We start from the raw sequence: 57,671 nt of genomic DNA, 5'->3' as shown, positions 1-57,671 counted from the left end.
CACATTCAAGCTCATCGGCGGAGTAACCGCATTTAACCAGGGTACGCAGCCCTGAAACACCGGTAACCAGCACAGCGGCATACCGACGCGCGTCAACCATTGATGAGAACTGACCAGTCATTTGACCTACCTGAACTAGATTAGCAAACGCCTCAATCATTCCGTCAAATCCCGCTTTAACGCGTTGACGAACTTCGTCGTCACTCGACCCGAATTCAGAAGCGGTGTTTGCCAACAAGCAGCCCCTGCCTGCATGGTTATCAGAAACGACCTCTAGCAACAACTGACGTAACACAGTTCCAACATTCTCTCCGCTAGCGCGCTGGAGCAACTTCGAACGCTGGTTGCTGGCATAGTGATCAATCGATTCAAGAAAAAGTTCTCGCTTCGATCCATAGGTGTTGTACAGCGATGATTTTGCAACCGCCATCGCCTCAGCTATTTTACCAGCAGACAGCTGCCCATAACCAAACTGCCAAAATGCCTCTACCGCAAAAGCGATAGCCTCGGTGGGATCAAACTCCAGATGTCGAGCCATAAGCAATATGCCTTACAATAAATTTTGGACCGATCGTACCAGAATTTTGTTACCATTGGTTGGTAGGAACAAGGTCGAACAAAACCAACCTGACCTCTTCGCCATGAAAGTTGGCATCACAGGGTTAGGTCAGCTGTCGAAATGACACTCTAGATTTTGAAGTGAAACTCATCGATAGAGCCCTACGAGTCAAATCACTTCAGCAATTAAACAGAATGCCGACTCGACCCCTTTCTTCAAATTTGGAAACGATGATTTTTAAACCCGCTTTTAAAGGCCAATCATGATCAAATTTTATTACCACCCTTCCCCGAATCCAGCCAAGGTGGCCCTTTTCCTCGAAGAGGCTAACCTTCCCTATGAATTGATTCCTGTAGACACGCGTAAAGGAGAGCAGCACTCACCTGAGTACACCGCGATCAACCCGAATGCCAAAACGCCTGCGATTGTGGATGGCAGTGCTGTAGTGTTTGACAGTAATGCGATTCTTCTGTACCTGGCTGAAAAAACCGGCAAATTCTTACCCAAAAACACACCAGAGCAACGCGCGCAGATGCTTTCGTGGCTAATGTTTGTGGCCACCGGGATCGGACCATACTCGGGTCAGGCTGTGCATTTCAAGCACTTCGCCCCCGAACCCAAGACCTATGCAGTAAACCGTTACGACTTTGAAGCACAGCGTCATTGGGGCCTGATCGATGCACAACTCAGCAAACATCAATATATGTTGGGAGACAGTTACAGTCTCGTCGATATGGCAGTGTGGGGTTGGGCGCGCGCTGTCCCTTTTATCTTGGGCGACAAGGCTTGGGATAATCTTCCAAATGTGAAAAGGCTGCTTGATGAAATCAACGCTCGACCAGCAGCACAGCGCGCTGAAGCGCTAAAATCGCGCCATACCTTCAAAACCGAAATGGATGAGGACGCACGACGCGTGATGTTTCCACAGAACGCACGCCTAGACGCTGCGTCCTGAATATTCAGAATGGTCGTCGCCCTTGTGGGCGGCAACCATTCTGAAATGTCAATCCCAGCTCAGCGCACCACCAGTCTGGTACTCGGTCACACGACGCTCGAAGAAGTTGGTTTCCTTCTTCAGGTCCATCATCTCGCTCATCCATGGGAAGGGATTGCTGGCGCCTTCAAACAATGTGCCCAAACCAATCTGATTGGAACGGCGGTTGGCGATGAAACGCATGTATTCCATGAACTGGGCGGAATTCAAACCCAACACACCGCGTGGCATGGTGTCCACGGCGTAGGCGTGTTCAAGCTCAACGGCTTTGTAGAACATGGCCTTGATCTCTTCCTTGAACTCTGGGGTCCACAGGTGTGGGTTTTCCAGCTTCACGGTGTTGATCAGATCGATACCGAAGTTGCAGTGCATGGACTCGTCACGCAGGATGTACTGGAACTGCTCGGCAGCGCCAATCATCTTGTTCTGGCGACCCAGGGCCAGAATCTGGACAAAGCCCACATAAAAGAACATGCCTTCCATGATGCAGGCAAAAGCGATCAATGACTTCAACAGCTTCTGGTCTGCTTCAGGGGTGCCGGTTTTGAACTCAGGGTCGGTCAGCACGTCGATGAAAGGAATCAGAAACTCGTCTTTGGCCTTGATGCAGGGCACTTCGTTGTAAGCGTTGAAGGTTTCTGCCTCATCAATGCCCAGGCTTTCTACGATGTACTGGTAGGCGTGGGTGTGAATGGCCTCTTCAAAAGCCTGACGCAACAGGAACTGACGGCACTCAGGTGCAGTGATGTGGCGGTAGGTGCCCAGCACGATGTTGTTGGCTGCCAGTGAATCGGCCGTGACAAAGAAGCCCAAATTGCGCTTGACCAGCAGGCGCTCATCTTCGGTCAAGCCATCTTGGCTTTTCCACAAAGCGATGTCGCGGTCCATGTTGATTTCCTGGGGCATCCAGTGGTTGGCACAACCGCTGAGGTACTTTTCCCAGGCCCACTTGTACTTGAATGGCACCAGCTGGTTGACATCGGTGGTGCCATTGATGACGCGCTTGTCAGCGGCGCGCACACGTGCGGCAGAACCCTCTGATTTGGCGACGGGCTGGGCGGCCTTTTGATACAGGCTGGGTGCCACTTCAGGCATGGTTGGCATCTTCACTGCGGCAGGTGCAGCAGCGGTGGTGGTTCCCATGCTTTGCTCGAATTCGTCTTCCCAAGACAGCATACTTTTTACTCCCAAATAATACACTGTACAAAATCACAGTGTCATTATGTTCAATTATTAACCGAGGGGCAAGCCTTACTGGCAGGCCTCGCATTCTTCAAAGCCATCGTCGCCGGGTCGAAGTGTACACACCTTGCCCTCCACCTCCTGCTCTGGCAGGTTGGGCACAAGGCCCGTTGCCGGCGCAGAAGTAAAGGCTACAGAGGCACCACCATCGGCGTTCACGGCGTTCAATTCACCACCTTTCAGCGTGGATTTCTCGGCGTGGGTTGCACCAATGGTGCGCAGGTAGTACGTGGTTTTCAAACCGCGTGTCCAAGCCAGCTTGTAGGTGTCGTCCAGACGTTTGCCCGACACACCCGCCATGTAGATGTTCAAGCTCTGGGCCTGATCGATCCACTTTTGGCGACGCGCGGCGGCTTCAACCAGCCAGCGTGGGTCCATCTCGAAAGCCGTGGCGTACAAACGCTTCAGGTCTTCCGGAATGCGGTCGATCTTCATGACTGAACCATCGAAGTATTTCAGGTCAGAAATCATCACTTCGTCCCAGATGCCCAGGCGCTTCAGGTCGCGCACCAGGTGTTCGTTGACGATGGTGAACTCGCCGCTGAGGTTCGACTTCACGTACAGGTTCTGGAATGTGGGCTCAATCGACGCGGCCACGCCAATGATGTTGGAAATGGTCGCGGTTGGGGCAATGGCCACGCAATTGGAGTTGCGCATGCCCTGAGCCTTGATTTTGGCCCGCAGGCTGTCCCAGTCCATGGTGGACGAAGTGTCCACTTCAAGGTAACCGCCACGTTCTTCTTCCAGCAGCTTGATGCTGTCCAGCGGCAGAATGCCCTTGTCCCACAGGGAGCCCTTGTACGTGCTGTACACACCACGCTCTGCGGCCAAGTCAGAGGAGGCCTCGTAAGCGTAGTAGCAAATGGCTTCCATGCTTTCGTCAGCGAATTCTACGGCGTCGCGAGAGGCGTAAGGCTTGCGCATCATGTGCAGCGCATCCTGGAAGCCCATCATGCCCATGCCCACTGGGCGGTGACGCAGGTTTGAATTGCGCGCCTTGCCCACGGCGTAGTAGTTGATGTCAATCACGTTGTCGAGCATGCGCATGGCAACGCGCACCGTGCTGCGCAGTTTGTCATGGTCCAGCGTGTATTCGCCGTTCTCGCCCTTTTTCAGGTGCGCAGTCATGTTCACAGAACCCAGGTTACACACTGCAATTTCAGTGGCGCTGGTGTTCAGTGTAATTTCTGTACACAGGTTGGACGAGTGAACCACACCAACGTGTTGCTGGGGGCTGCGAATGTTGCAAGGGTCCTTGAAAGTGATCCAGGGGTGGCCTGTTTCGAACAGCATAGACAGGATTTTGCGCCACAGTTTGTTGGCGTCCACTTTTTTATGCAGCTTCAGCTCGCCACGTGCGGCCTTTTCTTCGTAGCCCACATAGGCCTTTTCAAAAGCCTTGCCGTACAGATCATGCAGATCGGGTGTGTCGGCCGGGCTAAACAGGGTCCATTCGCCATTTTCCATCACACGCTTCATGAACAGGTCGGGAATCCAGTTCGCTGTGTTCATGTCGTGGGTGCGACGGCGATCGTCACCGGTGTTCTTGCGCAGTTCCAGAAACTCTTCGATGTCCAGGTGCCAAGTCTCTAGGTAGGCACACACCGCGCCTTTGCGCTTGCCGCCTTGGTTCACAGCCACGGCTGTGTCGTTTACCACTTTCAGGAAAGGCACAACACCTTGGGATTTGCCGTTGGTGCCCTTGATGTGGCTGCCCAATGCGCGAACGGGTGTCCAGTCGTTGCCCAGGCCGCCTGCGTACTTGGACAGCAACGCGTTTTCCTTGATGCCTTCATAGATGTCGTCGAGGTCGTCACCGATGGTGGTGAGGTAGCAAGAGGACAGTTGAGAACGAATGGTGCCGCTGTTGAACAGTGTGGGCGTAGAGCTCATGAAGTCAAAGGTAGACAGCACTTCGTAAAACTCGATTGCGCGCGCCTCGCGATCCACTTCGTTCAGCGCCAGGCCCATCGCAACGCGCATGTAGAAAGCCTGAGGCATTTCAATGCGGGTGCCATCAACGTGCAGGAAATAGCGGTCATACAGAGTTTGCAGGCCCAGATAATCGAATTGCAGGTCGCGCTTGTAGTTCAGCGCAGCGCCCAGCTTCTTCATGTCGAACTGGGCCAGGCGGTTGTCCAGCAGACCGGCTTCAATGCCCTTCTTGATGAACTGGGGGAAATATTCTGGGTACACCTGCGCCATTTCGTCTTGCGCAATTTCCCGACCAATGATTTCACGGCGGATGGTGTGCAACAACAGACGCGAAGTCACCAGCGTGTAACTGGGCTCGTTTTCGATCATGGCGCGTGAGGCCAGAATGGCTGACTTGTACACCTCGGCCACTTTCACGCCGTCGTACAGGTTTTTCAGGGTCTCTTTCAGAATGTGGTCGGTGTCAATGCCTTCCAGTCCAACGGCCGCAGCCTCAATCAGGCTTTTCAGACTGTCCACATCCAGTGGGCGGGTTACATCGCCGTCCACCACGTTCAAGGCATGCGTTTGGGCCTGCTCGACTTTCTGCTGCGCGCGCTCTTGTGCGCGGCGCTCACGGTAAAGCACGTAGGCACGCGCCACTTCGGCTTCGCCTGAACGCATCAAGGCCAGCTCAACCTGATCCTGAATGTCTTCAATGTGGAAGATGCCGCCGGACGGTTGACGACGCACCAGGGCTGAAACCACCTGGGCAGTCAGTTGTTCGACCAGCTCACGCACGCGCGCGGAAGCCGCGCCCTGGCCACCATTGACGGCCAGAAACGCTTTGGTCATTGCGATCGCGATCTTGCTGGGCTCGAAACCCACCACCGCACCGTTTCTGCGAATGATTTTGTAATTGGCATAGGTGCTGTCTGCCTGCTTGCTGGAGGCCTGGCCGTCGATGTCGAAGGCTGGGGCCTTGGTCTGTATGGCGGCAGATTCATGGCTGGTTTGCATGCACATATCTCCTGGAAAGCGCGCGTTGAAGAATTTACATTGTTGTTGGTTTGAATGACAGACCACTATATGTTGTGTTTTGTGCGAGGTCTGAAACTAATTGTAGTGGTCGCAATTCAAATTTGCAACGCTTTTCTTTTCCACGAACCATGCACAAAGTTGTCCACATTTCAGAGAATGTGGACAAGATCTGGACAAGTGGTGGACAAATAGAACGAGGGCCGAGGGGGCTACCGCAAATCAGGCTTTGGGCAACAAATCGTAAGTGTAGGATTTACGGATTCTTTTCCAGTCAAAGAAGGGACCAGGATCGGTTTTGCGGGTGGGCGCAATCTCTGAATGGGCGAATGCATATTTCAGTGGATAACGATCGCGCAACTCGGCAATCAACTTGTAAAGGCTGTCGTATTGAGCTTGCTCAAACGGGCAATACACATCACCAAGCAGCTCGATGCCCAGCGAAAAATGATTGAAGTTCTGTCGGTCCATCGCACCCGATACACCCGCGTGCCAGGCTCGCCGATCGCAGGACACGAACTGGTACACCCCGCCCTGCCTGTCAATCACAAAATGCGACGACACATGCAAGCCCTCAAGCGCCGCGTACTCCGGGTGGGCCGTGCAATCGAGTTGGTTCAGAAAAAGGGCTTTGACGGGCTCAAAGTCGTGCACCCGCTCGGGAAGACTGATGCAATGAATGACCAGCGAGTCAATCTGGGTACCCAGGGGTCTGGGGTCGTGGTTGGAACAGGGAATTCTGTGAACCCAGGGTTGATCGATCCATCCATCTTCATCCAGCCACATACCCGTACTCCTGTGCGTCAAACCGCCTAATTGACCATTTTTTCGCCGGCCAATTTGGCATGGTCTGCGCTGCAGTAAAAACGCCCTTGCAGCATCACTCCCTCAGACAGGGGGCTGTAGGCACCGCAATGCTTACAGGGATAGATCACCTCACGGGGATTGTGAGAAACCTTTTCCCGGGAGGACATGCCCCCAGCGCCCGAAACCTGCTTTCTTTGCCAGCTTTTGAAAACAATATAAGCCACGCCAGCAAGAATCAAAAAGAACAATATGCGCCCCATTAGACCGCTCTTTTCAAGATGAACTCAAGCACAAACTGCGTGCCAAAGTAGGCCAGAAACAACATGACGTAGCTGCCCAGGCACCAACGCAAAGCCACCTTGCCACGCCAGCCCAGTAGCAGACGTCCCCCCAAAAGGACCGCAAAAGACACCCAGGAAATGACCGAAAACAGGGTTTTGTGATCAAAGCGGAACGCGTGACCGCTCCACTGCTCGGAAAACAGAAAGCCCGAAATCAGAGTCAGGGAGAGCAGGACGAAACCAGCCCATAGCTGCCTGAACAGAATGGACTCCATGGAAATCAGGGAAGGCAAATGGTCCAGCATGCGCTCGCGCTTGGCCTGACCTTCCCTGCCCATGCGAAGCGGCTGATGAAGCATTTTCTCTTGGTAGGCCATCACAATGGAATGCACTGCGGCGAGACCCAGCAGGCTGTAGGCAGAAATTGCAATCAAGAGATGGGCCTGGAACAACCAGTCCATGGCCATCGGCACATGGGATTCTTCGCCCACCAACAACTCAAGCAGAAATACAAGCGCACACAGCGGAAAAATGAACATTTCCAGAAAGGGCACTCGGTCTACAAACCCTTCGACAAAGGCCACCACGGCTGCCACCCAGACGACACACATCAAGCCGACTGCAAAACCAAAATGCATGCCATCGATTTGAAAAAGCGTGGAATACAACAACACGCCGGCCGTGACCAAGCCCAATGCAAAAACACTGCGGTCGAGCCAGAAAGGCACCCGTGCAGACCCGAAAACACACAGGGCTGCCAAACCACCAGAGGCCAGCAGCACGGTTACAGCAAAGGCGTACAATAGAGTCTCGTTCATGGTTCCAAGTTTACTCGATATCCAATTCCTACACGTTTGGCAGATACAAGATGTTTGAAAACCTTTCTGATCGTTTGACGCGGGTTGTCAAAAATATCAAGGGCGAAGCCCGAATCACAGAAAGCAACACCCAGGAAATGCTTCGGGAAGTTCGACTGGCACTGCTTGAGGCCGACGTAGCGCTGCCTGTGGTCAAAGAATTCATCACGCGGGTCAAAGACCGTGCGCTGGGCGAAGAGGTGTTAAACAGCCTTACACCTGGGCAGGCCTTGGTGGGTATCGTACAAGAGCAACTGGTCCAGTTGATCGGCGACAAAACGGTTGAACTGAACCTTGCGGCACAACCCCCGGTGGTTATCCTGATGGCCGGCCTGCAAGGTGCCGGTAAAACGACCACCACGGGCAAGCTGGCCAAATACCTGAAAGACACCCTGAAGAAGAAAGTGCTCACCGTGTCGGCCGACGTCTACCGACCCGCTGCGATTGAACAGTTGCGCACCGTAACCGAACAGGCGGGCGCTGAATTTTTTCCATCCAGCGCCGAGCAAAAACCGTTGGACATTGCGCGCGCAGCGCTCGGCCACGCCAAGCGGCAGTTCTTTGATGTCCTCATTCTGGACACTGCGGGCCGATTGGGTATCGACCAGGCGATGATGGATGAAATTGCCGCGCTGCATGCGGCAGTCAAACCCACCGAAACTCTGTTTGTCATTGACGCCATGCTGGGCCAGGACGCCGCAAACACGGCCAAAGCATTCAATGACGCGCTGCCGCTGACCGGGGTTGTGCTGACCAAAATGGATGGCGATTCCCGCGGTGGTGCAGCACTGTCTGTCCGACACATCACGGGCAAGCCGATCAAGTTCATGGGTGTGGGCGAAAAACTGACTGGCTTTGAAAAGTTCCACCCAGACCGGGTTGCCAGCCGTATCCTCGGCATGGGCGACATCGTGTCTTTGGTCGAAGAAGCCCAAAAAGGGGTGGATCAGGCCGAAGCCATGAAATTGGCCAAAAAGCTGAAATCGGGCAAGAGTTTCGACCTGAATGACTTTCTATCCCAGTTGGCCCAGATGAAAAACATGGGCGGCCTGCAGGGCTTGATGGACAAATTGCCCACCCAATTGACCAAAGGCGCTGGGCAGGTAGACGCCAACCTGGCCGAGAAGCAGATGCGCCGAACAGAGGCCATCATTTTGTCGATGACGCTTGAAGAACGCAGCAAGCCCGACATTCTGAAGGCGTCACGCAAACGTCGCATTGCCGCTGGTGCAGGCGTTCAGGTTCAAGAAGTCAACCGCCTGCTGAACCAGTTTGACCAAATGCGCGGCATGATGAAGCAAATGCAGAAAGGCGGCTTGGCCAAGCTGATGAAAAAAATGGGCGGCATGAAGGGCATGCCCCCAGGCGGTATGCCACCAGGCGGACTGCCACCGGGCGGCGGGTTCAAATTCTAGGGTCGACCTGCCGAAGCGACTGCTGGCAAACTGTTTCCTGACGATTGCGCCTGAAGCTCGGCATGTTTGGCCCTGCGCCCTAAATCAGGCTGATGGTACGCCCAACGCCTTTGCAGCGTTGCAAGCACCAGATCGGAATAATCATTTTTACCGAGGCTTCCGTTGTAACGCTGCAGTGCCCGATTCACATCGCCACGTTCCGTATCCAGATAGTGCCGAAGAATGACACACCCATATCGGATGTTAATTCGTGGGTCGAGCAAAACCCGACTGTCGCCATCCCCAAGCAGATCCGTCCAGAATGGCATCACCTGCATCAATCCCATCGCACCCGCGGAGCTGACAATGCGGGGTTGAAATCCGCTTTCAACCTGAATCACCGCAAAAACGAGCTGCGGGTCAAGCCCTGCGCGCTGAGCCTCATAACGAATGGTTTTGATCAAAGTTAAACGCTGACCAAAATTGGGAACTTTGCGAACCAACCGGCCTGACATCGTGCTCAACCAATCGATTCGCTGGGCTGCTGAGTCAAAAATCGGATAAGGATCGCGAGCCCCTTCCAGACTTGTGCGCATGGCCAATCGAACACTTTCTGCCATGGGCTCGTACATTTGGCGTGCAGCAACAGCCGGGTTTGAAGAAACAAACCAGATCAAAAACGTTGCACTGAATAAGCCAAATTTACGCGTCAACACTTTCCTTCGTCTCTTTTACAATGCGGGCAGCCACTTCGCTCAGTGCCAGATCGCATTTTTCAATCCGACCATCCCGAGACTGAAATTCAACCTTGCCCTCTTTCAACCCACGGTCACCCAGCGTGACACGCAGCGGGACACCAATCAGTTCCCAGTCGGCAAACATCACGCCGGGCCTTTCGTCTCGGTCGTCCAGCATCACGTCTACCCCCGCCGCTTTCAGCGCTGAATAGAGGGTATCGGCCGCCTCACGAACCATCTCAGATTTTTTGTAACCAATCGGGCACAAAACCGCCTCAAAAGGGGCAATACTCATCGGCCAAACAATGCCTCGGTCGTCAAAGTTCTGCTCAATCGCAGCGCCCAAAATACGGGTCACCCCAATGCCGTAGCAGCCCATTTCGATTACTGCAGGCTTGCCCGTTTCATCCAGGAATGTGGCTTGTAGCGCCTTGGAATATTTCGTTCCGAGATAAAACACATGCCCCACTTCAATTCCACGACAAATTGCGAGCGTTCCCTTGCCATCGGGAGACACGTCTCCCTCTACAACATTGCGAATATCGGCCACTTCGGGCTCAGGCAAATCGCGCCCCCAGTTAACCCCTTTCAAGTGAAAGTGTGCTTCATTTGCACCGCACACAAAATCACCCATTGCGGCAACGGTTCTGTCCGCCACCACACGGATCTGAGAGGAAACTCCCACTGGTCCCAAATAGCCCGGTGTGCACCCAAATGCAGCCTGAATCTGTTCATCACTGGCCAGGCTCAGTTCAACCACACCGGCCAATTTGCCCAATTTAATGTCATTGACCTCATGATCCCCCCGCACCAAGGCTAAGATCAATTGGACCATCACGCCTTCTTCGGTTTCTGTGCGATTGGCAAACACAACCGATTTGACGGTTTTGTTCAATTCACAACCCAGCAAGCTGGCCACGTCCACACAGGCAGTCACGTTGGGGGTACTCACCTTTTGAAGATTTTGAGTGGCATCAGGACGTGAAAAGTTGCATACGGCCTCCGCCAATTCGACGTTGGCGGCGTAGTCGGACGCCGGGCAATAAGCAATGGCGTCTTCGCCAGTGTCTGCAATGACATGAAATTCATGACTGCGATTGCCACCAATCGAACCGGTGTCTGCGGCTACAGCCCTGAAATTCAATCCCAAACGGGTGAAAATACGCTGATAAGCCTCGTACATAATGTCGTAGGTTTTCAGCGCAGCTTCTTGGTTGCGATCGAAGGAATACGCGTCTTTCATGATGAATTCGCGGCCACGCATAACACCAAAGCGGGGTCTGATTTCATCGCGGAACTTGGACTGAATCTGATAGAGGTTCAGCGGAAGTTGACGGTAACTTTTCACTTCCTTGCGCACCACATCCGTGATGACTTCCTCGTGTGTTGGCCCAATCACGAAATCACGCTGATGGCGGTCTTTGAGGCGCAACAATTCAGGGCCGTACTTTTCCCAACGACCGCTTTCCTGCCAAAGTTCCGCGGGTTGTACAGCAGGCATCAACAGCTCGATTGCACCAGCCCGGTTCATTTCCTCTCGAACGATCTGCTCAACCTTTCGGATGCTGCGCAGGCCCATGGGCATGTAGGTGTAAATGCCACCGGCCAGTTTTTTAATCATGCCTGCACGCATCATGAGTTGATGGCTGACGATTTCGGCATCGGCCGGGGCTTCTTTCAGGGTGTTCAGAAAAAACTGGCTGGCACGCATAGGGAAAACTCGCAGGGCGGTGTGAATTAAGAATGCGTCATTTTACTTTTATATCGCCCGCGATGCTGTGCCAGTGGTGACAAACGCAAGCGGGTGCTTATAATGGAGTCGAATTGTAAAGAAAACTATGGGGCGCGTATGCTTGATAAAGAAGGCTACCGACCCAACGTAGGCATTATTTTGACCAACGCCCGAAAACAGGTGTTTTGGGGCAAACGAATTCGTGAACATTCCTGGCAGTTTCCGCAAGGGGGCATCAAACACGGCGAATCACCGGAACAGGCCATGTACCGGGAGTTACACGAGGAAGTGGGCTTATTGCCAGAACACATTGAAATTATCGGTCGAACCAAGAACTGGCTGAGATACACCGTGCCAGAACACTGGATTCGCCGTGAATGGCGTGGAAGCTACAAAGGCCAAAAGCAGATCTGGTTTCTGTTGAGGCTGGTTGGTCGGGACAGTGATGTAAGCCTTAGGGCCACAGATCACCCGGAATTTGATGCCTGGCGTTGGAACGACTATTGGGTCCCTTTGGAAAACGTCATCGACTTCAAACGAGACGTCTACCGAATGGCACTCAATGAATTGGCTAAATTTTTATTTTCAAAAAAGGACGCCCGCAGAATTCCGAAAGGAGAACTCTGGGAACCTGTCAATCTTAAAAGCCAGGAGACACTGGGCGACAACGAGTCATTTAAATAGATTGGGCCCAATATGGGCCCAATTTTTTATTACGACATGACAACCATGTTGTCCCGGTGGATCAACTCGGGCTCGTCTTGATACCCCAGAATTGAACCAATCTCGGAAGACGGGTGACGCGCGATTTTCGCGACTTCACCCGCCGCGTAATTCACCAACCCCCGGGCAATTTCACGGCCATCGGGAGACATGCAGGCCACGAGCTCCCCACGCTGAAAACGCCCCTCGCAAGACACAACGCCAATCGGCAAAAGACTGCCTTTTTTGGTTCGCAAAGCCTCGGCAGCCCCAGCATCCAGAAGCAACGTTCCTTTCACTTTCAGATGATCTGCAAGCCATTGCTTGCGCGCCACCAGGCGACCCACAGGTGCCTTCAGAAAAGTGCCTACGGATTCGCCGGCAATCAGCCGAACAAGCACATCGGGTTCATGACCAGATGCAATGACGGTGGCTGCCCCACTTCGTGCAGCGCGTTTGGCCGCCAGAATTTTGGTTAACATGCCGCCCGTGCCCACAGCGCTGCCGGCACCACCTGCCATCTTTTCAAGCTCAGGGTTGCCAGCGGTCTCCAGATGAACAAATTCGGCCTCAGGATTCTTGCGGGGATCTTCTCTGTAAAGACCCTTTTGATCGGTCAGGATCACCAGCGCATCGGCCTCAACGAGATTGGTCACCAAGGCACCCAAGGTGTCATTGTCACCAAAGCGGATTTCATCCGTCACCACAGTGTCGTTTTCATTGATGATGGGAACAACTTGGTGTTCCAGCAACGAAAACAGCGTCGATCGAGCATTGAGGTATCTTTCCCGATCGGCAAGATCAGCATGGGTCAGCAAGACCTGCGCACACACCAGTCCGTACTGCGCAAAACTGACCTCATAGGCGTGAATCAAGCCCATTTGCCCAACGGCGGCCGCCGCTTGAAGGGCATGTATCTCGCTGGGGCGCTTTACCCAACCCAGGCGTTTCAGCCCCTCGGCAATGGCACCGGATGAAACCAGCACCACTTCACAACCTTGCTGCTTGAGCTGCGCAATCTGCTTCGCCCAGGCACCAATGGCCCCCATGTCGACACCCTGACCAAACTTGGTAACCAGGGAACTACCGACTTTGACAACTATTCGCTTACCCGCCAGAGCACGGTTATTGCTGGTCATCATGTTGAGCCGCCTCTCCTTCTCTAAAACGAATGTCGATTTCGGGTGGGTATTCTTCACGCAACTGCTGCGCAAGCGCCTCATAGACGGACTTCATCAACACGTCGGTGTTTTCGCCGGTCAGACTGGAAATGGCATGCACAGGCCCTGCCCAACCGGTGGCCTTGATGTAACGGGCAAGGAAATCGTCCACCTTGGCCTGACGCTCTTCCGGGGGGATCATGTCGATCTTGTTGAGAACCAGCCAGCGGGGCTTGTTGTACAAAGACTCATCGTACTTGCGCAACTCCTCCACGATGGCCACGGCGTCATAGACCGGATCGACCCCTTCATCAAAGGGTGCGAGATCGACCAGATGCAACAAAACGCGGGTGCGTTGCAGATGCTTCAGGAATTGATGCCCCAAACCAGCGCCCTCGGCTGCGCCTTCAATCAGGCCAGGCACATCGGCAATCACAAAGCTTTGTGAGGGCCCAACGCGCACCACGCCGAGATTGGGATGCAGGGTAGTAAACGGATAGTCGGCAATTTTGGGGCGCGCATTGGACACCGAAGCGATCAAGGTGGACTTGCCTGCGTTGGGCATTCCGAGAAGACCCACATCGGCCAGCACCTTCAACTCCAGCTTCAAACGCGCCTGCTCACCCTCTTTGCCCTTGGTAAACTGACGCGGCGCACGGTTTGTGCTCGACTTGAAATGCAGGTTACCCAGACCACCCTCTCCACCCTGTGCGATGGTTACGGTCTGTCCATGCTCGGTCAGATCGGCGACCACCAGACCGGTGTCCGCGTTCATGATGGTGGTGCCCACCGGCATTTTCAAAGTGATGTCCGGTCCGGCGGCTCCATAGCAGTCTGAGCCACGACCATTCTCGCCGCCCTTGGCCCTGTATTGCCTTGAATACCGATAGTCAATCAGCGTGTTGAGGTTGCGGTCGGCTTGCACGTGAATGCTGCCGCCTCGGCCACCGTCACCACCGTCTGGTCCGCCTTTGGGGATGAACTTTTCGCGACGAAAACTGCCCGATCCGTTACCGCCCTTGCCTGCGAACACCTCGATGGTTGCTTCGTCAATGAATTTCATGCTTTAGGAACCCTGAAAACGAAAATAGCCCTGCACGTTGCAGGGCTATTGAAACACAACATTGCTGTTGCTTGCCTGGAAGCTTAACCTTCGCCAGACACCACAGAAACGGTTTTGCGACGCAGGGCGCCCTTGACCGAAAACTGCACCTGACCGTCGGTCAGCGCAAACAGAGTGTGGTCTTTGCCCATGCCGACGTTGTCGCCAGCATGAAAACGTGTACCGCGCTGGCGAATGATGATGCCGCCAGCGTTAATGGACTGACCGCCATAGACTTTTACACCCAGTCGTTTGGCTTCTGAATCTCGTCCGTTGCGCGTGGAGCCGCCGCCTTTCTTACTTGCCATGAGACTTTCTCCTTACCGCCAATTAAGCGTCGATGGACTGGATCTGGATTTGCGTGAAATTTTGGCGATGACCTTGACGCTTTTGATAATGCTTGCGACGACGCATCTTGAAAATTTTCACTTTGTCGTGACGGCCGTGCGCCACAACAACTGCCTTGACCGAAGCCCCTTCAACAAGCGGAGTACCCACTTTGACCTGCTCACCGCTACCCACGGCCAGCACTTCATTCAAAGAGATTTCTTGGCCAATGTCAGCAGGTATCTGTTCTACTTTGAGTTTTTCGCCAGCAGTAACCTTGTATTGTTTACCGCCAGTTTTTATGACCGCGTACATAGTTGACCTCTAAATTATCGAATTGTTACCTGTGAATATTCAGGTAAGCCCGTAATTATCCATGAAAACAAGCTGCTTTGTCAAAGCCTTATGACCGGAATACTGGCTGAGCAGCGGCAAAAACGATGCAAAGCCGCACAAGCGGTCATTGAGGTCAAGTACAATACCCAACCAAACCAACCCCTTGCCCGTGTTTCACACCCTTATGTCGCCCCAGTCCCGAAGCGTGAAAAGTGTTTTGGCCCCGATTGCCACTGACATGGAAAATCTCAATGAGGTTATTCGGTCAAGCCTGCACTCCAAGGTCAGCCTGATCAACCAGATCAGCGACTACATTATTCAGGCGGGCGGAAAGCGACTGCGCCCAGCCCTGGTTATTTTGGTGGCCCGAGCCCTTGGGGCGACCGGGCAGCAAATGCGACACGCCGTCGATCTGGCAGCCATCGTGGAATTCATTCACACAGCCACACTGCTTCACGACGACGTGGTGGACGAGTCCAGCATGCGACGGGGAAGACTGACCGCAAACGCCGAGTACGGGAACTCCGCCGCAGTTCTGGTCGGCGATTTTCTGTATTCCAGATCCTTCCAGATGATGGTCAGAATCGGGGAAATGGCCGTGATGGATGTGTTGTCCGAGGCGACCAATACCATTGCGGAAGGCGAAGTGTTGCAGTTGCTGAACTGCAAAGACCCGGACGTCACCGAGCAGCGTTACATGCAGGTCATTGATTTCAAAACCGCCAAACTGTTTGAGGCCTCTTGCAGGCTTGCTGCAATTGTTACCGGGCAAGACGCTGAAATCACGGAATCCTTGGGTCGATTCGGCGCCGAGCTTGGCAGCGCTTTTCAGCTGATTGATGATGTGCTGGATTACGCGGGTGAAAGTGGTGCTCTGGGTAAAAATGTGGGCGACGACCTGCGCGAAGGCAAGCCAACACTGCCCCTGATTCACGCCATGCAACACGCCAGCGACCCCAGGGTTGTCGAATTGATTCGAAGTGCCATCGAACAGGGCGGAACCCAGGAAGTCGACGTGATTTTACAAGCCATCGAGTCCAGCGGTTCAATCGACTACACACGGGAGAAGGCAAAAACGCTGGCCAAGCAAGCCACCGTCCGCCTTGAAGCACTACCAGACAGCCCATTTCGCGCAAGCCTTGCTGCGCTTTGCGAAGTGGCCGTTGAGCGTGAAAGCTAAGAGAACTCGTTTGGCGTTACACTACGGTTTTAGGCTTTAGCAAACCAACACTTGAACGACATGCCTTTGTGGGCGCAAATCGCCCTGCTGTGTACCCTTCTCTTCCTCTCTGGTTTCTTTTCGATTGTGGAAACCAGCATGATGGCCATCAACAAATACCGGCTTCAAGCCCTGGCTGAACAAGGGGTTCGCAGTGCCATCCTTGCCAAAAAGTTGCTGGACCGCACAGACCAGCTACTGTCCACCCTGTTGCTAAGCAACAACCTGCTGAACACCGCAGCCACAACCGTGGTGACCTCATTGACCATCTCCTGGTACGGCAATAACCAGATTGCGCTGTCGATTGCCACGGGTTTGGTGGCGTTTGCCATCATCATTTTTTCTGAAATTACGCCCAAAGTGATCGGCGCAGCTTATCCAGAAAAGGTGGCGCTTCCCGCAAGTTATCCCATCGCATTTTTTGTGCGCCTGTTTACGCCCTTTGTGTGGATCATCAATATTTTCGTCAACGGCCTGATTCGAAGGCTCGGCCTATCGTCGACCCAAACGGAACAAAACTCCCTGAATTTGAATGAACTGAGGTCGCTTGTGTTGGAAAGCGGGCATTTTCTGCCCCACAAACCCAGGGCGATCCTGATGAACCTGTTTGAACTGGAACGTCTGACAGTTGACGATGTGATGACACCGCGCATGCGAATGGAGCATTTGGACGTTTCTCGGGATGAGGACGAGCTGGGGCATCAAATTTCGACTGCGCACCACAACAAGCTGCCAGTCATTGAAGACGACTGGCGAAAGGTAGTCGGCATTCTTCACGTCCGCCGTGCCTTGTCCCTGTTTTACGCTGAAGAATTTGACAAGGCTGAACTGACGCGACTTCTGCACCCCGCCTATTTCATTCCGAGCGGCACTCCGGTGACTTTGCAGCTTCAAAACTTTCAGGAAAACAAAGAACGCCTCGGCTTGGTGGTGGATGAATATGGCGAGGTGCTGGGCCTGATTACACCGGAGGACATTCTCGAAGAATTAATTGGTGAATTCACCTCACACGCACCCACTGCCCAGGGTTTGAACAGCGGGAACAGCCAGTCGGAGCAGGTGATCACCGTGGACGGATACACCGATTTGCGTGACTTGAACAGGCGATACAAGCTCGACCTTCCACAAGATGGCCCACGCACTTTGAACGGGCTACTGCTGGAAATTCTGCAGGACATCCCGGAGACCGGTTTGAGCGTAAAAGTCGGGGGTACCATCATTGAAATCGTGCAGGTTGCCGACCGAAGCGTTAAAACAGCCAAAATATTCAAAAAAGACCCAGACGCATCCGCCTAGGTGATTGAGCAAGATTAAAAAATCAAAGATAGTGATGTGAATTCAGTACAAAGCCAAACACACAGGGGAATGGCAAGCATGACGATCACCGCGGCAACCATCAAAAACTCGGGCCTGGTCAGGGCATTGACTGCTCAAAATGCAGTAACCCTGGAGAAGATAGATTCCTCAGGAGTGGAGTCCCCTGCCGGCAAGTCGGTGGCAGACTGGTTGATCTCAAGCGGCTTGACTGACGCGACCAGTTTGGCAAAGGCGGTGGCCACTCACTTCGGCTATCCCCTTCTGGACGTTGCGCAGTTTGAACCCGAGTCTCTGGGTGAAATTGACGCTGACATCATGCAGGCAACAAAGGGCCTGGAGGCAATCATTCTCGGAAGGCGTAACAACACCCTGTTCGTTGGCATGGCAGACCCAACAGACCTGAGCACCTTGCAACAGCTGAAATTCAGAACCCACCTGCAGGTCGAACCGGTGGTCGTTGAATACGACAAGCTTGGGCGACTCCTCAGCGACAATCAAACCCCTGAAGCAGACAGCCTTGCGCTGGAAAATGTCAACGAAGTTGCATCTGCCGATCAACAGGATGACACACTGGATGTCGACGACGCCCCGATTGTCAGGTACGTGCAACGAATTCTGAGTGAAGCCCTGAAGCGTCAGGCCTCCGACATCCATTTCGAGCCTTACGAAAAAATGTACCGTGTTCGATACCGGATTGATGGCCTGCTTCAGGAGACCTCGCAGCCACCGCTGTCAGCACGGGCCAAAATTGCGGCCCGCATCAAAATCATGAGTCTGTTGAACACCACAGAAACACGGATTCCCCAAGATGGCCGAATGCGGATCAGCCTCGGCCCTGATCTCCAAAAGGTGGACTTTCGCGTGAGCACTCTGCCCACGCTCTTCGGTGAAAAAATCGTGCTTCGCTTGCTGGATTCGACCCGATCTGTGTTGGGCATCGATCAATTGGGATTCAATGCCAGACAGAAAAAGGACCTGCTGGATGCACTCGACAGCCCTCACGGCATGCTTCTTGTGACAGGTCCGACGGGCAGCGGTAAAACGGTGTCTCTTTACACGTTCCTGAATGTGCTGAACAAAGAGACCATTAATATCAGCACGGTTGAGGATCCCGCAGAAATCAATATTCCTGGCATTAACCAGGTCAATATCAACGAGAAGATCGGCCTTACCTTTGCCAAGGCCCTTCGTTCACTGTTGCGTCAAGATCCAGATGTCATTATGGTCGGCGAAATTCGTGACATTGAAACAGCCGACATCTCGATCAAGGCTTCTCAAACTGGCCACAAAGTGTTGTCTACACTGCACACCAACGATGCGGTCAGCACGATCGTGCGCCTCAAAAACATGGGGGTCGAGACTTACAACATTGCCTCCTCGGTCAACTTGGTGATCGCTCAAAGGCTGGTCAGGAAGCTTTGCCAGTGCAAGTCGCCATTGCCAGAGGGCCAGAGGGGGTTGGTCAATGCCGGACTGATCAAAGAGGTCACCCAGGAGGATTGGACACCCTTCTGTGCGGTTGGCTGCGAGGCCTGCAATGGCACAGGATACATGGGCCGCACCGGAATTTACGAAGTGTTGAAAATTTCAGATGCCATGAAAGACCTGATCATTGCAAATGCCAGTGCCCTTGAAATGGAAAAACTGGCCAGATCAGAAGGAACGCTGTCCATGCGGGAATCTGGTCTGGAGAAAATCAGGGCAGGCATCACCAGCATTGATGAGATTCTGGCGGCTACAAAAACCGACTGACTCTCTGAAGGGTATTTTCAATGAATACCGCCACTAGATCACCCTCTCCCGGAAAAGGAGAAAAACTGTTCGTCTGGACCGAAAAACGTCGCAGCCGCGGTCTTGCGCCCAGAACGGGTGAGATCAAAGCAAAATCAGCTGAACAGGCTCGCCATTTGCTGAAAAAACAGGGCATTCAACTGGCGGCCCTTAGACAGCAACGCACCCACCACAGCGGCAAAGTCAAATTGCCTATTCTTGCGGCGTTTGTTCGGCAACTGGCTGTAATGACCCAATCGGGCGTGCCATTGGGTCAGAGTTTGGGATTAATCGCTGGCAATCTGCAGGGTCGAAAAAAAACCGAAATTCGACGCATCGTTCGGGAAATCAGGGCGGACATTGAAAGCGGCCTGCGACTGAGCGAGGCCATGCGAAAGCATCCAAACTGCTTCGACAATCTCTTCTGCAACATTTTGTCTGCCGGAGAGGATTCGGGTGAACTCGATTCCGTGCTGATGAGACTGGCCAACTACATGGAGAAAGCACAAAGAACGCGGCAACGGGTCAAGAAAGCGATGCTTTACCCAAGCATCGTGATTGTGGTGGCAATCGTAGTGTCCATCAGCATGCTGGTGTTCGTTCTTCCCACATTTGAAACGGTATTTCGGCAATTTGGTGGCAAGCTGCCAGGCCTGACCCAGAGCCTTCTGGATGCCTCTCATCTTCTGAGAGACCACGGGCTTGTTGTCGCGGCCGCAGTGGCTGTTGCAGTTTACGTGTTCAGGCAACTCTACAAAAAGCGCCCGCGTTTCACGGATGCGGTCGACGCCGGTTTACTGAAACTGCCGATCTTTGGGGAATTGATGCGCACTGCGATCTACGCGCGCTGGACACGGACATTTTCGACTTTGAGTGCCTCGGGTGTTCCTATCGTGAGCGCTTTGGAATCCGTTGCTGGTGTGGCCAACAACAAATCCTATCAATTGGCCACCATTGGTATTCGCCAGGCTGTTGCGTCTGGCCAGAGGGTTTCTGATAGCATGGAGCAATCTCGGGTGTTTCCTGCCGATGCGGTTCAAATGATCAGAATCGGGGAGGAGTCGGGCCGTCTTGATCAAATGCTGGATCGGCTGGCCACACAATACGAAACCCGCCTGGATGACATTGTGGACAATCTGTCAACGGTCATGGAACCCATGATCATGTGTGTAATTGGAAGCCTGGTGGGCACGTTGATCATCGGCATGTATCTGCCCATCTTCAAAATCGGAGGCGTTGTTTGATTGCGGTGCCAATTAGTCTGCCGGAGTGGCTGGCCTTCAGCGTGGTGCTTGGTCTGTGTGTGGGTTCCTTTCTGAACGTGGTCGCCTACCGATTGCCAAAAATGATGCAACGCGAATGGGACACTGAATTGGCTTTGGCCAACGGACAAACGCCGCCCGAATCGGCAACGCCTTTTAATTTGGCCTTGCCAGCCTCGCACTGCCCATCCTGCCAAAATCGCCTCAGGTTTTATCACAACATTCCGGTTGTGTCCTACTTGCTGCTTCGTGGACGATGCGCCTTTTGTGGATGTTCTGTGTCCATTCGATACCCTGTTGTCGAAATGTGCACAGGGCTTCTTTTTGGCTGGATCGCCGTACAACACGCACCTGGCTTGGCAGCGCTGTGTTACATGGTACTGAGTGCAAGCCTCTTGGTGCTTGCCTTGATTGACTTCGACACTTTTCTGTTGCCTGACAGCATTACCCAACCGCTACTCTGGGCTGGCCTCGCGTTCAATATGCTGTTCAAATCAGTACCCCTGGAACAAGCGGTGTTTGGTGCCATGCTTGGCTACCTGATGCTGTGGTCAATCTACAAGCTGTTCAAGGCCTTCACTGGCAAAGAGGGCATGGGTTACGGTGACTTCAAATTGCTTGCAGCACTGGGGGCCTGGTTTGGCCCCCTCTCATTAATGACCATAGTTTTGGTGGCCTCGGTGAGCGGTATCTTGCTGGGCCTGTCGCTTAAAGCCCTGCGCAACACCAGCCAGTCAGAGCCGTTCCCGTTTGGGCCATCACTGGTCTTGGGTGCATTTGCCTGGATGGCCGGGCTCGACCTTGCTCACTGGATATGAATCATTTACGCAAACCTGTCGTCGGCCTGACCGGAGGAATCGGCTCAGGAAAAACAGCGGTGTCCAACAGAATGGCTGAACTGGGAGCCCATGTCATTGACACCGATTTGATCGCGCATCAGCTGACCGCACCGGGGGGGCTGGCCATTCCGGCGCTCATTGCCACATTCGGCCCTCAATGCATCCAACAGGACGGCGCCATGAACCGAGCCTATATGCGCCAACGGGTCTTCGACAATCCAGATGAACGCAAGCAACTGGAGGGCATTTTGCATCCCTTGATTCGGGATGAGGTGGGGGCCCAGCTTCAGAAAGACACGGGCTTGTATTCGGTGTTGGTCATTCCTCTGCTAATCGAGAAAGGCGGATGGATGCACCTGTTGGACCACATTGTTGTGGTGGACTGCGACACCGAAACTCAAATTAAACGCGTGATGGACAGAAATGGTTTTACGCGTGAACAGGTGATTGCCATACTGAAAACCCAAACCGATCGGCAGGCCCGTTTGAGCAGGGCTGACCTGGTGATTGAAAACAATTCAAGTCTGTCGGAATTAATCGAGAAAACAGATTGGGCGCACGGGGAAATTTTGAAATTGCGCTTAAACTGAGCGCAATAATTTGCACCAAAGCCCAAGGTAGGCCACAATCCGAATAGGCCTTTCTTACACACACCTGAATTTGCAGTGACACCTTTGCCAGACGATCAAATGCTTGAAACTGAAGTGGTGCAGTACACCACCTACGAGTTTCCACTGAATGAGAGAATTCGCACCCTGCTGCGTCTTGAGGACCTCTTTCACAAATTTGATTTCTTCTTGGTACAAGACCACCGACTGGATCACCACAGTGCACTGCTGACCCTGTTTGAGATCATCGAGGTCGGTTCTCGCGCGGACCTTAAAAGTGATCTGTTGCAGGAACTTGAGCGCCAGGGTCAACAACTGTCGCAATTCCGAGAGCACCCCGGAGTAGACCGTGACGTGCTGGAAGAAACACTGCGGAGCATCGACAAGGTGTCGTACAATTTGGCGCAGTGCAGTGGCCGGTTGGGGCACCACCTACGCGACAACGAGTTTCTGATGATCATTCGCAGCCGCTGCAGTATTCCGGGCGGCGTTTGCGAATTTGATCTGCCGAGCTACCACCGCTGGCAGTCCCAAGCAGCACCGGTGCGCCGGGCAGACATCGAAAAATGGTTTGAGCCTATGAGACCTCTGGCCAAAGCCATCGACCTGGTATTGAAAATTCTTCGACACAGCGGTGAGTTGTTAACGACGCTTGCCGAGAAAGGCAGCTTCACGCAGCAAACCAGCGGAAAAACGTTTCAGATGTTAAGGGTAGACATTCCTGCGCATTTGCCGGTAGTGCCCGAGTTCAGCGCCAACAAGTACATGATCTGGATTCGATTCAACATGCCCAACGAACAGGGTGTTGGCAAGAACAACCCCGTCGAAGAGAACTTTGAGTTCAAGATGCGACTGTGCAACTTGTAGAAGCCCCCCAGGCGGAGATCATGGCCACACCATGCGCACCATGCCGCCATGCGTCGTTTAAGTCGGCTGAAGACAGGCCACCCACTGCATAAACAGGCAATCTGGCCTCTTCTACCATTTGCGCGAAACCTTGCCAGCCAATGCCCTTCTGCCCCGGATGTGACCCAGTTTCCTTCACAGCACCCAGCACTGCATACTGAAGACCTTGATCAAATGCCAGGGCGAGGCTTTCAGGACAATGCACGGAGGCACCCACCGCCCGGGCATTGAATGCATTGCCTTTCAACAGATCGGAATGGGTCAGATGCACACGATTTGACGCATGGTCCTCAAATTCAAAATCGGAATACTTTTCAGCTAGATCCAGCAACACTCGGTAAGTGGCGGAATTGATGCACAAAGGAGCCCGATAACGTTCACACAGTGCGACGGTCAGTCGGTAAGACTCCACGAGCGCCTCATCAGACAGCCCTGTTTCACGGAATTGAACGATTGCGGCATGCGCTTTCAACCCGGCCTCAAGGCGATGGGCATAGTCGGTACCCATTTGCTGAAAGCCGGTGATCGCCATGAACGTGGGCTGATTCAACACCGGCAACATGGGCGCGGTGGCTGGCAGGATGGGAGAAATACTGTCGGGCTGCAAACCAGCCCAACAAAAATGCTGATTTTCAAGCGAAGCGGGCTCTCCCTTGAACTCCCAGATACGGTACAAATGCAGTCGCACCTTGGCGTGCTCATAATCGTGTTCAATGATGAACCAGGGGCCGCCCTGCAGGGCCTCTATTCCAAGCTCTTCCCGCAACTCACGCACCAGGGCCTGCCAGACTGACTCGCCAGGCTCTACCTTGCCCCCCGGAAATTCCCAGTAACCCGCATAGGGTTTGCCTTCTGGCCTGGACCCCCAGAGTACGGTGCCGTCGGGTCGACAAACCACGCCAACCGCTACGTCTACCCGTTTCGTCATGATTTCGGAGATAGCTTGGCGGTGCCAGCCCAGTGCTTGGCAAACTGATAGGCCAGTCGACCACTCTTGCTGCCTCGCTCTATGGTCCATCGCAGTGCGATCAAGCGGGCTTCGTCTGTGAATGGCATGTCAAAATGAGTCAACCACACCTTGACAGCCTCCAGGTATTCATCCTGATTGAAGGAGTGGAAGGAAATCCAAAGGCCAAACCGGTCCGACAGAGAGACCTTTTCTTCGATGGCCTCGGCCGGGCGAACCTCGCCATTGTCCACATGCTGGGTTTGCAGATTGTCCTTCATCATCTGCGGCAGCATGTGCCGCCGATTGGAGGTGGCATACACCAGCACATTGTCTGAGGTGCCGGCAATCGAACCATCCAGTACGCTTTTGAGGGCTTTGTAACCGGCCTCACCTTCCTCAAAAGAGAGATCATCGCAAAATACGATGAATCGCTCGGGCCTGTCGCTGACCAAATCCACCACATCCTGAAGAAACAAAAGGTCGGATTTGTCCACTTCGATCAAGCGAAGACCCTGATCGGCATAGTGGGTCAGCATGGCGCGCACCAGCGACGACTTGCCCGTGCCACGCGCCCCTGTCAAAAGCACATTGTTGGCAGGCAGGTGGTTGACGAACTGACGGGTGTTGGTTTCAATCGCCTGAAGTTGCCTGTCTACATTTTTCAGGCTTTCACGACTCAGCTTTTCTACTGTGCGAACCGGCTCAAGGCGAAGCTGCCCCGCGCGATGATGCAGACGAAAAGCGACCGACGCATTCCAGTCTTGCGGAGGCCGCATGACACCTTGCTCAAGTGCCTGTGCAATTCGGGTCAGTTGATCAACAACGGCCTGCATGTCGCTCACTTTCAACTCCTGTGTCTGGTCAGCTGCGGTAGTCTGCATTGATCGACACGTAGTCATGAGACAGGTCGGTTGTCCAGACCGTGGTGGCCTCTGATCCGCGCCCAAGTTGAACCCGGACAGTAATTTCGGCCTCATTCATGACAGCCTGACCCTGCTCTTCGAGGTAGTCTGGATGACGCCCCCCGTCTTTCGCAACCCAGACATCCCCCAAATACAACTGAATGCGGGTTTGATCCAGATCGGCAATGCCGGCGTAGCCGACTGCAGCCAGGATTCGCCCCAGGTTGGGGTCGGATGCAAAAAACGCGGTCTTGACCAAAGGCGAATGCGCAATGGCGTAGGCCACTTTGGCCGCTTCATCCACACTGGCGGCCTGTTCTACTTGCACAGTGATGAATTTGGTGGCGCCTTCGCCATCGCGAACAATGGCTTGGGCCAGTTCGATGCTGGTGGCTTTCAAAGCGTCAAATACTGCGGCAGCGTGGGGCTCATCGCCCGTTTCTACTGCAACAGCGGACTGCTTGCCAGTGGCAATAATGATGAAACTGTCGTTGGTGGACGTGTCGCCATCGATGGTGATTCGGTTGAACGAGGCATCAGCGATTGCTTTGGTCCATCGTTCCAGCACCTTGGGCGCAATGCTCGCGTCTGTGGCCAGAAATCCCAACATGGTGGCCATGTTGGGACGAATCATGCCAGCTCCTTTGGAGACACCCGTGAATGTAACCGGCTGGCCCAACACTTCGGCAACGCGTGAACGCGCCTTGGGCAGCGTGTCTGTGGTCATGATGGCATGTGCGGCATCCAGCCATGAGGCTTGGCCCAGCTGGGAAACGGCCTGGTCGACACCTGCAAGCAGACGGTCCATAGGCAGGTTTTCAAGAATGACGCCTGTCGAAAAAACCAGCACCTGCTCGGGGTCTACGGCCAACAAATTGGCAACACTTGCCGTAGTCTGGCGAGCATCGGAAAGGCCTCGCTCACCCGTACCCGCGTTGGCACAACCGGTGTTAACGACCAGCGCCCGGATGCCTTTGCCCTTCGCCAGATTGGCTTGACAGACCTGCACCGGCGCGGCGCAAAAGCGGTTCTGCGTAAACACACCGGCAACCGACGCGCCCTCGCAAATTCGGGCAATCAAAACGTCTTTGCGATTGGGCTTGCGAATGTGCGCCATGGCAAAGCCAAGGTCCACCCCGTTCACAGGGCTCAATTTAGATTCCTGTGGCACTTGCAGGTTCACTGCCATCATGTACCCCCTTATTCTTAGCTCAAACTGCCATGGCAGTGTTTGAATTTCTTGCCGGATCCGCAAGGACAAGGATCGTTGCGCCCCACTTTGTCACTGACCCGACGCGGCTGAGCCGCCACTGGCTGAGGTGTATTGTCAGCAGCCGATTCTGGCGAATCCTCTTCAGCCAGGCCAGAACCCGTTTCGTCATGGCGAAACTCCAGATTTTCCAGATGAGAGGCTTGCTCACCCAAGCGCTGCTGCGCCTCGTCCACTTGGTCAGCAGACTGCACACGGACGGTCAACAAAACACGCGTAACCTCATCCCGCACCCGGTTGAGCAAGTTGGCAAACAATTCGAAGGACTCGCGCTTGTACTCTTGCTTGGGGTCTTTTTGGGCGTAACCGCGCAGGTGAATGCCCTGACGCAGGTAATCAAGGGCGGACAAATGCTCGCGCCAATGTGTGTCAATGCTCTGCAACAGCAGGGTTTTTTCAAAGCGGGCAAACGAATCGGTACCCACTTGCTGCACCTTGGTGTTGTAGATTTCGTCTGCCATTTCGACAATTTTCTTGAGGAAGTCGTCGTCGGTGCTCTTTGGTGACTCCTCAAGCCAGCGGCCCACTGGCGCATCCAGCTCGAATTCATTTTTCAAGGTGCGCTCAAGACCAACCAGGTCCCATTGCTCTTCCACAGATTCTTCGGGAATGTGGGCTCGGAAGATGCCTTCAAGCGCGCCGTGCCGCAGGTTTTCAATGGTTCCGGAAATGACATCGGACTCCAGAATCTCATTGCGTTGCGCATAGATGATCTTGCGTTGATCATTGGACACATCGTCGTATTCCAGCAATTGCTTGCGGATGTCGAAGTTTCGACCTTCAACCTTGCGCTGCGCCGATTCAATGGAACGGGACACGATGCCCGCTTCAATGGCTTCGCCCTCTGGAAGCTTGAGGCGCTCCATGATGGCGCGAACCCGGTCCCCGGCAAAAATACGGAGCAGGGAATCTTCCATGGACAGGTAAAAACGTGAAGAACCCGGATCACCCTGTCGGCCAGCGCGGCCACGCAATTGGTTGTCAATTCGCCGTGATTCGTGCCTTTCACTGCCGATGATGTGCAAACCACCGCTGTCCAGCACGGCCTTGTTGCGGATGGCCCACTCGGCCTTGGCCTTTTCGAGGGCCTGTGCACGAGCCGCTTCATCCAGTGACTCGTCCGCTGAAATCGCTTGCAATTCGCGCTCGAGGTTGCCGCCCAATACAATGTCGGTTCCACGACCGGCCATGTTGGTCGCAATGGTGATCGCCTTCGGGCGACCGGCTTGGGCCACAATTTCGGCCTCGCGCTCGTGCTGCTTGGCGTTCAACACGTTGTGCGGAAGCTTGTGCTGACTGAGAATACCGGCCAGCAATTCCGAATTTTCAATGGAGGTGGTGCCGACCAACACCGGCTGGCCACGCTCAAAGCAGTCTTTGATGTCCAAGACGATGGCGTTGTATTTCTCGCGCGCGCTCTTGTATATCTTGTCTTGATAGTCTTTCCGCTGAACAGGCCTGTGCGTGGGAATCAGCACCGTTTCAAGCCCGTAAATCGACTGGAATTCAAAAGCCTCAGTGTCAGCCGTGCCGGTCATGCCGGACAGCTTTTTGTACATCCGGAAGTAATTCTGGAATGTAATGGAAGCAAGCGTCTGGTTTTCGGCCTGAATTTTCACGCCTTCTTTGGCTTCTACGGCTTGATGCAGGCCGTCAGACCAGCGGCGACCGGGCATCAATCGTCCTGTGAACTCATCCACGATAATGACCTCGCCGTTTTGAACGACGTAATGCTGGTCTTTGTGGAACAGGTTGTGAGCGCGCAGGGCCGCCATCAAATGATGCATCAGGGAGATGTTGGCCGGGTCGTACAGGCTGGCGCCTTCGGGCAGCAAGCCCATCTGGGTCAGAATGTCTTCGGCCTTTTCGTGCCCCCGCTCTCCGAGCTGGATCTGGTGGCCTTTTTCATCCACATAAAAATCACCCTCGGGCTCAGGCTCGGTCGGCTTTGGCTCTTCAGTCATGCGGGTGAGCATTTTTGGCACGCTGTTAAGCTGACGGTACAAGTCGGTGTGATCGTCCGCCTGACCCGAAATAATCAGGGGCGTGCGCGCCTCATCGATCAAAATGGAGTCCACTTCGTCGACGATGGCGTAATTCAGGCTTCGCTGAACGCGCTCTGTGGTGGAGTACACCATGTTGTCGCGCAAGTAATCGAAACCGAATTCGTTGTTGGTGCCGTAGGTGATGTCTGCAGCATAGGCCTTTTGCTTTTCATCGTGGGGCATGCGCGACAGGTTGCAGCCAACGGTCAGCCCCAGGAATCCGTAGAGCTTGCCCATCCAGGCGGCGTCGCGAGAGGCCAGGTAATCGTTCACGGTGATGACATGCACCCCGAGACCCGACAGGGCATTCAGGTAGGCAGCAAGCGTGGCCACCAGGGTTTTGCCCTCACCCGTTCGCATTTCCGGAATTTTGCCTTCATGCAGGGCAATGCCGCCGATCAACTGCACGTCAAAGTGGCGCATTCCGTAGACGCGCTTGCCGGCTTCACGAACAACGGCAAAGGCTTCAGGCAACAGATCTTCCAGCGTTTCGCCCTTTTGGACGCGCGCTTTGAATTCGTCCGTTTTCGCGCGCAACTGCTCGTCGCTGAGTGCTGAAATTGCAGGTTCAAGCGCGTTGATTTTCAACACTTGTTTGCGATATGCCTTCAGCAGGCGGTCGTTGCGGCTGCCGAAAATTTTCTTGAGCGTGGTTGTGATCATAATTCCAGGGGTGTTGGCGCCGGAAAGAACCGACGCCCATCAAGGCCAAGTCTTCTAAATAGCCTAGAAGTTTAGCACGGCGGAATTAGTCTCGCGGAGGTTCGTCGCTTTCCGATGATAACAAGCCATTGAGAGCCGCCACAGTGGAGGGGCCAGGCCGGGGCAGGCCATTTTTGGCCAGAAAAGGCGTGGGGTCGGTGGGCTCGCCGTTGACACGCACTTCAAAATGAAGGTGTGGACCGGTCGAACGGCCGGTCGTTCCCACCAACCCGATTTTCTGACCAAGCCGCACGATATCACCCGGTTTAACCAGTAACTTGGAGGCATGCGCATACCGGGTGGTGGTGTGGTTTTTGTGTTCAATCTCGATCATGTTGCCGTAACCTGTGTGCCAGCCGGCAGTCACCACAACGCCTGCGGCAGCAGCCAGAATAGGCGTTCCCACTGGGGCCATGAAATCAATGCCCTCGTGAATTGATTTTTTGCCGGTGAAGGGGTCGATTCGGTAGCCGTATTTACTGACGGAGATGGGATCGTCCAGTGGGGCTTCATTGGGAATGCTCTGGAATTTGACCCGAGCGGTCTGCATGTCTGTGTCAATGATGCTGAATACGTCAGACTGACGTTCGATCATGGCATTGATGGTCTTGAATTCGTGGCGCAACTCGGAGAATGTCAGCGAACGCTCATCTTTTTGCTCCAGACCGCCCTGCCCCACCTGGTCTGGCGTCGGCAACTTGGAGTCCATTCCGTTGGTTTTCAGCAAACGCAGGCTAATGGCGTCCAGACGGGCCAGTTGGGCGCGCATTTCGGCAAGTCGAATGGCCATGGCGTCCAGTGGGCCGGTGTTTTGCGTCGCCTGGATTTGCAGTTCAACCTGCCGATCCTGGGCAAGGTCGTTGGCCAGCGGTATTTCATGCCCGTAACGGGCTGCAATGTAAAAGCCGCTGGCAAACAGGGCAAACACGCTGGATACAAGCAGCAACCCCAAGAGAATCAGGTGGGTTCGCTTTATACTGAGCGTCTTAATCTGCGAGTGTGCGCCCCGCATGAAAATCAACTGCATACTTAACTCCTGCGGCCCCGCACTGGCAGCCCCGTAATCTTGTCTGGCAGCGCCAGATCAATGTCATACTGCTTGGAGAGACGACCCTGAATAAACGATATTCAAAGTCTTCTGCTTCTTCACCGATCGCCAGTCTGTTGGCCGAGCAATCAACGGGTTCACTGATTGCACAAGCACAGCAGTCTCGAAAGCTTGAGGAAACGATTGCGCGTTGGCCTCAACTTCGCGGTGTGTCCTTCAGCATTGGCCCTTTGAAAGGCGACAAGCTGAAATTGTTTTTGGGCACGCCAGCCGCGTTGACCCGAATTAAACAAATTGTCCCCAGCCTGATCCAGCACTTGCAGTCACAGGGGTGGCCTGTGCAGCAAGTTCAGCTGCAGATTCAAACCAAACAGGACATTGCGATGTCGGCCCGAAACAGGCCGAAAAGGGCGGTTTTCTCAGAGGCGGCCAAAAAAGCCTGGCTTGACCTCGAAAAAAACCTCGACAACCCGGAAATTCTGGAGGCGACGCGGGCATTGTACCGGCATCACAAACTCAAGTGATTTCCGAGTTTTTCCGTAAACTACTTGTTTATATGCATTTTGTAAAGCGTATCGATCGGATTAGGCGACGGCCCAATCGCTTCGAAACACCGTCGGGGTCTCTCGCACGCTTTCAAAAGTCACAATCTCAAACGCGTCTGGATCAGCCACCAGCGCACGAATCAACTGGTTGTTCAAACCGTGACCAGATCGGTAAGCATGGTATTCACCAATGATGGGATGTCCGATGACATACAAGTCGCCAATGGCATCCAGCACCTTGTGTTTGACAAACTCGTCGTCGTAGCGCAATCCATCGGCATTGAGAATTCGGTATTCATCCATGACGATGGCGTTGTCCAGGTTACCCCCCAAGGCAAGCCCTAGGTTGCGCAGGGTTTCAACGTCCTGAGTAAATCCAAATGTCCGGGCTCGGGCAATGTCATGAACAAAGGATGTTCTGGCAAAGTCAATTTCAACCTTTTGGCCTGTTTTGTCGATGGCAGGGTGACCGAAATCAATTTCAAAACACAGACGAAATCCATTGAACGGTTTCAATCTCGCGTATTTGAGATGTGCGCCGTCGCCTTCGCGAATTTCTACCGATTTTTTGACCCGAATGAATTTTTTAAGGGCGGACTGCTCAATGAGTCCAGCCTGTTGAATGAGAAAAACAAAGGAGATCGCGCTTCCGTCCATGATCGGCACTTCCACCGCGTCCAGATCAATGTAGGCATTGTCGACACCAAGGCCGCACAGGGCCGACATCAGGTGTTCGATGGTCGAAATTTTTGCACCGTCGCGCTCCAGTGTGGAGGCCATGCGCGTGTCTCCGATGGCTGTGGCACCAACCAGAAAATCAACAGGTGGGTTGAGATCTACCCGGCGGAAGACGATGCCGGTGTCAGGGGGTGCGGGGCGCAAGGTCAACGTTACCCGCTTGCCGGAATGCAAACCTATGCCTGTGGCGCTTAGCACCTGTTTCAGGGTTCTCTGTCTCAAATCGGTGTCCTCAATTTAATTGAAGTGTAACAACAGCCAATCTGGGGACCCAAGGGCATTGATCGAGCTTTTACTCCAATCAAGCCCTATGCACAGGCATTGTGTGGTTTGCATGCCTCAAGTTTAAAGTTGGCTCAACAGCTTCTCGGCCGTGCTGTTTTCAAAGGCGCCCGCAGGATCCAGGTTGATCTGCTTGACAACGCCGTTTTCAACCAGCATGGAATAGCGCTGTGAACGCAATCCCAAACCACGTGCAGTCAGTTCGAGCTCCATGCCAATTTTTTGGGTGAACTCGGCAGAGCCATCGGCCATCATGCGGACAACACCGTCTGCACCTTGTGATTGCCCCCAGGCTCCCATCACGAATGCATCATTAACGGATATGCACCAGATTTCGTCGACACCCTTGGCCTTGAATTCAGCAGCATGCTGTACGAAGCCAGGCAAATGCTTGGCCGAGCAAGTTGGCGTGTAGGCGCCAGGCAAGGCGAGTATCGCAATTTTCTTGTTGGCGACCAGATCGGCCACCTTGAAAGCGTTGGGCCCAAGTGAGCAGCCTTCACTTTCTTTGTGAATGAATTCGTACAGTGTTGCGTCAGGCAACTTTTCCCCAATCTGAATGGTCATTTCATGCTCCTGCTTCGAAATGTTCTACAAGTGTGTCTCAAGGACATGCCAGTGTAACCCGATTGAAGTGACGATCAACACGTTCAGGCCTGGCAAGCGGGGGTTTCGCAGTCTTCGGCAAAACTGCGTGTAAAAAACCCCTGCCTGCCATGCCAGATAGGACGCAAATGTTCAGCGAGGCTGGTCGATCAGTCAGCCTGACGACGCAAAAACGCTGGAATGTCGAAACGTTCCATGCCACTGTCCTGCAAAGCCTGAACACGATTGGCCGCCTGATCCCGCGGATTACGGAACACAGCGGGTGTGTCGTAGTCCGTGGCGGGGCTCACGCCGCCGATTGCATCGTAAGTGCCCGTGCGCTGCTGCTGAGCGTATTGGTCGTTCTGCACCAACTTTGGCTTGGCAGTGCGTCGGCCAAGGCCTGTAGCAACAACGGTTACGCGCAGGTCGTCACCCATGGTTTCGTCATAAGCCGTTCCGAAAATCACAGTCGCATCTTCGGCTGCGTAAGCGCGAATGATGTTCATGATTTCTTTGGTTTCTTTCAGCTTCAGGCTCTTGCTGGAGGTGATATTGACCAGCACGCCACGTGCACCAGACAGATCTACACCGTCCAGCAATGGCGAAGCGATGGCCTGTTCGGCTGCTTCGCGAGCACGGTCTGGCCCGTTGGCAGTGGCGGTGCCCATCATGGCCTTGCCCACTTCGGACATGATGGTCTTCACGTCTTCGAAGTCGACGTTGACGTTACCGTCTACGTTGATGATTTCGGCAATGCCTGCGCAAGCGTTGTGCAGCACGTCGTCAGCGGCCTCAAAGCAATCCTCTTGGGTGGCGTCGTCGCCCACCACGTCCAGCAGCTTTTCGTTCAGCACCACGATCAGGGAATTGACCTTGGCTGACAGTTGATCCAGACCGTCTTCGGCCACTTTGCAACGCTTGTTGCCTTCAAAGTCGAATGGCTTTGTCACCACTGCCACGGTAAGAATACCCAATTCCTGTGCCACTTCAGCCACCACAGGTGCGGCGCCTGTGCCAGTGCCACCGCCCATGCCCGCGGTGATAAACACCATGTGGGCGCCACGCAGCGCATCGCGAATGCGGTCGCGGTCTTCTTCAGCGGCCTGGCGGCCCGCTTCAGGCTTGGCACCCGCACCCAAACCGGTCTTGCCCAACTGGATCAATGTGGGTGCACCAGTGCGAGCCAGCGCCTGTGCGTCCGTGTTTGCACAGATGAAATCCACGTTTTGAACGCCTTGGGCGATCATGTGGGCCACTGCGTTGCCGCCAGCGCCACCTACACCAACCACCTTGATGACGGTTCCGTTGGTTTCTGTTTCCAAAATTTCGAATGACATGAGTACTGCCTCCTATCTACTAAAGTTAAAACGCCGAAAAAATCAAAAATTGCCTAAAAACCACTCTTTCATCTTCTGAATCGTCTGCTTCATGCCGCCAGTCTGAGACGCCACACGCCGACCTCGCAGATGCTGCGCACGGGCTTCGTGCAACAGCCCCATGACGGTCGCCAGGCGGGGGGTGCGAACCATGTCGGCCAGTCCACCCGAATATTCAGGCACACCGATCCGAACCGGCTTCATGAAGATGTCTTCACCCAGTTCTGCAATACCCGGCATAAGGCTGGTGCCCCCGGTCAACACCACGCCTGAGGAAAGCAGCTCTTCGTAACCTGACTCACGCAACACCTGCTGCACCATCAGGAACAGTTCTTCCACGCGGGGCTCGATAACCGCAGCCAAGGCCTGTTTGGACAGTGTTCTGGGTTCTCTTTCACCGATGCCCGGCACGTCAATCTTGGCGTGCGGATCAGCCAGAATCTGTTTGCCCACGCCGTGCTGAAGCTTGATTTCTTCTGCATCGGGGGTGGGTGTCCTCAAGGCCATGGCGATGTCGTTGGTGATTTGATCACCCGCAATCGGAATGACCGCTGTGTGACGAATGGCACCGCCTGTGAACACGGCAATGTCGGTGGTGCCACCGCCAATGTCGATCAAGACAACGCCCAGTTCTTTTTCGTCCTCGGTCAGTACCGCCATGCTGCTGGCCAGGGGTTGCAGCATGAGATCCTGAACCTCAAGCCCGCAGCGTCGCACGCATTTGACGATGTTCTGTGCAGCAGACACAGCCCCGGTGACAATGTGAACACGGGTTTCAAGTCTGACGCCGCTCATGCCAAGGGGCTCGCGCACATCTTCCTGACCGTCCACAATGAACTCTTGTGGCAGCACATGGAGAATCTGCTGGTCGGTCGGTATGTTCACAGCCTTGGCGGTCTCGATCACCCTGGCTACATCGGCCTGGCTGACCTCGCGCTCTTTGATGGCCACCATCCCTGAGGAATTGAAGCTGCGGATGTGGCTTCCTGCAATGCCGGTAAACACTGTCTTGATCTTGCAATCGGCCATCAATTCGGCTTCTTCGAGGGCCTGCTGAATGGAATGGACGGTCGCCTCTATGTTCACGACCACACCTTTCTTCAGGCCTTTCGAATCGTGCTGCGCGATGCCGATGACTTCAAAGCGGCCGTCTGACAGCAACTCCGCGACCATCACCACCACTTTAGAAGTGCCGATGTCCAAACCGACGATCAAGTCTTTTGACTCTTTGCTCATGGTGCCCAATTTGTGTCTTTCTCTTTAGTTCAAACTTGTTTTCAAAGCGACCGGTTTTGCATTTGCACCCGCCAGTCGCTCACCTTTCACCGCCACTCCACGTGGATACCGCAAATCAATGCTGTCCACGGTTTGCATGAGTTGTTCTTTTATTTTTGGATAAATCGCCACCAACCGGTCCAGCTTCTGGTTGATGGTGAAATTCTCCTGTTCACGTCCCAATTCAATGTTCAAACCGCTTTCGGTCTTGAAACTCCATCCGTAGCGGTCTGACAGATTCACGTCCTTCAATTGCAACCCCAGCTTTCTCAGCACCTTGGATGCGTTCACATACATCTTGGCGACCAGCAATTCACTGCCGGGCGGGCCATTCAATGTGGCCTGAAGCACGTTGTCGCCCACCTCGGCCGGGTTGGCTGAAAACACTTCGCCGTAGGTGTTGATCAGCAAGTTGTCGCCCCAATAGGCCAAAGGCTTTTGACTTTGGATCCTTATCCTTAAACCGTTTGGCCACATTCTTTGAATCACCGCCTTCCGGACCCAGGGTTGGTCTTCCACCTGCTCACGCACATCCGATAAATTCACCGAAAAAAAACTGCCTTGCACTTCTGGCAACACATTGGCCCGAAAACTGACCAGATTGATCCGATCCACCTCACCAGTGAGCTCCACTTTCTGGAGCTCAAACAAGGGCCTGTGTATCAACCATTGCAAACCCGCATACCCCAGCAAGGCGAACGCCATGGCAGAGAAAAAACCCGCCATGATGCTCATCAATTTGCTGTCCTGCCAAATTGCGCCCAGCATCAAACCTTCCCGTCAGCCCGTTGACCGTTGCCTTTCAACGCGGCGCTGGCAGCGATCCGCATCACAAGATCGTCGTATTCAATACCGCTGGCCCTTGCACTCATCGGTACCAGTGAATGATCTGTCATGCCCGGTGAAGTGTTCATTTCAAGCAACCAGGGTTTGCCGGATTCATCCACCAGCACATCAGCCCTTCCCCAACCGGCACAGCCCAGCGAGCGATAGGCTTTCAGGCACAGTGCCTGCACCTCGCGCTCAAAAGCGGGATCAAGACCACTTGGACAGAAATACTGGGTGTCGTTGCCGACGTACTTGTTGTGATAGTCGTAGTTGCCGTCTGGGGCCTGAATTCGAATCACGGGCAGGGCAATGGCTTGTTCACCCTCACCCATCAAAGGCACGGTAAGCTCTTGCCCTTTCACAAATTTCTCCGCCAACACATTGGGGTCGTAACGATAGGCCAACTCAAAAGCGGCCTTCAAATCGGCGGCGCTTTTGACCTTCGTCAGGCCAAGGGTCGAGCCTTCCTGGGCGGGCTTTACGATCAAAGGCAGGCCAAGACGGTTAATGACTGCGGCCTCGTCAAACCCGGGCTGCAAGCGAACATGATCTGGTGTGGCCAGTCCCTCTGCAGACCAGACGGCTTTGGTCATGATTTTGTCCATGGCGACAGCCGACGCCATCACGCCACTGCCTGTGTAGGGAATTCCGAGGTATTCCAGCGCGCCCTGAATGGTGCCGTCTTCGCCGAACCGGCCATGCAGGGAAATGACAGCGCGGTCAAAATTGCCCTGCGCCAACTCGACGAGTGACTGTTCAGCCGGGTCGAATGCGTGTGCATCCACACCCTGACGCTTCAGGGCAGCAAGCACCATGCTTCCTGATTTCAGGGACACCTCACGCTCGGCAGACTTGCCACCGAACAGGACCACGACCTTGCCAAGCGATTCAGCAGTGACTTTCATGCACTTGCTCCACCAGCCTGATCGACGAGCTGGGACGGCAAACCGCCGATTGAGCCCGCTCCCATCGTGATGACCAGGTCACCATCCCGAACCACATTCAAAATTGCGCCTTCCATTTCTTTCATGTCTTCTACAAAAATTGGTTCGATACGCCCCGCAACCCGAAGGGCTCGAGCCAGGGAACGACCGTCTGCTGCAACAATGGGGGCTTCCCCCGCGGAATACACTTCTGCGAGCACCAACACATCTGCCGTACCCAGTACCTTCACAAAATCTTCGAAGCAGTCACGTGTGCGGGTGTACCGATGTGGCTGAAATGCCAACACCAGGCGTTTGTCGGGGTATGCACCGCGTGCAGCAGCCAGCGTCGCGGTCATCTCGACGGGGTGGTGCCCATAGTCATCAACAAGCATGAACTCGCCGCCCGACGGACAGGGCAAATTGCCATAGTGCTGGAACCGTCGACCCACGCCATTGAATCGCGCGAGCGCGCTGACGATGGCCTCGTCCTCAACGCCCACTTCCGTGGCCACAGCAATGGCAGCCAAGGCGTTTCGGACGTTGTGATCTCCTGGCAGATTCAACGTGATGTTGAGGTCTGCCTCACCTTCGCGCTGCACTGTGAATTTCATCTGACCCTGATGGGGCTGAACATTCACGGCACGCACCTGGGCCTGCTCACTCAGGCCATACGTTGTGAGGGGTTTGGACACAAAGGGCAGAATCTCGCGCACACAAGGGTCATCGATACACACGGCAGCCATGCCATAAAACGGCAGGCGCTGAGTGAACTCGACAAAGGCCTGCTTCAGGCGGGCAAAATCATGCCCATAGGTTTCCATGTGGTCTGCGTCAATGTTGGTAATCACCGCCATCACAGGCATCAAATTTAAAAATGACGCGTCGGATTCATCGGCCTCAACCACCATGAATTCGCCTGTGCCCAGCTTTGCATTGGCCCCGGCTGAATTCAGACGACCGCCAATCACAAAAGTAGGGTCCAGATGGCCCTCAGCCAGAATGCTGGCAATCAGACTGGTTGTAGTAGTCTTGCCGTGCGTGCCTGCCACGGCTATGCCTTGTTTCAGCCGCATCAACTCAGCCAACATGACGGCTCGGGGCACAATCGGAATACGCGCGGCACGGGCTGCCAAAACTTCCGGATTGCTTGGACCCACGGCAGTGCTGGTGACCACCGCATCTGCACCCTGAATGTGGCCGGCTTCGTGACCTTTGTGAATGGTGGCGCCCAGCCCAGACAGCCGCTTTGTGACAGCAGTGTCAGACAGGTCAGAACCGCTGACCTGATAACCCAGATTGAGCAACACCTCGGCGATGCCACTCATGCCTGATCCACCTATACCCACAAAATGGACGTGTTTGACCTTGTGTTTCATTTCAAGCTGACCTGTTCTATAACCTTGACCACCGCCTGCGCGGCTTCCGGTTTTGCCAATTCCCTTGCTCGACTGGCCACCCTCAGACATTCAGTCCTGTCCAGTTTGCCGAGCCATGCACTCAGCCAGTCGGCGTCCAGTTCCTTTTGCTGCCTCATCCAGCCGCCCCCCTCCCGAACCAGGAAAGCGGCATTGGTGGTTTGATGGTCGTCCACCGCATGTGGAAATGGCACAAACAATGCAGCCACGCCGATAACGGCCACCTCAGACACTGTCATCGCGCCTGCACGGCAAATGACAACATCCGCTTTGGCAAACTCAAGTGCCATGTCCTCAATGAAATCCACCACCCGCGCGTTGACTCCGGCTGTTTTGTAATGGGCATTCAACGCGTCGATGTGTTTGGCACCCGCTTGGTGAGTCACTTCCGGGCGCTTGTCACCTGCCATCAATGCCAAGGCCTTCGGTACGGTTTCGTTCAGCGCCTGCGCCCCCAGGCTCCCGCCCACGACCAGCAATTTCAGCGGACCGGTACGACCCTCGAATCGCGCGACAGGCGCGGCCTGGGAAGAAATATCGGACCGCACAGGATTGCCCACCCATTGGGCCTTGGGCAAAGCGTTGGGGAAGGCAACGAGGGTTTGCGCAGCCACCTTCGCCAGCAACTTGTTGGTTAACCCAGCCACCGAATTCTGCTCGTGCACCACCACTGGAATGTGTGCAAAACGGGCGGCAAGTCCCATCGGAAAAGCCACATAGCCACCCATCCCCAAAACCACGGTCGGCTTGTTCCTCAACAGAATTTGCCGGGCTTGCCACAAGGCACGCACTAGCCTGAAAGGCATGGCCATCTGCGACAGAAGACCTTTGCCACGGAAACCTGCAAAGACCAATGGGTACATTTCAATGTGGTGTTTCGGTACCAGTTTGCCTTCCATGGCATCGGGGTTACCGGCCCAGCACACACGCCATCCGTTCTCGAGAAGCACCTGCGCAACACTTAGCCCCGGGAAAATATGCCCACCTGTTCCACCAGCCACAATCAAGGCGAGTTGTCCGGTCATGAAACCGCCTTTCCCTGCATCATGCAGCGGTTTTCATAGTCAACGCGAAGCACAAGGGCTAGGCCTACACAGTTCATCAAAATGGCCGAACCACCGTAGCTCATCAGGGGCAATGTCAAACCCTTGGTCGGCAATACGCCCAAGTTCACACCGGCATTGATGAAGCACTGCACGCCAAGCCAGATGCCCATGCCTTTGGCGACCAATGCGGAGTAGGTCTTTTCCAGGGCAGCCGCCTGGGCGCCAATCGAAAAGCACTTTTTGACCACGTAGCCAAACAGCAGGATCACGACAGCCACCCCAACAAAGCCGAGCTCTTCACCCACCACGGCCAACAAAAAATCGGTGTGCGCTTCGGGCAGGTAATGCAATTTTTCAATGCTGCCACCCAGACCGACCCCCCAAATTTCACCTCGACCAAAGGCGATCAGGGAATGAGACAGTTGATAGGCCTTGTTCATGGCGTTGTCACCACTCCAAGGATCGAGGTAAGCCAAAAGCCGTGCACGACGGTAGCTGCTGAAAGCAATCAAGGCAGCAAATGCCGTGGACAGCATGACCAGCACCCCGAAAAACACACGTGCGTTGATTCCAGCCAGAAACAAAATGCCAAATACTGCAGTCACGATCACGATGAATGCGCCCATGTCGGGCTCAAGCAGCAGCAACATGCCAACCAGAAACATGGCGATGACCATCGGGATCAGCACTTTCCCAATGCGTTGCATGTATTGTTGTTTGCGAACCGCGTAATCGGCCGCGTACAGCACGGCTGCTACCTTTGCCAGCTCGGAGGGCTGAATATTCATAAGGTACAGGGACAGCCATCTGCGCGACCCGTTCACATCTCTGCCAATGCCTGGAATCAGAACGATCATCAACAGCACCAGGCAACACAGGAAAATCAGGGGCGACAACTGCTGCCAGGTTTTCATGGGAATCTGGAAGACGAAAAACGACACCACAAAGGCAAAGCCGATTGAAAAGGCATGCCTGACCAGAAAATACGTCGTTTCATACCCGGAATAACGATTGGCATCAGGCAGCGCGACCGTGGCTGAATAAACCATGACAAGGCCCAAGCACAACAGGGCCAGAATCGCCCAGATAAAGCCCTGATCCAGAGAATCCTGCGCTGAAAGGATCCTGAAACCCCGCGAACCCACCGACTGTCCACCCGCCCCCATCGACGACACCGCCGCCGGAATCAGGTTTTGCGTGTAAGTAGCCTCACTGCGGGCTGGGCGCTTGAACCACTTCAGCATGGTTGCCCCCTGTCTGCAGCCAACTCGTGTACGGCAGAAACAAACACGTCCGCCCGATGTGCGTAATTCCTGAACATGTCCAGGCTGGCGCAGGCCGGGCTCAATAGAACGCACGGCGTCGCGCCGCCCGCATGTTCAAGGGCCCTCTGGTGCGCCTTTGGCACTGTCTCTTCCAGACTCGCACAAACTTCTGTAGGTACCCCGAGACCGGCAAATAGAACTTGCAACTCGGCAGCAGCCTTTCCAATTAACAACACAGCGCACGCAAAAGAACTCACTGGGCCGATCAATTCCCGGAAATCCTGCCCTTTGCCTTCGCCCCCGGCGATCAGCACGCAGGTGCGTTGCAAGCCCTGCAGGGCTGCAACTGTTGCGCCCACATTGGTGCCCTTGCTGTCGTCGAAATAATCAACCCCTTCCACCTGAGCCACCCATTCCACCCGATGAGGCTCGCCTTTGTAGGTGCGCAGACCATGGAGTAGTTTGGCCATGGGCAAATCAATCGCTTGGCACAGCGCCAACGCGGCCAACGCATTGCCTGCGTTGTGAAGGCCCACCACCTGCAGGGCGTCGGCAGGCATCAGCAATTGAGCAGTGGTCACCTCTGCATCTGCGTCTTTGCGACGTTTGGGTGTAGTGGCCTCGGTACCGGCTGGCATATTGCTTAACCACAACATCCCGCCTTCCCGAATCAGCCCGAAATCACCAGGCGATGTCGGCGCATTCAATCCGAAGGTCAGGGCTTTGGCAGTGCCGGGCACCGACATGTTTTTTACGACTGAGTCATCACGGTTCAGCACGGCCACTTTTGAATGGGTAAAAATACGTGCCTTGTCGTTGGCGTATTCAGCCTGGTCTTTGTGCCAGTCCAGATGATCCTGTGTCAGGTTTAAAACCACGGATGCATCCAGTGCCAAGCGGGAAGTCCAGTGCAATTGAAAACTCGACAACTCAAGCACCCACACTGCTGGCAGGTCCTCGCTGTTTAACGCATCCAGCAAACTCGCCAAGGCGGCAGGGCTGATGTTGCCGGCAGCACGGGTGTTCAAACCGGCGTACCGGGCCAAACACTCAACCATCCTGACCGTCGTGGTTTTCCCATTGGTGCCGGTCACACCAATCACTTTGGGGTGATACCCCTGTTCTCGTCCAAGGGCCTCCAGTGCGTCAGCGAACCAGTCCAGCTCCGACTCCACAGGTGTGTTGTGTTGGTTTGCCAACTCAATCACTTCAACCATCACCGGGTGAGAAGGTGGCAGTCCGGGCGAGACCACAACGCGCTGAAAACTCCAGGGCACGCCGGCCACACTTTGCAAACAATTCACCTCGGCCGCTTCAGCCCTCAGTGCAGTCAGGCCGGGGGGTTCAAGCCTGCTGTCGACGATGGTCAATGTCGCCCCCTGGGCCAAGGCCCAGCGAGCGCAGGCCAGGCCGGATTCCCCGAGCCCCACCAACAACACCGACTGTTGAGCAAACAAATTCATCGTCTTATCTTAGTTTCAAAGTCGACAACCCAGCCAACACCAACATCATGGTGATGATCCAGAATCGCACCACAACCTGGGTTTCTTTCCAGCCACTTAACTCGTAATGGTGGTGCAGCGGCGCCATTCGAAACACACGCTTGCCACCGCTGGCCTTGAAGTAGAGCACCTGAATCATGACCGAGAGCGTTTCTGCCACGAACACGCCCCCCATGATGAACAGCACCACTTCCTGGCGCACGATTACCGCCACACAGCCAAGGGCACCGCCCAGTGCCAGAGCCCCTACATCGCCCATGAACACCTGGGCTGGATACGCGTTGAACCAGAGAAATGCCAACCCTGCACCACCGATCGCAGCCAGAAACACGGCCAGTTCACCGGCCCCGGGAATGTAGGGCAGCAACAGATACTTGGAATAGACGGCGTTACCCGCCACATAGGCGAAAATGGCAAGTGCAGCGGCCACCAACACCGTGGGCATAATGGCCAGCCCATCCAGGCCGTCCGTCAAATTGACTGCGTTGCTGGTGCCAACAATGACGAAATAAGTCAGGGCAATAAAACCCCAAACGCCGAGCGGATAGGACACCGACTTGAAAAATGGAACAATCAGATCGGCCTTGTTTGGCAGATACATGGAAAAGCCGCTGTGCACCCACTGAGTAAACAGGTCAAACACCTTGTCGCCGTTCTGGGCTGACACGGCAAACGCCAGGTAGAACGCGGCAATAATGCCCACCACGCTTTGCCAAAAGTACTTCCACTTGCCCGGCAAACCGCGTGGGTTTTTATAAACCACCTTGCGATAGTCATCCACCCAACCAATCCAGCCAAATCCGAAAGTGACAATCATCACGACCCACACAAACCGATTGGACAGGTCCGCCCACAACAAAGTGGAAATTCCAATACTCAGCAAAACCAGTGCGCCACCCATGGTCGGCGTACCTGCCTTCACCAAATGGGTCTGTGGTCCGTCGGTGCGAACAGCCTGACCAATTTTGTATTGAGTCAATTTGCGAATGACCATGGGGCCCGCCATCAAACCCACCAACAAGGCAGTGCCGCAGGCCAAAACGGCTCGCAAAGTCAAATAATTGAATACCGCAAAGGCACGAATGTCAGTTGCAAGCCAATTTGCAAGTTCAAGCAACATGTGCGGCCCCTCCGTGATTGACTGTCTTCTGCGAAGCAAATGCGTCTACCACGCGCTCCATTTTCATAAACCTTGAACCCTTCACCAAAACAGACCAACGCTGCTGCGAGGTCAAAAGCTTTATTTCTGTCAACAATTCATCCAGCTCTGAAAAGTGCCGCCCGTCTGCGCCAAAAGACTTCACGCTTGCCTCAGTGGCAGCGCCCAAGGCAAACAGCTTGTTGATGCCGCTGTTGCGCGCGTTTTCCCCCACCTCTTGATGAAAGGCAACGGATTGCTCACCCACTTCACCCATGTCTCCAAGTACAAGGAGTGTGGGCGAAGGCAGAGTCGACAACACCTGAATGGCTGCATTCACTGAGTCCGGATTGGCGTTGTAAGCGTCATTGATCAACAACATTTCGCCGTCGTTTTTGACAACCTGCATACGCCCCCACACCGGCTGGAACGCTTCCAGCCCCTGTCGAACGTCATCAATGGTGCAACCTGCCGCAATGGCAGCTGCCGCTGCACCACTGGCATTGCTTCGATTGTGTTCACCCACGAAAGAAGGACGAATGTCCACACTCCCCAGCGGGCTTTCAAGCACCAAACTGCCGTCGGGCGCCTGGCCGGCATTGAACCAGCAGTCACCACCCCGACCAAACCGGTAAAAACGACTGCCTTTGTTCATGCCAAGCCAGAGAGAATCGAAGTCGGTGCCTGCCGGAAAAACGGCACAACCTTCCTCAGGCAGCGCACCAAAGGCCTGCCCGTTTTCCTCGGCAACGGCCTTGACAGACTTCATGAATTCCTGGTGCTCACGCTGTGCATTGGTCAACAGGACCACGTCCGGTTGTACCAGAGAAGCCAGATATTCAATTTCCCCGGGGTGGTTCATGCCCATCTCCACCACTGCCATCTGATGATTGGCCCGAAGGCGAAACAACGTTAGTGGTACACCTATCTCATTGTTGAGATTGCCCTGGGTCACCAACACATGGTCGGTACCACAATGCGCCGAACAGATTGCAGCCAGCATTTCCTTGCTGGTGGTCTTTCCATTGCTGCCAACCACGCCCAAAACCGGCAAATCAAAACCCCGACGCCATTCAGCAGCCAGTGCGCCAAGAGCCAGGCGGGTGTCCTTCACGATCCACTGCGGAACCGGAATATCCAGCGGGCGTTCCACGACCAGCCCCGCGGCTCCCGCCTCAATTACTGCCGGCGCAAATTCGTGCGCGTCAAAGCGTTCACCCCGCAGGCAGACAAAAAGATCACCGGCCTTGACCTGTCGACTGTCGGTCTGAATGTGCGTGATCACGCCTTGGTCGCTGACTTCTGCTGAAATCAAATGGGGCTGCAAGGCTTGATTAATCGCCTGAAATGACCAATTCATCGAAGTCATCGCTCACCCCTTTTGTCGAGTGCCCGCCTGGCTTCTTGTGCATCCGAGAACGAAATCACCTGCCCGCCGATGATTTGCTGGTCTTCATGGCCTTTGCCCGCCAGCAACACAACATCCTCGTCGGCAGACTCCTGAATGGAGCGTTCAATCGCTCGACCCCGTTCTTCCTCAACTTGAACCTTGTTCAGGCAGTTCTCCGGCACCCCTTCCAGTACAGCCTCGATAATGGCCACCGGTGATTCACTGCGAGGGTTGTCCGAAGTGACATAAACCTTGTCAGCCAGCTCGGCGGCAATTCGTCCCATCTGGGGACGTTTGCCCTTGTCGCGATCACCCCCACAGCCAAACACAACCGCCAGTTGACCGGCACGCGTGTCGACCAGCTCACGCAGTGTAGTCAACACCTTGCCCAGAGCATCCGGGGTGTGCGCATAGTCAACAACCACACACGGTGATTCGGAAATCAATTCCATCCGGCCAGGGGCAGGGCTAACCCGCTGCAGTGCAGCAACAATTGCGTCGGTGTCAAAACCAATAGACCGCAAAATGCCGTACACCACAGCGATGTTTTCAGCATTGAAAGCACCAATCACCGGCACAGACATGCGAAACGACTCATCGCCTTCCTGAAACTCGAGCAAAAGCCCGGCTTTCATGGGTTTGACAGACTTCAGGTAAACAGAATCCGTCTCTGAGCGGCCCACAGAGGCCACCTTCGCACCCACTGCAGTGGCTCGACTCAGGAAATTCAGGCCATGTTCGTCCTGCACGAACGACACAGCACAACCCAAGCCCTGCCAACTGGCCAGCAGCATCTTCGCGTCTGCATACGCCTGCATGCTTTGGTGATAATCCAGGTGATCCTGAGTCAAGTTGGTGAATGCGGCACAATGAATATGCACGCCAGCCAAGCGTCCTTGCTCCAAACCAATTGAAGAGGCCTCCAGGCAAACCCACTCATAGCCTTCACGATCGAGTGTGTACAGCAGGTTGTGCATACCAAGTACATCGGGCGTGGTCAATCCGGAATGCTTTCTCAGCGCATCCGGCTCGCCATAACCCAGGGTACCAATCACAGCTGCTCGGCCCCCCATCCATAGAATGGACTGAGCCAACCAGCGGGTCACCGTCGTTTTGCCGTTGGTGCCAGTGACTGCGATGATCTTCAGGCGTTCGCTGGGTTTGTCGTAATAAGCATGCGCCAGTTGGCCCAGCAAGGCTTGCAGGCCGAGAACAGGCACCACAGCTGCGCTTTCATAGACCCGCTTTTCATCGTATTCAACCAGCACCAAGCCAGCCTTGTTCTCGTGAATCAGCGAATCCGCAATGGTACGCGGATCAAATCGTGCGCCAGGCATGGCGACAAACACATCCTGCGAGCCTCGCAACTGACGGCTGTCTGACACCAAGGCGGAACAATCGGCAAAGAAACCTCGTTCGTGCAACTCGGCCAGTACCTCAGACGCTGTGTGAAGGTATGCGCTCATCACAATGCCGCCCTCCCGCTGGGTGCCTGAACGTATTTTTTCAGCGACTGGGTGTTCTGGATGGCATCAGGCTGCACATCCATTTTGGTCAGCACGTTTTTGGTGATGACTGAAAACACGGGTGCAGCCACCTCACCGCCGTAGTAGCCGTTTTTGGTGGGGTTATCCACCATGACAGCCACAATAATTCGCGGATTGGACACTGGCGCCAAGCCCACAAAAGACGCCACATACTTGTCGACGTATCGGCCATTCAAATCTTTGTGCGCTGTTCCGGTTTTGCCTGCCACTCGATAGCCGGCAACCTGAGACTTGGGCGCAGTGCCGTCTGGCCCCGCTGCCAGTTCAAGCATGTGCAACATTTCTGCGGCGGTTTTCTCGCTGAACACCTGATGTGTCCGGGGCTCCTCGCCCGGCTTGCGCTTGAGCAAACTGACCGGTACAAAATACCCCTGATTGGCAAACACGGTGTAAGCCTGCGCCAGTTGAATCAAGGAAACAGCAATGCCGTGCCCGTAAGACATCGTGGCCTGCTCGATTGGCCTCCACGAATTCCAGGGCCTTACACGACCAGCCACAGCGCCCGGAAAATGTACGTTGGGCGCTTGCCCGAAGCCCAACAAGTGGAAGTTGTCCCACATGTATTTGCTGGGCATGCTCAGTGCAATTTTTGAGGAACCGATGTTGCTGGAAAACTGAATCACCTGGCCGACAGTGATCAAGCCATGCGCATGGGTGTCATGAATGGTCGCCGGGCCGATGCTGAAGTAACCCTTGCCGGTGTCAATCATGCTGTCGGGTTTTACGAACCCCTTGTCCAGCGCCAGCGACACCGTGAACGGCTTTAAAGTTGACCCGGGCTCAAAGGTGTCTGTGAAAACACGGTTCCGCAGATCCGGGCCATGCAAATCAGATCGGTCATTGGGGTCATAGGTGGGCACGCTTGCCAAAGCAAGCACCTCGCCAGTTTTGGCATCAAGAACCACAGCAGCACCTGCGTCTGCCGCGTGGTACTCAACGGCCTTTTTAAGCGCGGCTGACACAATGTATTGGATGTCGGAATCCACGGACAGCACCATGTCCTGGCCGTTCACTGGCGGACGGATCTCCCTGACGTCTTCAATAATGTTACCCAGTCGATCCCGCAGTACACTGCGTTCACCGTCTTCCCCAGTCAATCTGTCGTTGAAGGCCAACTCAAGACCTTCCTGACCCGAGTCTTCCAGATTGGTAAATCCGACCAAATGAGCCGTTGTTTCACCCAGCGGGTAATACCGCTTGTTCTCAGTCAGAAATCCGACCCCAGGCACTTTCAGGGCCTTTACCTGCTTGGCCAAATCAGGCTCAACCTGGCGCTCAAGATACACAAATGCCCGCTTTTCGTCCCCTCGGACCTGCTGAATCAACCGAGACGAATTCATACCCAGCAATTTGGCCAATTGGGTCAACTCGGCATCCGTGGCATCTTTGGTTTTGCGGCCGTCATACCAAATGGCCTGCGCGGGAATGCTCTGCGCCAACACCACATTGTTGCGATCAAACAGCGTGCCCCTGCTTGCATGCAAAGGCAAAGTGCGTTCCATTCGTTTGGCACCCTGTTGCTGCAAAAAGTCATCCGACACAATTTGCAGATAGGCAGCCCGAAGAATGAGCCCCCCAAACGCCAACAAAATACAGAGCAAAACGAAGCGCGACCGCCAGGCAGGCAGTCGCGTTTCAAGCAAGTCGGTGGTTCGTCCGAAGCGCACCCCTTTACTCATGGCCCCCTCCGGAATCCAGATTCATGAACACCACATCGTTGGGCGCGGGGTACACCATTTTCAGTTTGGATTTGGCGAGCTCAACAACCCGCTCACCTTTTGACAGGGATGTCTGCTCGACCTGCAAGCGGGTGTAAGCCACCTCCAGTTGTCGCTCAACCTGACGTTCACGCCCCAATTCGACAAACAGCGTTCTTGCCGTGTGTTGCGCGTCGACCAGGCGAATTGCACAACCGACCACCAGAAGCAGCAACAGAATATTCAGCCTACCCATGGGCCACCTCAGCCAGCTTTTCGGCCACGCGAAGAACCGATGAACGGGAGCGCGGATTGGCTGCAATTTCTTCTGCGCTGGGTTTGATTCGAGCGATTTTTTTCAGACAGGGAGAAGGCTCTGCAATCGGCAATTTGCGCAGACGGGCGTCCTGCAAAGACTTGGGATTGGCCAAGCCTTCAATAAACTGCTTCGTGATTCTGTCTTCCAGCGAATGAAAACTGATCACAGCCAGCCTCCCCCCGATTTTCAAACGTTTAAATGCGGCCGCTAAACCCTGTTTGAGCTGCGCAAGCTCCTGGTTGACGTGAATCCGTAAAGCCTGAAAGGTGCGCGTTGCAGGGTCCTGGCCCGGCTCGCGCGTCCGAACTGCCCCTGCCACGATCTGGGCAAGGTCGAGTGTTGTAGTGAGCGGCCGCTCCTGGCGGCGAGCAACAATCGCTGCTGCAATCTGAACAGCAAACCGTTCTTCCCCATAATTTTTAATAACCTCTTTGATGTCCCGGGCATCTGCCCGGTTTAGGAACTCGGCAGCCGATTCGCCCACACTGGGGTCCATCCGCATGTCCAACGGGCCATCCCGCCTGAAACTAAAACCTCTCTCGGCCTGATCAATTTGTGGCGAGGACACACCAATATCCATCATCACGCCATCCACCTGATCAAGGCCCCATTGATCCAGAGCCTGCTCCAGATCCGCAAACGCACATTGGCGTCCGGCAAAGCGCGAATCCTCAATCATTGACATGGCACTTACAGCCTGGGGATCTCTGTCCAAGGCATACAAGCGACCACCCTGCCCCAAGCAAGACAACAACAACCGAGAGTGCCCACCGCGCCCGAAGGTGCAATCGAGAAATACGCCGTCGGGCTTTTCAGACACGCACAAGCCATCAATCGTGGGGCGCAACAGCACCGGAATGTGTTCCAAATCCGCCACCATCAGAAAGAAAAGTCGCTTAATGAATCGGGCATTCCCGCCGCAATCGCCTTTTCTTCTTCGATCTTCAGTTGGGTGGCATCCCATATTTCGAAATGGCTGCCCATACCCAGCAACATGACGTCCTTGTTCAGGCTGGCGGCCTCACGCAATTCGGGAGACACCAGAATTCGACCAGAACCATCGATTTCCACATCCGTGGCAAAACCAAGAAAAATACGCTGCCAGGGACGAGCGGACATTGGCCAGGCCGCGATTTTCTCGCGATGCTGCTCCCAAACGGGTCTGGGAAACATCAAAAGGCAGCCGTTGGGATGCTTGGTCAGCGTTAAAGCGCCTTCACATTGCAAAAGCAATGCGTCACGGTGCTTCTGGGGCACATTCATGCGCCCCTTGGCATCCATCGACAATGAAGAGCTTCCTTGAAACACGCTCAAAATCCCCACAAATTTACACAAATCCCCACTAATCGCCACTTTACGCATTATGAAATGCGGGGTCAATGGGGGTTTGAGAAAAAGCGCTTTAAGACCAAATACTTAGCGCGTTAATCGAGATAAATTTTGTGAGAAAAATTGAAAAAAAAGAATGCACTAGAATGCACTTTGAAAGTAAATTGTGAAGAAATGAAAATCTGGGAATTTTAAGGCTGGGGATCAAGGTAAGGGGGTTTGAAAAGCGCGTCGATAAGCCGGATTCTGTACCTTGGTGAAACACCGCAGTGGCAATCATTCCTCTAGGCGACCCATTACTGAGTCGCTCAAGCCATCTACCCACACGCACAGGGAGCTCTGGTGCACCTCAACAAAGGGTGCAGGCGTGCCTATTTGATGTTGCTCCAGATGGGGTTTACCTAGCCAGCGTTGTCACCAACACTGCGGTGGTCTCTTACACCACCGGTTCGCCCTTGCCTGTACTCACCTTGCGGTGAACCATCGGCGGTTTGTTTTCTGTTGCACTTTCCGTCGCCTTGGGTCTGTAAAGACTTATAGCGCCTGGCCGTTAGCCAGCATCTTTGCTCCTGGAGTCCAGACTTTCCTCTCTTCCGGATAAAACCGAAACAGCGATTGCCTGACGCACTTCTCACCGGCAGTGTATCTCGGAGACTTTGAAACGCCAAGGATCAATCCCGACTTTCGATGCGGCGTGTTGGCTTTGAACGAAAAACTCGGGGATCGTCGTAAAACCCAGGGGCAGCTGATTCACTGAACCAACCCGGAATTCCCATGACAGGCAGCGGCAACAATTCGGCGGGTGTGCGCAAAGATTCAACCTCAATGCACAGCCTCTCATCGTCGGTCCGTACTTGGTTAGCCACCGGATCAAGCAACACGCAACGCACCTTGGCGCACAAACCTTTGTAAGGCCGATGCAGCGCCTCCAACAACCCATGGCCAACCACCACAACCCGCACATCACCAAACCACCAAGGCCGCATGTCGCAAAACAGGGCCTTCCAGTCAAACGCGTGAAGTGCCCCAATCAACTCCGACCGATGCGTCAACAACAGCAGTCCATTTTCATCAAACAGGGTCATTGCATCGCGGCACCGGTTTCGTCCGTTCGCACCAGCAGGCTTTCCCGCCTCTGCCATGTGTCTCAAATTCAAAGCCCGCTTAAACGCAGGGTAGCGCAGCCAGACCCAGGCGTTGTACCAGTCGTGTGCGCAATCGCGCGTTGGAATCCTGCCTGATGCAACGCACTTCTCGTAATCCAGGGCGCCCAAGGAATCCTGAGAATACTCAAAACGAACCGACTGCCCCAATGAATCGGCCAACTCATTCATCTGCCGGGCCACCCAGCCCGTTGACTGAGGCTGCTCAAGGTACATCGCACGAGCGTCATCAAAACCCAGCAACCAGGGTGCAATCCTCAAGCCTTGGTTCGGACTGTCCACTGCAGGGTCTCACCGGATCGAAAGGGCACAATGCCGGAATCAGCCGCAAACGGCAGCAGCGGCTCAATCGTGCAGGGCTTGCGTTCGAAAAACACAGCGCCTGTGTTCAAAGGCAAGCCATAAAACCGGGCACCGTTCTCACTACAAAAGGCCTCAAACTGCTTGACATCAATCTGTCCAGATGCCATCTCGAAGGCCTCGGCGTACATCTCAAGCGCATAGGGCGCGGAATAACAACCAGCGCATCCACAAGCCATCTCTTTCAAATGTCGGGCATGCGGTGCGCTGTCCGTGCCCAGGAAAAACTGCGGCAAGCCACTGGTGGCCGCACTTGCCAGGGCTGCCCGATGCTCTTCACGCTTTAACACAGGCAAACAATACCAGTGCGGCTGCAGCCCCCCTTTAAACAGGGCATTGCGGTTATACAGCAGGTGCTGAGGCGTAATGGTCGCAGCCAGCAAAGGTCGTCCCTGAGCATCCAGCGTGCAATGGGTCGTCACAAAATCGGCCGCCTGTCGTGTCGTGATGTGCTCAAACACAACCCGCAGCGCTGGAAACCGGTCACGAAGCGGCTTCATCACCCTTTCAACGAACTGGGCCTCCCGATCAAACACATCCACCTCCGGGTCGGTGACCTCACCATGCACCAGCAATGGCAATCCACAGGCTTCCATCGCTGCCAGCACCGACCCACACTGCCCCAGCAAATCCGACACACCCGCATCTGAATTGGTTGTAGCACCCGCCGGATACAACTTCACAGCATGGACAAACCCGCTCGCGCTGGCCTTCTCGATTTCAGACACCACCGTGGAGCCCGTGAGATACAACACCATCAATGGCTCAAAATGCTGCATGATGTCGCAATCGCTGGCCTCATAACTCCCAGACAAACACGCCCGCTGCACCGCATCCAAAACACGCTGTCGATAAGCCCCGGCCTGATCCACGGTGGTCACTGGTGGTTTCAGATTCGGCATGACAATGGCCCGCCTGAATCGCCGCGCGGTCGCTGGCACCACAAAATCCAGCACCTCGCCATCGCGCAGGTGCAAGTGCAAATCATCCGGTGTTCGAATTGAAAACTGACTCAAGTTGCTCATTCTTCGTATTCCGTGTCCATCTAAACCGCTTCTGCGGGTTGTCCTATCAAAACGATCCTGAGATCGTTCACATTCGTCGTCGTGGGGCCTGTCATCAGCAGACGGCCCATGGCATCAAAAAAATCGTAACTGTTGTGTTGGTCCAGATGTCGCTTCGTTGATAAACCCAAGGTAGCCGCCCGATCAAGGTCACCTGGCAAAAGCAGCGCACCCGCATGCCCACCGACCCCGTCGATGCCATCGGTGTCTGCTGCCAGCGCAGAAACGGAACACGGAATCTCCATTGAACCCAGGGCATGAAACAGCGCAAGCAGGAACTCGGAGTTGCGGCCACCCTTGGCGCTTTCCAGATCTTTTTCAGTCAGGGTCACCGTGCACTCCCCACCGCTGATTAAAGCCACAGGTAGCCTGGGCCAATTGGGCCTGCCCTGCGCAATCTGCGCCACCATGGCGGCGGTCACACCCGCCACATCTCTGGACTCTCCCTCAATCGAATCACCCAAGCTCAAGACGGTGTAGCCCGCATTCTGCAAATACAAAGCAACCGCATCCAGAGTCAGCGCATTGCTGGCAAGCAGCCTGGTGCTCACCTGTTTGAACACAGCAGAGTCGCGCCCCGGCGTTTCAGGCACATCACCCCGAATACCCGCTTCCAGATGTGAAATCACGGACTGAGGGGCTGAAATTTCCCACCGATCCAGCACATCCATGGCGTCGCGAAACGTACTGTCATCGGCCACAAAAGGCCCAGACGCGATGAACTCAGGCGCATCCCCCGGCACATCCGAAATAAGCAACTGAAACACCGGCACGCTACAACACGCCGCAAGCTGCCCCCCCAAACTGCGGGTCACATGCTTGCGCACCACATTCATTTCCTGAATGGGAGCACCACTGGCCAGCAAAGCCCGGTTAAGCTGCTGCAGGTCCAAAAATGGAATCGAAGGCACCGTCACACTCAACAAACTGGAGCCGCCACCCGAAACCAGTGCGATAACCGCATCCCCCTGGGGCACCGCAGACAATTCCCGAATCAAACGCAAGGCCGCCCTCTGCCCCTCCTCGTCTGGAACCGGGTGAGCGGCCTGAACAACCTCGATGCAACGTGTGGGTACTTCATGACCTCGACGGGTAACGACAAATCCTTTCAGCTGCTCGGCATCTGAACTGGCAAACTCCAACGCACTTGCCATGGAAGCAGCCGCCTTGCCCGCACCGTACACCCAGACCGCCTTCCGTTCAGGCGCCACTGTATCCAGCCACTGTCGAATCTCGCCTTGCCAGCACTGCTGAACACCCATCAAAGGCTTCGCGGCATTGACCCCGACTTCAAAGGCCTCAGTCAACAATCGTTCAAAAAATTCGGGGTTGCCATTCATCAAAAGTCTCTTAAAATCATTGCTTGATTATTCAAGTCGTCATTAAACCATGTGCCAATTGCTTGGAATGAACTGCAATACGCCAACCGACATTCAATTCTCGTTCGAAGGATTTACGAAACGGGGCGGCTTGACCGATGAACATGCGGACGGTTGGGGCATCGCGTTTTTCGAGGGGCCTGCCGCACGCTGTTTCATTGATCACCGACCTGCCTCAGACTCCCAAATTGCGGAGTTTATTCGGCAGTATCCGATTCGATCCTGCAACGTCATTTCACACATCCGCAAGGCGACCATTGGCGAAGTCAAACTCCAAAATTGCCATCCATTCACCCGAGAACTGTGGGGGCAAACCTGGGTGTTCGCCCACAATGGCGATCTAAAGAATTTTACACCCAGCCTGACCGGCGACTTTCTACCCATAGGCGACACCGACAGCGAACAGGCTTTTTGTCTGCTTTTGCAAACCCTGAAACAGACCTTTGGCACCCGACCCAAAGGCCAGGCCCCGAAGCCACAAGAAATCGGACAGATCCTGAAAAAAATCTCGGGCGAGATCGCTGCTTACGGCACCTTCAACATGCTGATCAGCAACGGCGAAGCCTTGTTCGCTTACTGTTCGACCAAGCTGGAGTACATCGTCAGGCAGCACCCTTTCAAAACAGCCCACTTGGTGGACTGCGACCTGCAGGTCGACTTCGGTCAAGTCACCACCCAAAACGATCGGGTCGCCGTGATTGCCACAACCGCTTTGACCGACGACGAAGTGTGGACTGCCTTTCAGCCGCAATCCTTTCTGATGTTTCAGGACGGTCAACCCGTGAGTGAGTTTGCATAATTGCAGTCACGCCTTCCCGCATTCCAATTCTGGAGACAAGGGCAGGTGGCTAACCAATGAGTCAATGGCCCGCTTTCTGGCAGAATCCGACAAATCTCCAATTCTTTTGACAGCCTGGTAAAAGCGTGGATATTGATGACCACATCGGTCAAACAGGGCCTTGAAAGCCGCAACGTCGTCGTTGTAAAGGCCCGAAACCCCCAGCTTTGCATTGTTTAAATCAGACCCAAAATAAAGATCATAACCAGACCAGCCATGCCAAGCTGTCGCTTTAAGCCTTTCATAATCGCCCTTCAATCTCTCGATTCTTGCCGCCTTTTCAATCAACTTGGCAGATTCTGACAAATGCTCATCGTTGTAGATAGTCTTTAGGTCAATCCTTGCCTGCTTGATCAAGTCTTGAAACGCCTTTCGGCGTGCATCGAACTCCAGATACTGTGACTTCAACGCCGCTTTGCCGGGTTGGTCAAGCCACTGAGCCACACCCAACTCTTCAACTGCGGTTGCAAAACTTTCATTGAATGTGGTGTCCCCGGAGACATATACCTCTTGATGCGCCAATTCGTGAAAAATCAGACGAGCCAATTCTCCAGGAGGGTAGCGAATAAATGTACTGAGCACTGGATCATTGGTGTATCCGAGCGTTGAATAGGCAGGCACCCCCATTAGCGCAACATCCATTCCAGATTTGCGCAAGCTCTCCACAAGAGATTCCGCCATGGCCTTGTCATAAAAGCCCTTGTATGAGACACAACCCGTAAAAGGAAAACACCATTTTTTCAACTCCAGGCTGTCCACCGGCGCGGCCACCACGTTCCAAACCGCAAAACGTCGATGCAAATCCGCAAATTTTTTGTAGCTGCCATTGTCTGGCAATCCAAGGGCTTTCACCGAAAAAGCTCGAATGTCTTTGACATACTCCAGTTTCTCTCGCAGCGTGGGGTCAGTTGCAGACGCGTCAATCACTTCGTCAATGTTTCTCGCTTCAGACAAAATTTTCAAATGACCAGTCGCCGCCTGCCAGAAATAAGACGTAGTCGAACAGCCCGACAGCACGACAGCAGTCACAATCCCAATGCATGTTCGAAAAAAACTGGACATCAAAACCCCCTGTACGACAGCACGGATTGCGGATGCAACAAAAAACTGCGATCCTAAAGCTTGAGCATCAAATCAGACAAAGTGTAGCTGTGAATCCTGAAAAAATTGAGACTTGGGTTAAAACCCGCCGAGACATCCACGCCCATCCTGAATTGCGATTCGAAGAGCATCGCACGGCAAGCCTGGTGGCCAACCGACTGAAGGAATTGGGCTACCGGGTCGAGGAAGGACTGGGTAAAACAGGTGTGGTCGGCGTACTAAGGGGGTCGAGACCAGCAGGCAATCCAGTCAAGCGAATCGGCCTCAGGGCGGACATGGACGCCCTGCCTATCCAGGAACACAACCAATTCGATCACCGATCGCAAAGCGAAGGAAAAATGCACGCCTGCGGCCACGACGGTCATGTGGCCATGTTGCTCGGTGCTGCACAGGAACTTGCCGAGAATCGGGACTTCAGCGGTGAAGTGGTGCTGATCTTCCAACCCGCCGAGGAAGGTGGGGCGGGTGCGGAACAAATGATCAAGGACGGATTGTTTGAGCGTTATCCTGTTGACGCCGTCTTCGCCATGCACAATTGGCCTGGACTTGCGGAAGGTGAATTTGCAGCTCATCCAGGTCCTGTCATGGCGTCCAGCAATGAATTTGCAATCCACATCAGGGCCAAAGGCGCACATGCCGCCATGCCCGACCTTGGTATTGATCCGGTTGTCATTGCCGCACAACTCATTCAAGCGTTCCAAACCATCGTAAGCAGGACAGTCAAGCCCGTTGAACCCGCAGTGGTGTCAGTCACGCAAATACACGCTGGCGAGGCGATTAATGTAATTCCCGACCGCGCCGTGTTGAAAGGAACTGTGCGTACTTTCAGCCTGGAAGCACTCGACTTGATTGAGTCGCAACTCAAACAACTGACCGATCAGATTTGCCGAGCGTTTGGAGCATCGGCAGACTTTGAGTTTCAACGTTCATACCCGCCCACAATCAACACGCCAGAGATGTCAAAGCTTGCAAAGGCAGCAATAGAAAGGCTACCCGAGACAAAGTGCGTCCACGACAATTTACCGCCAACAATGGGCGCAGAAGATTTTGCGTTTATGTTGATGCAGAAACCCGGCGCATACTTGTGGATTGGAAATGGACACGGCGGGCATCGTGACCAAGGTCACGGTTTGGGGCCTTGTATGCTCCACAATCCCAGTTACGACTTCAATGACAAGATACTGCCAATCGGTGTAAAAGCGTGGCTGGCCATTGTGAATGCATTTTTTGAATAGTCATCACCACTTATTGGACGTAGTATTCCAGCAGTGCTTCGTATTCGCTCCCGTGTTTTGGACGCCCCATAATCATCAAATTGCCGGGTCGCAATTCGGGATTGATTTCAAATTTTGATCCGTTTCTTGTCATTGGAGTCCATTGTTTACCCTGAACAATTGCGAGATCCGAGTAATAATCAGAGGCTATTGAAAAGTGCACCTTTTGCGACCTATTAACCGTTGATCCAAGTGGCATGAGGTGGGCATCAAACAGCCCGGCAGGTTGATTAAATGTTCTGACTGTATTTTGGTGCTTGTGTGAATCTACATAGCTCAAGATTTGCCGAACTGAAAAACCGGCATAAACGAGATCCGGGGCATCTGCGGGCAGGGCCTCAAAATCGCGCCATGACAGCCCAAGACGTTGCTGAGTACCAAACTCGTCCTTAAAATCAAAATGGCTTAGGGAAAAAGCGTCCAACGGAGCCAAAAAGAAATAATCATCCGGGTCGCTTTTGAATGTACTCCCGTTCACACTGCCAGCCGCCCAAGTCGGATCAACCAACCACCAGCTCCCGTTGACTTTCACGGCGTCCCAAAGGTGATTTGGTTTTGCAACGGGACGCTTCTCTCCATCCCTTGCAAAACCTTCGATTACTTTGACCTCAAGGCCAGCCTCAGCAGCCAGACGCTGAAATATCAGGCCATAGCCATCACAGGCCAAGCCCTGATGCGTCAAACCAGTCAAGCTTCCACGTGAAAAGAAATCGTCACCAAGATGTGCGCCGTGCGCATACGCAACATGCGAGATCAACCAACTGTAGACAAGTCGCACCTTCTCATAGTCGCTATGTGCTGGCTTTAGAAGATAAGACAGCAGATGACGTGTATCAGAGTAAGCGTCACGCCATTACCGCCTTGCGGTGATGTATCAGAACTTGTAAGTCTTGTCTGAATCTGGGTTGTTGAGTTCGTCTACACACTGGCCATCAAGTTGTGCCTGTGCGATTGCAAGCTCCAACCGGTGCAGGATTTGCTCCAAAGACTCGCCTGCTTTACAGCGCAGCATTGCCAGTGTCTTTTTTCCATCGTGAGCCACGGCGGCGTGGCGTATGGGCTTGATTGAGCCGATCATGATTTGTCCCCCACCGTGCACTATGGCCTCGATGTGGGGGTGGGATTTGGTCAGGGTTTTTACGCTGCCTTTGACGGGGCTTCGTTGGTCAGGTCCAGATGCCATGGCAGCAACTTCTCAATAGTGTTAATCGGGTGATCTGCAATTCGTTCCAACACGGCTCGAAGATAGGCAAAGGGCTCCACGTCA

At 54.3% G+C, this 57,671-nt stretch carries 54 protein-coding genes and 1 other RNA gene (1 of these 55 running past the window's edge); 13 read left to right on the top strand and 42 right to left on the bottom strand.

The genetic code is table 11. The annotated features are described in order from the left end of the window. A protein-coding gene (locus tag QQJ87_RS06115) for a TetR/AcrR family transcriptional regulator (RefSeq protein ID WP_284280580.1) crosses the window boundary here: on the bottom strand, positions 1–538 show its 5' portion. It extends 35 nt beyond the left edge of the window; the window shows 538 of its 573 coding nt (coding positions 1–538); the start codon lies at positions 536–538; its stop codon lies off the left edge, out of view. A 283-nt stretch (positions 539–821) separates the two neighbouring features. On the opposite strand from QQJ87_RS06115, the gene QQJ87_RS06110 reads away from it, so the two are divergent. Beyond that, a complete protein-coding gene (locus QQJ87_RS06110) occupies positions 822–1,514 on the top strand; it encodes a glutathione S-transferase family protein (protein ID WP_284280578.1) in 693 nt (230 codons plus the stop codon). Positions 1,515–1,562: 48 nt separating this feature from the next. On the opposite strand, the gene QQJ87_RS06105 is transcribed toward QQJ87_RS06110, so the two are convergent. The 5 genes from QQJ87_RS06105 to QQJ87_RS06090 all read right to left on the bottom strand — a co-directional run bounded on the left by QQJ87_RS06105 (position 1,563) and on the right by QQJ87_RS06090 (position 7,653). After that, positions 1,563–2,729 carry a ribonucleotide-diphosphate reductase subunit beta gene (locus QQJ87_RS06105; RefSeq protein WP_284280576.1) on the bottom strand — a complete coding sequence of 389 codons (1,167 nt, stop codon included), beginning with the start codon at positions 2,727–2,729 and terminating at the stop codon, positions 1,563–1,565. 75 nt (positions 2,730–2,804) lie between these two features. Beyond that, positions 2,805–5,729, bottom strand: coding sequence for a ribonucleoside-diphosphate reductase subunit alpha (locus QQJ87_RS06100; protein ID WP_284280574.1), 2,925 nt, complete (start codon positions 5,727–5,729; stop codon positions 2,805–2,807). A 240-nt stretch (positions 5,730–5,969) separates the two neighbouring features. Further along, positions 5,970–6,533, bottom strand: coding sequence for a 1,6-anhydro-N-acetylmuramyl-L-alanine amidase AmpD (ampD, locus tag QQJ87_RS06095; RefSeq protein ID WP_284280573.1), 564 nt, complete (start codon positions 6,531–6,533; stop codon positions 5,970–5,972). A 26-nt stretch (positions 6,534–6,559) separates the two neighbouring features. Then, positions 6,560–6,814, bottom strand: coding sequence for a PP0621 family protein (locus tag QQJ87_RS14680; RefSeq protein ID WP_431310080.1), 255 nt, complete (start codon positions 6,812–6,814; stop codon positions 6,560–6,562). After that, positions 6,814–7,653, bottom strand: a complete 840-nt coding sequence (locus tag QQJ87_RS06090) for a cytochrome C assembly family protein (protein ID WP_284280572.1) — start codon at positions 7,651–7,653, stop codon at positions 6,814–6,816. Before QQJ87_RS06090 ends, QQJ87_RS14680 begins: the two co-directional genes overlap by 1 nt. 50 nt (positions 7,654–7,703) lie before the next feature. Between QQJ87_RS06090 and ffh the strand changes: the two genes are divergently transcribed. Beyond that, positions 7,704–9,107, top strand: a complete 1,404-nt coding sequence (gene ffh / locus QQJ87_RS06085) for a signal recognition particle protein (protein ID WP_284280571.1) — start codon at positions 7,704–7,706, stop codon at positions 9,105–9,107. On the opposite strand, the gene QQJ87_RS06080 is transcribed toward ffh, so the two are convergent. Together QQJ87_RS06080 and QQJ87_RS06075 are read right to left on the bottom strand one after the other, a co-directional pair. Then, on the bottom strand, positions 9,104–9,799 hold the full coding sequence (locus QQJ87_RS06080; RefSeq protein ID WP_284280569.1) for a transglycosylase SLT domain-containing protein: 696 nt from the start codon (positions 9,797–9,799) through the stop codon (positions 9,104–9,106). The two genes, ffh and QQJ87_RS06080, sit on opposite strands and share 4 nt — an antisense overlap. Then, positions 9,789–11,534, bottom strand: a complete 1,746-nt coding sequence (locus QQJ87_RS06075) for a proline--tRNA ligase (protein ID WP_284280568.1) — start codon at positions 11,532–11,534, stop codon at positions 9,789–9,791. The genes QQJ87_RS06080 and QQJ87_RS06075 overlap by 11 nt, the downstream gene beginning before the upstream one ends. A gap of 138 nt (positions 11,535–11,672) precedes the next feature. Here QQJ87_RS06075 and QQJ87_RS06070 point away from each other — a divergent pair, with 138 nt between their 5' ends. Then, the gene (locus tag QQJ87_RS06070; RefSeq protein WP_348534577.1) at positions 11,673–12,239 is read left to right on the top strand and encodes an RNA pyrophosphohydrolase; all 567 of its coding nucleotides are present in this window, start codon (positions 11,673–11,675) and stop codon (positions 12,237–12,239) included. Between the two features lie 29 nt (positions 12,240–12,268). On the opposite strand, the gene proB is transcribed toward QQJ87_RS06070, so the two are convergent. The 4 genes from proB to rplU all read right to left on the bottom strand — a co-directional run bounded on the left by proB (position 12,269) and on the right by rplU (position 15,161). Further along, a complete protein-coding gene (gene proB / locus QQJ87_RS06065) occupies positions 12,269–13,396 on the bottom strand; it encodes a glutamate 5-kinase (RefSeq protein WP_284280786.1) in 1,128 nt (375 codons plus the stop codon). Continuing rightward, a complete protein-coding gene (gene cgtA, locus QQJ87_RS06060) occupies positions 13,383–14,480 on the bottom strand; it encodes an Obg family GTPase CgtA (RefSeq protein ID WP_284280567.1) in 1,098 nt (365 codons plus the stop codon). Before cgtA ends, proB begins: the two co-directional genes overlap by 14 nt. Before the next feature lie 83 nt (positions 14,481–14,563). After that, complete coding sequence (gene rpmA, locus QQJ87_RS06055; protein WP_284280566.1) at positions 14,564–14,827, bottom strand: 50S ribosomal protein L27; 264 nt, start codon at positions 14,825–14,827, stop codon at positions 14,564–14,566. 22 nt (positions 14,828–14,849) lie between these two features. Continuing rightward, on the bottom strand, positions 14,850–15,161 hold the full coding sequence (gene rplU, locus QQJ87_RS06050) for a 50S ribosomal protein L21 (RefSeq protein WP_284280564.1): 312 nt from the start codon (positions 15,159–15,161) through the stop codon (positions 14,850–14,852). 205 nt (positions 15,162–15,366) lie between these two features. Here rplU and QQJ87_RS06045 point away from each other — a divergent pair, with 205 nt between their 5' ends. The 7 genes from QQJ87_RS06045 (at position 15,367) to zapD (ending at position 23,064) form a co-directional block, all read left to right on the top strand. Further along, positions 15,367–16,362: a polyprenyl synthetase family protein gene (locus QQJ87_RS06045; RefSeq protein ID WP_284280785.1), complete on the top strand. Its 996-nt coding sequence runs from the start codon at positions 15,367–15,369 to the stop codon at positions 16,360–16,362. 60 nt (positions 16,363–16,422) lie between these two features. Next, a complete protein-coding gene (locus tag QQJ87_RS06040; protein WP_284280784.1) occupies positions 16,423–17,697 on the top strand; it encodes an HlyC/CorC family transporter in 1,275 nt (424 codons plus the stop codon). Between the two features lie 78 nt (positions 17,698–17,775). Further along, positions 17,776–19,470, top strand: a complete 1,695-nt coding sequence (gene pilB, locus QQJ87_RS06035; RefSeq protein WP_284280563.1) for a type IV-A pilus assembly ATPase PilB — start codon at positions 17,776–17,778, stop codon at positions 19,468–19,470. A gap of 20 nt (positions 19,471–19,490) precedes the next feature. After that, positions 19,491–20,732 carry a type II secretion system F family protein gene (locus QQJ87_RS06030; protein ID WP_284280562.1) on the top strand — a complete coding sequence of 414 codons (1,242 nt, stop codon included), beginning with the start codon at positions 19,491–19,493 and terminating at the stop codon, positions 20,730–20,732. Between the two features lie 5 nt (positions 20,733–20,737). Beyond that, positions 20,738–21,568: a prepilin peptidase gene (locus tag QQJ87_RS06025; protein ID WP_284280783.1), complete on the top strand. Its 831-nt coding sequence runs from the start codon at positions 20,738–20,740 to the stop codon at positions 21,566–21,568. Next, complete coding sequence (gene coaE / locus QQJ87_RS06020; RefSeq protein WP_284280561.1) at positions 21,565–22,179, top strand: dephospho-CoA kinase; 615 nt, start codon at positions 21,565–21,567, stop codon at positions 22,177–22,179. The genes QQJ87_RS06025 and coaE overlap by 4 nt, the downstream gene beginning before the upstream one ends. Positions 22,180–22,278: 99 nt before the next feature. Continuing rightward, a complete protein-coding gene (zapD, locus tag QQJ87_RS06015) occupies positions 22,279–23,064 on the top strand; it encodes a cell division protein ZapD (protein ID WP_284280560.1) in 786 nt (261 codons plus the stop codon). On the opposite strand, the gene QQJ87_RS06010 is transcribed toward zapD, so the two are convergent. The 5 genes from QQJ87_RS06010 to QQJ87_RS05990 all read right to left on the bottom strand — a co-directional run bounded on the left by QQJ87_RS06010 (position 23,039) and on the right by QQJ87_RS05990 (position 29,998). After that, the gene (locus tag QQJ87_RS06010; protein WP_284280559.1) at positions 23,039–24,031 is read right to left on the bottom strand and encodes a Nudix family hydrolase; all 993 of its coding nucleotides are present in this window, start codon (positions 24,029–24,031) and stop codon (positions 23,039–23,041) included. The genes zapD and QQJ87_RS06010 overlap by 26 nt on opposite strands. Next, positions 24,028–24,885 (bottom strand): ATP-binding protein, encoded by an 858-nt coding sequence (locus QQJ87_RS06005; protein ID WP_284280782.1) that lies wholly within the window; start codon positions 24,883–24,885, stop codon positions 24,028–24,030. Before QQJ87_RS06005 ends, QQJ87_RS06010 begins: the two co-directional genes overlap by 4 nt. 28 nt (positions 24,886–24,913) lie before the next feature. Continuing rightward, positions 24,914–26,143, bottom strand: coding sequence for a bifunctional glutamate N-acetyltransferase/amino-acid acetyltransferase ArgJ (argJ, locus tag QQJ87_RS06000; RefSeq protein WP_284280781.1), 1,230 nt, complete (start codon positions 26,141–26,143; stop codon positions 24,914–24,916). A gap of 17 nt (positions 26,144–26,160) precedes the next feature. Then, the gene (secA, locus tag QQJ87_RS05995) at positions 26,161–28,932 is read right to left on the bottom strand and encodes a preprotein translocase subunit SecA (protein WP_284280558.1); all 2,772 of its coding nucleotides are present in this window, start codon (positions 28,930–28,932) and stop codon (positions 26,161–26,163) included. Between the two features lie 85 nt (positions 28,933–29,017). After that, on the bottom strand, positions 29,018–29,998 hold the full coding sequence (locus tag QQJ87_RS05990) for a M23 family metallopeptidase (RefSeq protein ID WP_284280557.1): 981 nt from the start codon (positions 29,996–29,998) through the stop codon (positions 29,018–29,020). A 137-nt stretch (positions 29,999–30,135) separates the two neighbouring features. Here QQJ87_RS05990 and QQJ87_RS05985 point away from each other — a divergent pair, with 137 nt between their 5' ends. Further along, positions 30,136–30,543 (top strand): hypothetical protein, encoded by a 408-nt coding sequence (locus QQJ87_RS05985; protein ID WP_284280556.1) that lies wholly within the window; start codon positions 30,136–30,138, stop codon positions 30,541–30,543. Between the two features lie 60 nt (positions 30,544–30,603). On the opposite strand, the gene lpxC is transcribed toward QQJ87_RS05985, so the two are convergent. From lpxC to QQJ87_RS05880, 21 genes are all read right to left on the bottom strand, one after another. Beyond that, positions 30,604–31,524, bottom strand: a complete 921-nt coding sequence (lpxC, locus tag QQJ87_RS05980) for a UDP-3-O-acyl-N-acetylglucosamine deacetylase (RefSeq protein WP_284280555.1) — start codon at positions 31,522–31,524, stop codon at positions 30,604–30,606. A gap of 123 nt (positions 31,525–31,647) precedes the next feature. Beyond that, entirely contained in the window at positions 31,648–32,151 is a 504-nt protein-coding gene (locus QQJ87_RS05975) for a peroxiredoxin (RefSeq protein WP_284280554.1), read from the bottom strand. A gap of 188 nt (positions 32,152–32,339) precedes the next feature. Next, the gene (ftsZ, locus tag QQJ87_RS05970; protein ID WP_284280552.1) at positions 32,340–33,509 is read right to left on the bottom strand and encodes a cell division protein FtsZ; all 1,170 of its coding nucleotides are present in this window, start codon (positions 33,507–33,509) and stop codon (positions 32,340–32,342) included. 42 nt (positions 33,510–33,551) lie between these two features. Next, a complete protein-coding gene (ftsA, locus tag QQJ87_RS05965; RefSeq protein ID WP_284280551.1) occupies positions 33,552–34,784 on the bottom strand; it encodes a cell division protein FtsA in 1,233 nt (410 codons plus the stop codon). A gap of 24 nt (positions 34,785–34,808) precedes the next feature. Then, positions 34,809–35,591 carry a cell division protein FtsQ/DivIB gene (locus tag QQJ87_RS05960; protein ID WP_284280549.1) on the bottom strand — a complete coding sequence of 261 codons (783 nt, stop codon included), beginning with the start codon at positions 35,589–35,591 and terminating at the stop codon, positions 34,809–34,811. Further along, on the bottom strand, positions 35,591–36,556 hold the full coding sequence (locus QQJ87_RS05955; RefSeq protein WP_284280548.1) for a D-alanine--D-alanine ligase: 966 nt from the start codon (positions 36,554–36,556) through the stop codon (positions 35,591–35,593). The genes QQJ87_RS05960 and QQJ87_RS05955 overlap by 1 nt, the downstream gene beginning before the upstream one ends. Then, complete coding sequence (murC, locus tag QQJ87_RS05950) at positions 36,553–37,953, bottom strand: UDP-N-acetylmuramate--L-alanine ligase (protein ID WP_284280547.1); 1,401 nt, start codon at positions 37,951–37,953, stop codon at positions 36,553–36,555. The genes QQJ87_RS05955 and murC overlap by 4 nt, the downstream gene beginning before the upstream one ends. Then, positions 37,950–39,017, bottom strand: coding sequence for an undecaprenyldiphospho-muramoylpentapeptide beta-N-acetylglucosaminyltransferase (gene murG / locus QQJ87_RS05945; protein ID WP_284280546.1), 1,068 nt, complete (start codon positions 39,015–39,017; stop codon positions 37,950–37,952). Before murG ends, murC begins: the two co-directional genes overlap by 4 nt. Beyond that, entirely contained in the window at positions 39,014–40,282 is a 1,269-nt protein-coding gene (gene ftsW, locus QQJ87_RS05940) for a putative lipid II flippase FtsW (RefSeq protein ID WP_284280545.1), read from the bottom strand. Before ftsW ends, murG begins: the two co-directional genes overlap by 4 nt. Further along, a complete protein-coding gene (gene murD, locus QQJ87_RS05935; protein ID WP_284280544.1) occupies positions 40,276–41,766 on the bottom strand; it encodes a UDP-N-acetylmuramoyl-L-alanine--D-glutamate ligase in 1,491 nt (496 codons plus the stop codon). The genes ftsW and murD overlap by 7 nt, the downstream gene beginning before the upstream one ends. 4 nt (positions 41,767–41,770) lie before the next feature. Then, positions 41,771–42,925 carry a phospho-N-acetylmuramoyl-pentapeptide-transferase gene (mraY, locus tag QQJ87_RS05930; RefSeq protein ID WP_284280542.1) on the bottom strand — a complete coding sequence of 385 codons (1,155 nt, stop codon included), beginning with the start codon at positions 42,923–42,925 and terminating at the stop codon, positions 41,771–41,773. Then, complete coding sequence (locus QQJ87_RS05925; protein ID WP_284280540.1) at positions 42,915–44,312, bottom strand: UDP-N-acetylmuramoyl-tripeptide--D-alanyl-D-alanine ligase; 1,398 nt, start codon at positions 44,310–44,312, stop codon at positions 42,915–42,917. The genes mraY and QQJ87_RS05925 overlap by 11 nt, the downstream gene beginning before the upstream one ends. Then, entirely contained in the window at positions 44,309–45,799 is a 1,491-nt protein-coding gene (locus QQJ87_RS05920; RefSeq protein WP_284280539.1) for a UDP-N-acetylmuramoyl-L-alanyl-D-glutamate--2,6-diaminopimelate ligase, read from the bottom strand. The genes QQJ87_RS05925 and QQJ87_RS05920 overlap by 4 nt, the downstream gene beginning before the upstream one ends. Beyond that, a complete protein-coding gene (locus tag QQJ87_RS05915) occupies positions 45,799–47,559 on the bottom strand; it encodes a peptidoglycan D,D-transpeptidase FtsI family protein (RefSeq protein ID WP_284280538.1) in 1,761 nt (586 codons plus the stop codon). The genes QQJ87_RS05920 and QQJ87_RS05915 overlap by 1 nt, the downstream gene beginning before the upstream one ends. Next, complete coding sequence (gene ftsL, locus QQJ87_RS05910) at positions 47,552–47,833, bottom strand: cell division protein FtsL (protein WP_284280537.1); 282 nt, start codon at positions 47,831–47,833, stop codon at positions 47,552–47,554. The genes QQJ87_RS05915 and ftsL overlap by 8 nt, the downstream gene beginning before the upstream one ends. After that, positions 47,826–48,776 (bottom strand): 16S rRNA (cytosine(1402)-N(4))-methyltransferase RsmH, encoded by a 951-nt coding sequence (gene rsmH, locus QQJ87_RS05905; RefSeq protein WP_288108907.1) that lies wholly within the window; start codon positions 48,774–48,776, stop codon positions 47,826–47,828. The genes ftsL and rsmH overlap by 8 nt, the downstream gene beginning before the upstream one ends. After that, a complete protein-coding gene (gene mraZ, locus QQJ87_RS05900) occupies positions 48,776–49,204 on the bottom strand; it encodes a division/cell wall cluster transcriptional repressor MraZ (protein ID WP_284280536.1) in 429 nt (142 codons plus the stop codon). Before mraZ ends, rsmH begins: the two co-directional genes overlap by 1 nt. 240 nt (positions 49,205–49,444) lie before the next feature. Beyond that, positions 49,445–49,856, bottom strand: an RNA gene (rnpB, locus tag QQJ87_RS05895) — RNase P RNA component class A. 40 nt (positions 49,857–49,896) lie between these two features. Beyond that, entirely contained in the window at positions 49,897–50,670 is a 774-nt protein-coding gene (locus QQJ87_RS05890; RefSeq protein WP_284280534.1) for a DUF3025 domain-containing protein, read from the bottom strand. Beyond that, on the bottom strand, positions 50,646–51,773 hold the full coding sequence (gene pyrC / locus QQJ87_RS05885) for a dihydroorotase (RefSeq protein ID WP_284280533.1): 1,128 nt from the start codon (positions 51,771–51,773) through the stop codon (positions 50,646–50,648). The genes QQJ87_RS05890 and pyrC overlap by 25 nt, the downstream gene beginning before the upstream one ends. A gap of 20 nt (positions 51,774–51,793) precedes the next feature. Further along, positions 51,794–53,152, bottom strand: a complete 1,359-nt coding sequence (locus tag QQJ87_RS05880) for a glycerate kinase type-2 family protein (RefSeq protein ID WP_284280532.1) — start codon at positions 53,150–53,152, stop codon at positions 51,794–51,796. Positions 53,153–53,201: 49 nt separating this feature from the next. Between QQJ87_RS05880 and QQJ87_RS05875 the strand changes: the two genes are divergently transcribed. Next, positions 53,202–53,990 carry a class II glutamine amidotransferase gene (locus tag QQJ87_RS05875; RefSeq protein ID WP_284280530.1) on the top strand — a complete coding sequence of 263 codons (789 nt, stop codon included), beginning with the start codon at positions 53,202–53,204 and terminating at the stop codon, positions 53,988–53,990. Between the two features lie 6 nt (positions 53,991–53,996). On the opposite strand, the gene QQJ87_RS05870 is transcribed toward QQJ87_RS05875, so the two are convergent. Further along, positions 53,997–55,091 (bottom strand): aminopeptidase, encoded by a 1,095-nt coding sequence (locus QQJ87_RS05870; RefSeq protein WP_284280529.1) that lies wholly within the window; start codon positions 55,089–55,091, stop codon positions 53,997–53,999. Between the two features lie 89 nt (positions 55,092–55,180). Between QQJ87_RS05870 and QQJ87_RS05865 the strand changes: the two genes are divergently transcribed. Beyond that, complete coding sequence (locus QQJ87_RS05865) at positions 55,181–56,365, top strand: M20 aminoacylase family protein (protein WP_284280528.1); 1,185 nt, start codon at positions 55,181–55,183, stop codon at positions 56,363–56,365. A 10-nt stretch (positions 56,366–56,375) separates the two neighbouring features. Here QQJ87_RS05865 and QQJ87_RS05860 read toward each other — a convergent pair whose 3' ends face one another. The 3 genes from QQJ87_RS05860 to QQJ87_RS05850 form a co-directional block, all read right to left on the bottom strand. After that, positions 56,376–57,224 carry a transglutaminase domain-containing protein gene (locus QQJ87_RS05860; protein WP_284280779.1) on the bottom strand — a complete coding sequence of 283 codons (849 nt, stop codon included), beginning with the start codon at positions 57,222–57,224 and terminating at the stop codon, positions 56,376–56,378. 54 nt (positions 57,225–57,278) lie between these two features. After that, positions 57,279–57,587, bottom strand: a complete 309-nt coding sequence (locus tag QQJ87_RS05855) for a hypothetical protein (RefSeq protein ID WP_284280526.1) — start codon at positions 57,585–57,587, stop codon at positions 57,279–57,281. Beyond that, the coding region (locus QQJ87_RS05850) for a transposase domain-containing protein (protein ID WP_284280778.1) at positions 57,542–57,671 on the bottom strand (130 nt) is incomplete at its 5' end. The genes QQJ87_RS05850 and QQJ87_RS05855, both read right to left, overlap by 46 nt.

Source organism: Limnobacter litoralis, assembly GCF_030160455.1.
GTDB lineage: Bacteria > Pseudomonadota > Gammaproteobacteria > Burkholderiales > Burkholderiaceae_B > Limnobacter > Limnobacter litoralis.
Note: the sequence above shows the minus strand (reverse complement) of the source record. Positions and strands in the feature narration are given on the sequence as shown.

Coding starts and splice junctions, on each gene's coding strand:
- QQJ87_RS06110 (WP_284280578.1), top strand. CDS start 822: ATGATCAAATTTTATTACCACCCTTCCCCGAATCCAGCCAAGGTGGCC.
- QQJ87_RS06105 (WP_284280576.1), bottom strand. CDS start 2,729: ATGCTGTCTTGGGAAGACGAATTCGAGCAAAGCATGGGAACCACCACC.
- QQJ87_RS06100 (WP_284280574.1), bottom strand. CDS start 5,729: ATGCAAACCAGCCATGAATCTGCCGCCATACAGACCAAGGCCCCAGCC.
- ampD (WP_284280573.1), bottom strand. CDS start 6,533: ATGTGGCTGGATGAAGATGGATGGATCGATCAACCCTGGGTTCACAGA.
- QQJ87_RS14680 (WP_431310080.1), bottom strand. CDS start 6,814: ATGGGGCGCATATTGTTCTTTTTGATTCTTGCTGGCGTGGCTTATATT.
- QQJ87_RS06090 (WP_284280572.1), bottom strand. CDS start 7,653: ATGAACGAGACTCTATTGTACGCCTTTGCTGTAACCGTGCTGCTGGCC.
- ffh (WP_284280571.1), top strand. CDS start 7,704: ATGTTTGAAAACCTTTCTGATCGTTTGACGCGGGTTGTCAAAAATATC.
- QQJ87_RS06075 (WP_284280568.1), bottom strand. CDS start 11,534: ATGCGTGCCAGCCAGTTTTTTCTGAACACCCTGAAAGAAGCCCCGGCC.
- QQJ87_RS06070 (WP_348534577.1), top strand. CDS start 11,673: ATGCTTGATAAAGAAGGCTACCGACCCAACGTAGGCATTATTTTGACC.
- proB (WP_284280786.1), bottom strand. CDS start 13,396: ATGACCAGCAATAACCGTGCTCTGGCGGGTAAGCGAATAGTTGTCAAA.
- cgtA (WP_284280567.1), bottom strand. CDS start 14,480: ATGAAATTCATTGACGAAGCAACCATCGAGGTGTTCGCAGGCAAGGGC.
- rpmA (WP_284280566.1), bottom strand. CDS start 14,827: ATGGCAAGTAAGAAAGGCGGCGGCTCCACGCGCAACGGACGAGATTCA.
- rplU (WP_284280564.1), bottom strand. CDS start 15,161: ATGTACGCGGTCATAAAAACTGGCGGTAAACAATACAAGGTTACTGCT.
- QQJ87_RS06045 (WP_284280785.1), top strand. CDS start 15,367: ATGTCGCCCCAGTCCCGAAGCGTGAAAAGTGTTTTGGCCCCGATTGCC.
- QQJ87_RS06040 (WP_284280784.1), top strand. CDS start 16,423: ATGCCTTTGTGGGCGCAAATCGCCCTGCTGTGTACCCTTCTCTTCCTC.
- pilB (WP_284280563.1), top strand. CDS start 17,776: ATGACGATCACCGCGGCAACCATCAAAAACTCGGGCCTGGTCAGGGCA.
- QQJ87_RS06030 (WP_284280562.1), top strand. CDS start 19,491: ATGAATACCGCCACTAGATCACCCTCTCCCGGAAAAGGAGAAAAACTG.
- coaE (WP_284280561.1), top strand. CDS start 21,565: ATGAATCATTTACGCAAACCTGTCGTCGGCCTGACCGGAGGAATCGGC.
- zapD (WP_284280560.1), top strand. CDS start 22,279: ATGCTTGAAACTGAAGTGGTGCAGTACACCACCTACGAGTTTCCACTG.
- QQJ87_RS06010 (WP_284280559.1), bottom strand. CDS start 24,031: ATGACGAAACGGGTAGACGTAGCGGTTGGCGTGGTTTGTCGACCCGAC.
- QQJ87_RS06005 (WP_284280782.1), bottom strand. CDS start 24,885: ATGCAGGCCGTTGTTGATCAACTGACCCGAATTGCACAGGCACTTGAG.
- argJ (WP_284280781.1), bottom strand. CDS start 26,143: ATGGCAGTGAACCTGCAAGTGCCACAGGAATCTAAATTGAGCCCTGTG.
- secA (WP_284280558.1), bottom strand. CDS start 28,932: ATGATCACAACCACGCTCAAGAAAATTTTCGGCAGCCGCAACGACCGC.
- QQJ87_RS05990 (WP_284280557.1), bottom strand. CDS start 29,998: ATGCAGTTGATTTTCATGCGGGGCGCACACTCGCAGATTAAGACGCTC.
- QQJ87_RS05975 (WP_284280554.1), bottom strand. CDS start 32,151: ATGACCATTCAGATTGGGGAAAAGTTGCCTGACGCAACACTGTACGAA.
- ftsZ (WP_284280552.1), bottom strand. CDS start 33,509: ATGTCATTCGAAATTTTGGAAACAGAAACCAACGGAACCGTCATCAAG.
- ftsA (WP_284280551.1), bottom strand. CDS start 34,784: ATGAGCAAAGAGTCAAAAGACTTGATCGTCGGTTTGGACATCGGCACT.
- QQJ87_RS05960 (WP_284280549.1), bottom strand. CDS start 35,591: ATGCTGGGCGCAATTTGGCAGGACAGCAAATTGATGAGCATCATGGCG.
- QQJ87_RS05955 (WP_284280548.1), bottom strand. CDS start 36,556: ATGAAAGTCACTGCTGAATCGCTTGGCAAGGTCGTGGTCCTGTTCGGT.
- murC (WP_284280547.1), bottom strand. CDS start 37,953: ATGAAACACAAGGTCAAACACGTCCATTTTGTGGGTATAGGTGGATCA.
- murG (WP_284280546.1), bottom strand. CDS start 39,017: ATGACCGGACAACTCGCCTTGATTGTGGCTGGTGGAACAGGTGGGCAT.
- ftsW (WP_284280545.1), bottom strand. CDS start 40,282: ATGCTGAAGTGGTTCAAGCGCCCAGCCCGCAGTGAGGCTACTTACACG.
- murD (WP_284280544.1), bottom strand. CDS start 41,766: ATGAATTTGTTTGCTCAACAGTCGGTGTTGTTGGTGGGGCTCGGGGAA.
- mraY (WP_284280542.1), bottom strand. CDS start 42,925: ATGTTGCTTGAACTTGCAAATTGGCTTGCAACTGACATTCGTGCCTTT.
- QQJ87_RS05925 (WP_284280540.1), bottom strand. CDS start 44,312: ATGACTTCGATGAATTGGTCATTTCAGGCGATTAATCAAGCCTTGCAG.
- QQJ87_RS05920 (WP_284280539.1), bottom strand. CDS start 45,799: ATGAGCGCATACCTTCACACAGCGTCTGAGGTACTGGCCGAGTTGCAC.
- QQJ87_RS05915 (WP_284280538.1), bottom strand. CDS start 47,559: ATGAGTAAAGGGGTGCGCTTCGGACGAACCACCGACTTGCTTGAAACG.
- ftsL (WP_284280537.1), bottom strand. CDS start 47,833: ATGGGTAGGCTGAATATTCTGTTGCTGCTTCTGGTGGTCGGTTGTGCA.
- rsmH (WP_288108907.1), bottom strand. CDS start 48,776: ATGGTGGCGGATTTGGAACACATTCCGGTGCTGTTGCGCCCCACGATT.
- pyrC (WP_284280533.1), bottom strand. CDS start 51,773: ATGAGCAACTTGAGTCAGTTTTCAATTCGAACACCGGATGATTTGCAC.
- QQJ87_RS05880 (WP_284280532.1), bottom strand. CDS start 53,152: ATGAATGGCAACCCCGAATTTTTTGAACGATTGTTGACTGAGGCCTTT.
- QQJ87_RS05875 (WP_284280530.1), top strand. CDS start 53,202: ATGTGCCAATTGCTTGGAATGAACTGCAATACGCCAACCGACATTCAA.
- QQJ87_RS05870 (WP_284280529.1), bottom strand. CDS start 55,091: ATGTCCAGTTTTTTTCGAACATGCATTGGGATTGTGACTGCTGTCGTG.
- QQJ87_RS05855 (WP_284280526.1), bottom strand. CDS start 57,587: ATGGCATCTGGACCTGACCAACGAAGCCCCGTCAAAGGCAGCGTAAAA.